This is a genomic window from Herbaspirillum sp. (genome assembly GCF_035644555.1).
Classification (GTDB): domain Bacteria; phylum Pseudomonadota; class Gammaproteobacteria; order Burkholderiales; family Burkholderiaceae_D; genus Herbaspirillum.
In genome coordinates this window covers 1-57,671 of the sequence record NZ_DASQOH010000013.1, presented here as the reverse complement: position 1 = coordinate 57,671, position 57,671 = coordinate 1, and the positions used below count along the sequence as shown (strand labels likewise).

Genomic DNA, 57,671 nt, shown 5'->3' with positions numbered 1-57,671 from the left:
GTGACCCTGCTTGCACGGGCGATCTGCGACGGCGCTTCGGCCTGGGTTACGTGCCGTCGCGAGACAACATGCAACGAGCTTGAGGCAGCGTCGGCGCCACAAAGATCAATGCGCTCTACGACTTGTATTTCCGCTTCAGGATGGCAATCAATCGCTGCGTGGCAGGGGAGAGATACACGCCGCGGCGATACGTGACGCCCATCGGCCGGTGCATGGTGGTTTCCTTGAGGACGAATTCCTTGAGCTCCTTGTGCCCTGATTTGAAGTTCAATCTTGACGCAAAGCCCAACAAATTGGTGCGTTCAATCAACGGCAAGATCATATTGAGAACGGTCGGTTCAATTTGAACGGTCGGCCTGGGAAGGTGGTTTCTGTCGAACACGTTATTGAGCCATTGGCGGCTCAGGACCGATTCCGCAGGAAGCACCCAGTGATATTCGAGCAGGGTACGTAGCGACCTTTTTTTCTTGAAGATCGGATGATTCGCGCGCGCCATCACCACCATCTGGTCCTGGATGATCACTTCCGTTTCAAAGTCTTCCTCGGTCTTGAGCAAGGGGCCCAGCACGATATCGAGTTCGCCTGCACGCAGCCCCTCATGCAGAGCATCATTCATGGCCACTTTTAATTCAATGGTCACGTTGGCTGCCTCTGCAAGAAGATCTTCGCAGACGGACGGAAGAATGTGCTCGGCCAGCGTCGGTATGCACCCCAGGCGGATCTTGCCCGCCTTGCCGGATGCATAGTCGCTGATTTCCCTGGTCGTGTCGTCCATCATCTGCCCAAGTTTTCGTGCACGTACCAGCAGGGCATGGCCAACCGAGGTCAGTTGAATCCCTCTGCCCACGCGGGCAAACAGCGGCGCGCCCAGTTGTTCTTCTATCCGGTGAATGCACTTTGTCAGTGCCGGCTGAGATTTATAGAGCCTCTCCGCTGCTCTGCCCATGTGACATTCTTCGGCGATTACTTCGAAATATTTCAGATCTCTGTAGTCCATGATTGATTACCAAAAGTAATTGGTTATGAAACAAAAAGAAAATATACATTAAAAAAGTCAGCGCGTAGACTCCTCCAAAAATCAAGAAACCGGGCATCGATGGCCCAAAAAAATTCGGAGACAGTGACTTTGAAAACGACTCAGACACGACGTGATTTCCTGTTCCAGTCGGGCGCAGTGCTGGCCAGCCTGGCAACGGCCGGGACCGTGCCTGCGGCCATGGCGGCTGACGCGGCGTTTCCCCATTCGAGCGGGCAAGAGCGCGCCAGCCGCAGCCTCCCCGCCAATGCCTGTGATTGCCACATGCATATCTACGACGACCGGTTTGCTCCCGTACCCGGCGCGCGCTTGGCCCACCCCGCAGCGACGGTCGCCATGTATCGCCAGATCCAGAAGCGAAACGGAACGACCCGCACCGTGGTGGTCACTCCGTCGGCGTATGGTACGGACAACAGCTGCACCTTGGATGCGCTGGCGCAGCTTGGTGCCGATGCACGTGGGGTGGCCGTAGTGGCCAAGGACGTGAGCGATGGCGAGCTGGCCCGCCTGGATCAGGCCGGCATCAAGGGCCTGCGCTTCAACGTGGCGATCACCTCAGTGATGACGCCGGACATGATCGAGCCGATGGCACGCCGGATCGCCCCCCTGGGCTGGCACCTGCAGCTGAACATGTCCAATGACGACCTGCTCGCCCACCGTGACATGCTGTCCAGGCTACCAGTGCCCATCGTGTTCGACCACTTTGCAAAGATTCCGGTCCAGGACAGCGCGTCGCACCCGGTGTTCAAGTTCGTCACCGAACTGCTGGCGGAAAAGTGCGCCTACATCAAGCTCTCCGGGGCCTACCTGGTCAGCAAGATCGGCGCGCCCGGCTACGGCGACGTGGCCCCGTTGGCGAGAAAGCTGGTCGACCTGGCGCCCACGCAGGTTCTGTGGGGCAGCGACTGGCCACATCCGACCGAACAGCACAAGCCGGACGACGCCGCGCTGGTGGACATGATGGTCCACTGGGCCGGCTCCCGGGAAAAACTCCAGGCACTGTTGGTCGACAACCCGGCGCGCCTGTATCACTTCTGAACGACAGATCATGAGCCAAACACAAGAAATCAAACTCCAGGGGCATGCCTCGGCCACCGGCGAGGTCCAGGTGGACGAGCAGGTGACGATGAAAAAGGTGCTGCGCCGCCTGATTCCTTTCATCCTTCTCTGCTACGTCGTCAGCTATCTCGATCGCATCAACGTCGGCTTCGCGGCCCTGACCATGAACAAGGACCTCGGTCTCACGCCCGCGCAGTTCGGCCTGGGGGCGGGCTTGTTCTTCATCGGCTATTTCTTCTTCGAGATTCCCAGCAATCTCGCGCTGCATAAATTCGGCGCGCGGATGTGGATTTCGCGCATCATGATTTCCTGGGGCCTCATCTCCATGGCCACCGCCTTTGTCGTGGGACCGAAGAGTTTCGCCCTGGCCCGCTTCCTCCTGGGGATGGCCGAGGCCGGCTTCACGCCGGGCATCTATCTCTACTTCACCAAGTGGTTCCCCGGTGCTTGGCGTGGCAAGGCGACGGCCTATTTCCTTGTCGGGATCCCGATCGCCAACATCATCGGCTCGCCCATCTCTGGCGCCCTGATGGAATTGCACGGGATGTGGGGATTCAAGGGCTGGCAAGTGCTGCTCTTGCTGGAAGCCCTGCCGGCAGTGGTACTGGGCGTGATGTGCTGGTTCCTCCTGCCAGACAGCCCTTCCAAGGCCAACTGGCTGAGCAAGAGCGAGAAGGGCTGGCTGGAATCCAAACTGGAAACCGAACAGAGCTCCCTGGCCGCCCGTCACGGCAACAAGCTCAAGGATGCCTTCAAGAACCCGCGCGTCTTTGCCCTGGCCGGTGCCAACTTCTGCGGCATTCTGGGTTCGCTCAGCATTGGCCTGTGGCTGCCGCAGATCATCAAGGAATTCGGCCTGCCATCGCATCAGGTCGGCCTGGTAGCCGCATTCCCCTATGTGGTCGGCGCCATCGCCATGACCGTGTGGGCAAAGCTCGCTGACCGCGGCGGCAATCGCCTGTTCTTCGTGGCCGGTGCCATCTCGGCCGCTGCCGTCTCGCTGAGCGTATCGGCCTTCCTGCATGACCCGCTCCTGAAGATGCTGGCCATCACCGTTGCGGTGTCGTCGATCCTCTCGTTCCAGGCGACCTTCTGGGCCATTCCTTCGGCATTCCTGACGGGACGTGCCGCAGCCGGTGGCCTGGCGCTGATCGTCTCGATCGGTAATCTCGGCGGCTTCGTGGGTCCTTCGGTGATTGGTTTCATCAGACAGGAGACGCAGGGTTTCACCTATCCGCTGCTCTTCGTTTCTGCAGCCTTGCTGCTGGGTGCGGTCATCACGCTGGTGTTCGGCAATCCGGCCCGCAGCAAATAAATCGCTTTCAGGGAATCCGATCATGAGCTTCTTTGCGCCTCCCCCCACCGTCGAGACGACGGTCTTTACCAGACTGCCGGAGCATTTCCGCAAGCTTCGCAAGACCTCTTGGGCCGATGCCAATCGCGGTGGCCAACCCATTGATTCCTTCCTCGAAGGCCCGTCCTTTGACCGTCAGGGACGGTTGTATGTGACCGATATCCCGAATGGCCGCATCTTCCGCATCTCGATGGGTGGCGATTGGGAGCTGGTGGCCGAATACGACGGCTGGCCCAACGGACTGAAAATCGACAAGAGCGGTCGCATCGTCATCACAGACTATCGGCGCGGCTTGGTCGAACTCGATCCGCAGACCGGTGTGGTGACCCCGCTGCTGGAGACCGTGGGATCCGAAGGCTTCAAGGGCGTCAACGACCTGGTGTTCGGGCCGGAAGGAGAGATCTATTTCACCGACCAGGGACAGTCGGGCCTGCAGGATCCGACCGGCCGGGTCTACCGGCTTGCCCCCTCGGGCGAGCTGACCTGCCTCATCAATACGATTCCCAGCCCGAACGGGATCGTCTATGACCCCGCCCTGAACCACCTGCTCGTGGCCGTCACGCGCGCCCAGCAGATCTGGCGCATTCCCCTGCACAACAGGGGCGTGGTGGGCAAGGTCGGCGTATTCGCCAACCTGCACGGCGGCATGGCCGGCCCGGATGGCCTGGCGCTGGACTCGGAGAGCTGCCTCTACATCGCCCATACCGGTTTCGGTTCCATCTGGCGCCTGTCACGCTTTGCCGAACCGCTGCTGCGCATCCGCTCCAATGCGGGCATCTCGACCACCAACCTGGCCTTCGGCGGTCCGGACAACAAGAGCCTGTTCATCACGGAATCGGCCACCGGTTCCATTCTTCGCGCGGAGGTACCGGTGGCGGGTCTGCCGATGTACTCCCACGCAGCGTGAGCCTTCACAAGAAGACCTTTCTCATCCATCCGTTTCCATACAAAGGACCAACATGAGCACCACCAAACCTGACCTGATCCGCGATTTCGAGCGCGTCGATGCCGACACCGTCGCCAAGGCTTCCCAATTCGCCGCCTCCATCCTGGCCGATGTCGCGGGCCGTCGCGGCACCCTCAGCAGCCGCATCAGCCCCTTGACTCCCGAAACCCGGGTGGCCGGTCCGGCCCTGACGGTGGAAGTCCGTCCTGGCGACAACTTGATGATCCATGCCGCCATGGCCGTTGCCAAGCCCGGCGACGTGCTGGTGATCGACGGCAAGGGCGATGAAAGCTGCGCGCTCATGGGCGAGATCATGGTCTCCCAATGCAAGGCCATTGGTGTGGCCGGCATCATCATCTTCGGCTCGGTGCGCGATACCGAGGCCATTCGCGAAATCGGCTTCCCGGTATATGCGGTGGGCGCCAACCCGAACGGCCCGACCAAGAACATCGCCGGCCGTGTCAACTGGCCGATTTCGGTGGGCGGGACCTCGGTGCAGCCGGGCGACCTCATCGTCGGTGACGCCGATGGCGTGGTCGTCGTCGAGCGCGAGAAAGCGCCGGGGCTGCTGGCGGCCGCAGCAAAGAAGGTCCAGGACGAGACCAAGCGCCTGACCGAAATCCGCACCGGTGGTCCGCTGCGTCCGAGCTGGCTGGAAGGCGCACTGCGCAAGGCCGGTGCCCTGGGCGAAGGAGAAGTGTTGTGAGCGGGCGCGATAAAAAAGGGGTAGTGGTCGTCACCGGTGTCGATCTGGCAGCGCAAGCCGTCGAGATGCTGCGTGACTACGAGTTGGTCTTCGCCGGTTCCAAGCCGACCGAAGATGACCTGGTCAAGCTGTCCGAGCAGCACAAGCCGGTGGGCATCATCGTGCGATACGGAGCCATCACGCCCCGCATCATGGACGCCAACAAGGCGCTGCGCGTCATTTCCAAGCACGGCACCGGCATTGATACCATCGACAGCAAGGCGGCGCAGGAGCGCGGCATTGCCGTCAAGGCGGCCACCGGCGCGAACGCGCCGGCCGTGGCCGAGCATACCTGGGCACTCATCTTCGCCTGCGCCAAGGGTGTGGTACACCTGGACGCGCGCATGCGCCAGGGCCACTGGGACAAGTCGACCCACAAAAGCCTGGAGCTGCAAGGCCGCACCCTTGGTCTGGTCGGCCTGGGGGCCATCGGCCGCCGTGTTGCAGCCACTGCGGTCTCACTGGGCATGCGCGTCATTGCACACGACCCCTACGCCAAGGACGCCATTGCCGGCGTGGAAGTGGTGGGCCTGGACCGCATCTTCTCCGAAGCGGATGTACTCTCCCTGCATTGCCCGCTCACTGCCGAGAACAAGCATATGATCAATGCTCAATCCCTGGCCAAGATGAAGCAGGGGGCCATTCTCGTCAACACGGCACGCGGTGGCCTCATCGACGAGAAGGCGCTCATCGAGGCATTGGCCAGCGGCAAGTTGCGCAGCGCCGGCCTGGACAGCTTCGAGCAGGAGCCGATGGTGCAGAATCACCCGCTGCAAAACATCAGCAACGTGATCCTGAGCCCCCACGTCGGTGGCGTTTCCGATCATGCCTACGTCGCGATGGGCACGGGCGCTGCGGCCAATTTGCTGGCGGTGGTCGAGGCAGAACAAGCGATTGCCTGATTCGACAATAACGACGGTCAGCCGCCAGGGACAAGGCGGAGACCGTCTCCTGAGAGAGAGTTCATGGAGACTACAACCAATAACGAGCAGAAGCTCGAAGAGGCGACCATCAAGAGAATCATCTGGCGCCTCATGCCTTTCCTGATGCTGTGCTACCTGTTTGCTTTCATCGATCGCGGCAACATTGGCATGGCAGCATTGCAGATGAACCATGACATCGGACTGTCTTCAAAGATGTTCGGTTTTGCGGGCAGCCTCTTTTTTATCGCCTACTTCATCTTTGAAGTACCCAGCAATCTCGCCCTGCAGCGCTATGGGGCAAGGAAGTGGCTGGCACGGATCATGATCACTTGGGGCCTCATTTCTGCCAGTACGGCCTTTGTACAGGGCGCGCACTCCCTGTATGTGGTCCGCTTCCTGCTCGGGGCTGCAGAGGCCGGGTTCTTCCCAGGCGTCGTGCTGTATCTGACGTACTGGTTTCCTGCGGCCTATCGGGCCCGTATCGTCGCGCTCTTCATGGTCGCCATTCCGGCCGCCAGTTTCATTGCGTCCCCGATTTCCGCGCTGCTGCTACAGATGGATGGCATCGGGGGGCTCCGAGGGTGGCATTGGCTGTTCATCATAGAAGGCTTACCTACGGTGTTGCTTGGCGTGATCTGCCTTCGCTTCCTCACTGACCGTCCCGCTCAGGCATCGTGGCTCAGCGTGGAGCAGCGCGAGTGGCTGACAAAGACCATGGACAAGGAGGCGGCCGCCCGCGCCGCCAAGACGCATGTCCCGCTCTGGAAACTGTTCAGTACGCCCCAGGTGTGGGCCATGGCGCTGATCTGCTCCTGCGCCTCGGCAGCCGGAACTGTGCTCAACGTGTGGCAGCCGCAGTTGCTCAAATCCTTCGGCCTCACCGTACTCCAGACCGGCCTGGTCAATTCGATTCCCTACGCCGTGGCGTCAATCCTGATGGTCTGGTGGGGACGCCACTCCGATCGCACTGGCGAACGTCGCTGGCATACCGCGATTCCCCTGCTGTTGATCGGTGGCGGCATGGCCCTGGCCTCGGTATTCCACTCCCTGGTACCGACCGTGATCATACTGTCGATGGTGCTCATCGGGGCGTATTCCTTCAAGGGCCCGTTCTGGGCAATGGCAACCAGCTGGCTTGCCACCGGCTCGGCAGCGGCCGGACTGGCGGGGATCAACGCGGTGTCCAACCTGATCGGCGGCGGCCTGATGGTCAACGTCTACGGGTGGGTCAAGGAGGCCACCGGCAGCTATTCGATGGCCTTGCTGCCGATGGTGCTGATGTCCTTGGCCAGCGTCACGATCCTGTTCTTCCTCAGCCGCAAATCGAGCCGTCCTGGCGCCGCGCTGAAAGAAGCCACCAGGTAAATTGTCCCGGCAGCAAGGCCGCCATCTGCATCTGCAGTGGCGCCTTGCCTGCCCGGCGTGTTTGATTGCCTCCATCAAGGAAAGTAAATTGATTCAGACCTTTCTCGCTGCTCCCACCCAGGGCAGCGTCGCTGCCATGTTCATGCGCCCGGGACAAGCGCAGGGTGCGTGCGCATGACATCGCCAGCAAATACGCTCTCTGGCACCGTGCCGGGCACGGCGATGGAAGTGCCGCACTCGGGGGGGAGTCAGGCGCCACACCATCCGGTGCCGCCGGGTGCCGTGGACTGCCATCACCATATCTTCGATCCGCGCTTTCCCCGCGCCAATAGCCGCAGCACGATCTGGGGAACGGTGGATGACTATCGTCGCCTGAAGCAGCGGCTTGGCCTGAGCCGCTCGGTGGTCGTTTCGCCCCAGAGCTACGGCTTCGACAACCGTTGCCTGGTTGACGCCCTCGATGCGCTGGGGGAACAAGCGCGTGGCGTGGTAGCGGTGCCGCCGGATGTGAGCGACGCCGAACTCGATCGCCTGCATCTTCACGGCGTGCGCGGCGTGCGTCTCTACCTGATCGGCGATGCGCCGACGCCACCGGAGCGCTTCATCGACTATGCACGCCGCATCGAGCGCCTGGGATGGCACATCCAGGTCATCGCCGTGGAGGGGGAAGCACTGATGGCGGCCGAGCCAGCCTTGCAGGCGCTGCCCTGCACACTGGTCATCGATCACTTCGGCTATGTGCCCCAGCCGGAAGGCGCGGCGCATCCGACGATGGCGGCCCTGTTGCGCCTGCTGGCCAACGGCAAGACCTATGTGAAGCTGTCTGCCCCGTACATTACCTCTCGGCTGGGGCCGCAGGGCTACGCGGATCTAGATGCGGTCGCAGTGGCCTTGATCAAGGCGGCTCCGGAACGCGTGCTGTGGGGGAGCGACTGGCCGCATACCCTGGTCACCACCGATCCCAAGCCCGACGATGCCGCGATGCTGGATCGGCTCGTGCGCTGGGCGCCGCAGGAGAGTGTGCGCCATCGCATCCTGGTGGACAACCCCGGGCGGCTGTACTGGAAAGACTAGCCGGCGCAGCACGTCAGATCGGCAGGCATCCTGCTGAAGTCATCATTGAAGACCAAGAGAACAACAAGCCTGTCAGGCACAGGCCCTCGCGGAGACAAACATGAAAACAAACAAATTCACGCTGGTGGCGCTGCTCGCCTTCGGCATGTTCATCAACGCCATCGACCGGGGCGCACTGGGCGTGGCGGCCCCGCAAATGCTCAAGGATCTCAATATGGATCCGGGCGTGATGGGCATTGCCCTCTCAGCGTTCTATTGCAGCTATATCCTGTGCATGATTCCTGTCGGCCGACTGGCCGACAAGTACGGTGCCAAGACTGCGCTAGGCTGGGCGGCGGCATTCTGGTCAGTGGCCTCGGCTGCGACCGGGCTGATCCAGGGATTCTATGGTTTGATCGCCGTGCGCCTCGGCGTGGGTGCTGGCGAGACGGCGGGCAATCCCTTGAGCGCCAAAGTCATCAACGAGAATTTCCCGTCGGCCGAGCGTGCGCGCGCCACCGCGTGGTGCCTGTCGGGTACCAAGCTGGGCATGGCAGCCGTGCCCGTCATCATGGGATTCCTGATGACCTGGTGGAGCTGGCGTACCGCTTTTCTGGTGACGGGTATCGGCAGCCTGCTGTGGTGTCTGGCGTGGTATGTGTTGTTTCGCGAGCAGAAGCGGGATACCGCCGGGGAAGAGGGCACAAAACCGGGGAGCATGCCGATTCCGTGGAAAAAGCTGTTGAGCAACCGCACCATCCTCGGTCTGATGCTGACCAAATTCTTCCTGGACTACCTGTGGGTGGTCTTCATCAGCTGGCTCCCCAGCTACCTGGTCATGGAGCGCGGATTTTCCTTCCTCAAGATGGGGCTGTACGCCTCGATTCCGTGGATCGTCGGATTCATCGCCCAGCCGGCGATGGGACATTTCTCCGATTGGCTCATCAAGAAGGGCGTCAGCGTGACCAAGGCGCGCAAGTATGCGCTGGTGGGTTCGCAAGCGGTTGCGGCTTCCGTCATTGCGGTGGGCTTCGTGGATGATCCGCTCATTGCGGTCATCCTGCTGACCGTCAACATCGCCGGTGAGTCCGCCTCGGCTGGCATCATGTGGACCATCCTGACCGAGGTTTCGCCCAAGGGCATGGGGGGCACCGTCGCCAGCGCCGTCAATACCGTGAGTTCGATCGCTGGCGTCATGGCCCCGACCATTACCGGATTCATCTACAAATTCACCGGGAGCTTCCAGTTGGCGTTGCTGGTGGCCGGTGTCGGCATCCTGATCTCGGCCATGTCGATGCTGTTCGTGGTGCAGGAGATCAAGCCGGTTGATCTGGCAACCAAGGGGTGAAACAGGCGTCCCTGGCCGGTGAGCCAGGGCCTCTGCAAGGCAGCAGCGAGCGCGGCTGCATGTCTCGCATTCGTTGCCGCCCGCAATCATCTGTCCTTGATGTTCTTCTCGGCCCACTGCTCTGCGGTGGTGACCGCAATCGATTGCCGGGCATTGAACGTGCCTGCCTTCGGCCAAGCCACACCCTTGCCTTGCGCAAAGACGGCGCGGTATTTCTTGATGTGATGAGAAGGATCCTTTTTCAGTTCGTCGAGCAGGTAAGGCACGCTCCAGACATTGCGCCGGAAAGGGCGCTCGAGGACGCGTTCCAGAATATTGGCCACCTCGCCGTAGGTCACCGTATCACCCGACAGATAGACGATTTCATTCTTGAAGCGCGGCTCGAAAAAGACGATCTCCGCCGTCAGCACGCCAATGTCATCCGGTGTGGTCAGCGTCACGCTGGTGTCCAGGCTGCCCAGGGCATTGACGGTGTCGTTGGCGAAGTCCACCACTTCAAACACCGGTTCGAACATGAAACTGGTGAACATGCCGGTCGAGATGATGACCCATTCCGTCTTGCTCTGCGCGCGCAGCAGTTCGCGCACATCGAGCTGTGCATCGAACAGGTCCTGCGGACTGCCGCGTCCGATGGCTTCGAAATCGACACCGAACTGCCACGGGAAGTAGCGCTTTACTCCCGAGCGCAAGGCGGCCGTGGCGAGCTTCATCGGCGTCTCGCGGCCGGCGACCATGCCGGCACAGCCGATGACGGTATCAAAGCGCGCGAAGATTTCTGCCAGCTGATCGATCGTATCGTTCACAAGATCAGCCGCCACCATCCGGATACCCAGCGCGCGGAGTTCGTCGATCTCCGCTTTCTTTGCGGGCACTCGTGTATTGATCGTCGATTCCCTGAGCAGTACGCTGATGGTCGAGCCGGGCGCACGTTCTGCCACACGCGCGAGATTGCGCAATACCGGAAGGCCGAGTTCGCCTGCGCCTAACACGAGGATGGATTGGGGCGGGAGTTGGGGTGTGGCATGCATGATCTGTCCTGAGGGTCGTTGCTGATAAGATGGCCGCATGGTTGCACGATCACGCAACGCTCTCAAGAAGGCACACAGATGATACCAAGGGCAGCAATCATTGCTGACGAAGCACTGAAGGAGGCAGAAGCCATCTGCCAGACCTTGCGCGAGGATGACGATGGCGTCCGGCGCGATGTCCTTGCGCATGCGGGCAGCCGCTGGGCGCTCGGCATCCTGCACGCGCTCGGCGTGTACGGTACGCTGCGCCACGCGGAGCTCAAGCGCCAGCTCAGTGGCGTGACCCAGCGCATGCTCACCAAGACCCTGCGCACACTGGAACGCGATGGCCTGCTGCTGCGTCACGAAACCGATGAAAAGCCGCTGCGCGTGGAGTACGAACTCACTGTGCTGGGCAAGGAATTGCTGCTGCGCATGTCACCGATCTGGACTTGGGTAGTGGAACACGCGGAGGACTTCCGCCGGGCGCGCCACACCTTTGATCGCCAGAGCCAAGGCGCAGAAAATATCCACCGGAGCTGGTAGTCCCTGTATGCGTCGACACATTCCCGCCAAGATCCGCGCATTCATCGACTTCTGTGCCCAGTGCTGTTCGAATTCACCTTGAAGGATGCGATCGGCTTGTAGATGCCGCCGATAAAAAACAAGAGAGACGGAAACCTGCCCGGATCGACGCCTTATCTACAAGTTGGTCATAATGTTTCGCACCTTGGCCTGCCCACTTCATCCTGCACGAGCTCATCCAGAACATCATGTCGCGCATTGCAATCACCGGCCAGATCGTGGCTCCCCGGGACGTGGACAGCGTCTGCCGTCCCGTCGTGGCCCTCGGCACCACATCGGTCGCAAAGGACTGGGAGAACGCCAGGCATCAGCATCGCAAGGCGCAACTGATCTATTCGGTGCGCGGCATGCTCAACTGCGAAGTTGAGGACGGCGTCTGGATCGTGCCCCCGCAGTGCGCCGTGTGGATTCCGGGCGACTTGCCCCATGCCGCACGTGGGGCAGGGGAGACGGAGTGTTATTGCCTCTTCGTGGAGCCGGATGCCGTCCCGGATCTACCGACCACCTGCTGTACGATTTCCGTGTCGCCCTTGCTGCGCGAGCTTTTGCTCAAGGCGGCAGGTTTTCCCGAGCTGTATCCCCTGGGCGGACGAGAAGAGCGCCTCATCGCCGCCTTGCTTGACGAGCTGGTGTGCGCGCCGGTGGAAGACCTGCATCTGCCGATGCCGCGCGACCTGCGCCTGCGGCGTCTGGCCGACATGCTGCTGGCCGATCCCACCGACAAGACCCCCAAGGCCGATTGGGCCCATCGCATCGGCATGAGCGAGCGCAGCATGAGCCGCCTCCTGCAGCAGCAAATCGGAATGAGCTTCGGCCGCTGGCGCCGCCAATTGCACGTGATTCTGGCGCTGCAACGCCTGACCAGGGGCGAAAGCGTGCAGACCGTGGCCTTGGAGTTGGGCTACGAAAACGCCAGTGGCTTCATCACCATGTTCCGCAAGGCCACCGGGAAGTCACCGGCACGCTACCTGTCCGATCGCATGGCTATCCCGGTTCCTGCACCGGTACCGGCCATCACGCTGCCGACCGGACACCGCTGCTGAATTGCGCCGACCCGCCACACCCTGATCGTGGCCGAAATGCGAAATAATCTGGCCTGGTTTCGCTATTGCGACAACCCGCCTTCATTGTTAAATGGCTACTCCAAATAACAATGATTATCGTTTATGTCCTCTCGCCATGCTGTTTCATCTTCTCGTCGCTTCATCGCTTCAAGCGCCCCCGCGTTATCCTGTCGGCTCTCCGCCAGGGCCAGGCGGGACTTGCTCAGGCGCACGCCCCACAAGGTCTTGAATTCGGCGGTCGCGGCCGCCGTTCTGCTGGGCGCGCAGGCCGGCTTCGCCGCTGATGCATCGCCAGACCTGCAAAGCCGGCCCGATTCCGGGACGGCTGCGCAAGCGCAAACCAGCTTGCCGGCCATCACCGTCACCGGGCATGCGGAGTCGGCGACCACGGAAGGTACCGGCGCCTACACCACAGGCGAGACAGCGGCGGCCACGCGCTTGCCGCTGTCGTTGCAGCAGACGCCGCAGGCGGTGACGGTGGTCACGCGCCAGCGCATGGATGACCAGCAACTGAACTCGGTGCAGGGCGTGCTGGAGAACACCATTGGCATCACGTCCTACCAATCCGATAGCGAGCGCACGAGTTTCTATTCGCGCGGCTTCCTGATCAACAATGTGCAGTACGACGGCATCCCTACGGTACTCGGCAATACCGTCAATGGCAGCGGGATCAGTGCGGTCGATACCGCCTTCTATGATCGCGTGGAGGTGGTGCGGGGTGGTTCCGGCCTGCTCACCGGAACGGGTAATCCGTCGGCCGCCATCAATCTGGTGCGCAAGCGGCCGACCCAGGATTTCGCGGCGACGGCCTCGCTCAGCGCAGGCAGCTGGGATACCCATCGCGCCATGGTCGATCTATCGACCCCTGTGACAGCAGATGGCCGCATCCGCGCGCGGCTGGTCGGCAGCGATCAGGACGGACATTCCTACATCGATGGCTACAAGCCCGGCAAGAAGACGTTCTACGGCATCGTCGAGGCCGACCTGACCTCGCACACTACCGTCAGCCTGGGCTATGACGACCAGCACATCACCTCGGCCGGCGCTACCTGGGGCGGGTTGCCTCTCTGGTTCAGCGACGGGACGCAGGCTGCCTACGCCTCGTCGAAGAGCTATGCACAGGATTGGAGCCATTGGGATACGACCCTCAAGACAGCCTTTGGCGAGCTCGATCATCGTTTTGACAATGGCTGGAAACTGCATGCTATGGCCACCCAGTACCGCACCGACTTCAATGCCGAACTGCTCGGCCTGGTCGGCCGTCCGGACCGTACTACCGGGCTGGGCACCTATCCCTTCGGGGCGTATCCGGTTGCCCTCGCGTCGCAGGGCAGCAGCCGTACCAACACTTTCGACGTGATGATGAGCGGCCCGTTTGAACTGCTGGGCCGCCGTCACGAGGGAATAGTGGGCGCCACGACCTCCCGCCGTACCTCGGACGAAAATGACATCGCCCCGTTCTATGCCGGCTTCATGCCGGTCAATATCAATGATCTCAGCACACCGTTTGCCCGCCCGGATTTCGCAGCGATGTCGTCGGTTCCCACCAGCACCGTGATCAAACAAAGTGGCGTCTACGGTGCGGCCCGTCTGTCATTGGCCGATTCCTTGAAGCTCATCGTCGGTGCACGCGTGAGCAACTATGAAATTGACAACAGCGTCGGCGGCGCGGCGATGCATTACGAAAAGAACGGTGTACTGACGCCCTATGCGGGGCTGGTCTACGACATCAACCGGATCTATTCGGCCTATCTCAGCCATACGCGCATCTTCAATCCACAAACCGACTACCAGGACAGCAAGGGCAACGTCCTCACCCCGGCCACGGGAAAGACGACGGAGATCGGCCTGAAGGGGGCGTACCTTGATGGACGCCTGCAAGCCTCGGTGGCCCTGTTCGAAACCCGGCTGGACAATGCGGCCCAGATCGTCGCCGGTGCGTTCACGCCTGCGGGCGCGCAAGCCTACAGCGGGGCAGATGGCACCAAGTCGCGCGGAGTCGAAGTGGATCTGCAGGGCGAGCTGGCACGCGGCTGGAATGTCTACGCAGGCCTCTCCCATTTCATCGCCGAGGATGGCAACGGTGTGCGTCTGAATTCGCAGCTGCCGCGTACCACGGCGCAGTTGTTCAGCACCTATCGCCTGCCCGGCGCGTGGCACAAGCTGACGGTGGGGGGCGGCGTGAGATGGCAGAGCGGCATCTACGAGGCGGCCAATACCGGCACCAGCACCTTGGGCGGCCAGCAGGGCGGCTATGCCCTGGCGTCGCTGATGGCGCGTTATGTCGTCTCGCAGAAAACCACGGTGGCGCTCAAGGTGAACAACCTCTTCGACAAGACGTACGCGCTGCAGAAGGGGGACTTCGATACCGTGACCTACGGTGCTCCACGCAACATGATGGTGACGTTGGATTACCGGTATTGATTCTGCGCAGTCGCCTTTTTCATCATCAGCACTTCTTATGACTTCTTCTTTTAATTATCTGGAAAAATGATATGTCAACTCAGTCGCCGCTTTCCCCCGGGCATCCTCTGCCGATCCGGCATCCGGACAAGACCGCCTTGTTCTGGCTGGCCACTGCCATGGGGGCCGTGCTCTTCGTGAGCTTCCAACTGTTTTTCTACGTCAACGATTTCGTGAGAACGCAGGGCGGCGTGCCCGCCATCACCTTCGACAGGAAGGCGCTGTGGATGTTTTCCGCCTATTACGGTTGCTGGATCGTCACAGTCCTGCTCGCCCTGTCCGCCAACCGCGCGACCCGATGGAGCGCACTGATCCTGGGCAGCCTGCTGGTTGTCCTCAACACTTTGGGCGGCATTGCCGATGGATTGCGCGATGGTTGGCACATTGCCTTCTCGGCGGTGTTCTTCATTTCACTGCCGGGCGTGTTCGCCATCACGGTCACCTGGCGCAACCTCAATCGCAAAGGAGCAGGCCGTGTCGATGAATAGTGCGGATTTCCCGCTTGTATGGATGAATCTCGCCCGGCAACCCGGACATGATCACGAGCAGGATTTCTTGGAATTTGAAAGCAACCTGCAACGCGAAGAGCCCTTCGTGCTGCTCACCGATACCGTCCCTGCCGAGGACCACGAGCATTCTGCAGAGGAGAAAAAACGCACCGCCCTCTGGATGAAGCAGCACAAGCAAGCCTTGCGCAAGCTGGTGCTGGCTATGATCGTGGTGGAGCCCAACGCGGCCAAGCGAATGGGCTTCAAGCCCTTTGCGGTCGTCTTTGCCAAGTTCTGGGGATACCCGCTGCTGCTGGCGGCGTCGCGTGAGCAGGCCGTGACGATGGCGCGGGACCTGCTGGCGCGCAATGGCCAAGCGGCAGGGCGGGTGTGAGGCCAGCTGTTGACTGGCTTCTCTCTTCGGACCGCAGGCGATGATCCAACAGGACGTGCAAGATGTCGCTCATTTTCTGGAGTAGCAACGATCCGGCCTTGGTTGTCGAACTGGATACCCCATGCTCGAAGAATATTGATTTCTCGAAGACGAGTCATGTAGTCGGGGTTGCAGGAATACGTCGCTAGGGAAGTTTGAGGTCGGGTTCGGGTATTTGAACGCAGAGAGTCAGAGCTAAGCTCGCATTGCGAGCACTTGACGTCGCTAAGAGAAAAATCCGCCATTTGACGCGTAAACGGTATTTTTTTATGTGGGATCAAAAGAAAAACGGGCCGCAAAGGCCCGTTCTACATGATGTTCTGGCGGAGGCTGTGAGATTCGAACTCACGGACGGGTCACCCCGTCGGCAGTTTTCAAGACTGCTGGTTTAAACCACTCACCCAAACCTCCTTGCGATGCGACAGGGCCTTGCCTGTCGCACGAGGGCCGCATTATACATCACATCAATTTCTTTGCATCCACCTCTTTCCGCGATGCAAGCAGATGCCGCTCATCTAGCGCTGTTGCGGCCGCCAGCCCGCAGGCAGCCGCAAGCTCAATCAGAACGTTCCGGGATAAGCCCCGCCATCCATCAACAGGTTCTGGCCGGTAATGAAGCCGGCTTGCGCGCTGCAGAGGTAGGCGCAGGCGTCGCCGAACTCGGCCGGGTCGCCAAAGCGACCCGACGGGTTGAGCTTGCGGCGTTCGGCCAGGACTTCGTCCACCGTGCGGCCGCTCTCTTGCGCCGCGCCAGTGGCGGTGGAGCGCAGGCGGTCGGTTTCGAAGGGGCCGGGCAGGAGGTTGTTGATCGTGACGTTGTGGGCCACGGTCTTGCGGGACAGGCCGGCGACAAAGCCGGTCAGCCCGGAGCGGGCGCCGTTGGAGAGGCCCAGGATGTCGATCGGTGCGCGCACGGCGCTGGAGGTGATGTTGACGATGCGGCCGAAGCGGCGGGCGATCATGCCGTCGACGGTCGCCTTGATGAGCTCGATGGGGGTGAGCATGTTGGCGTCCACGGCGGCGATCCAGTCGTCCCGGGTCCAGTCGCGGAAGTCGCCGGGCTTGGGGCCGCCGGCGTTGGTGACCAGGATGTCCGGTGCCGGGCAGGCAGCCAGGGCCAGGGCGCGGCCTTCGGGGGTGGTGATGTCGCAGGCCACGGTGGTGATGGTCGCGCCGGTGGGGGCGACTTCGGCACGGATCTCGGCGGCGGCGGCTTCCAGCGCTTCGCTTCCGCGTGCCAGCATGGTCACGTGCACGCCTTCACGCGCCAGTGAGAGCGCGCAGGCGCGGCCCAGGCCTTTGCTGGATGCGCACACCAGCGCGGTCTTGCCCTTGAGTTTCAAATCCATCGTTTTTTCCTTTGCTGAGGGGTTGGCATGGTAGGGCGCAGGGCCGCCGGGACAGCAGGGGCGGGCTGCGCTACACTGTCGGACCTGATCAGGGGCGCTATTTCTTCATCACCATGTAGATGGCCAGCGCAATGATGGCGACTACGCCCATCTCCAGCGCAAACACGATGACGCCGCTCATGTCAGTCTCCTTTTTTATCTTTCGATGCTGCCGCTGCTTTCGCTACTGATTGCAGCCCGGCGGCAGAGGCATCACTTTACACCGATGACGGCTTCCTTGTTTTTCTCGTGCGTAGTCAACTTCCTGCTCGGCGGTGTGCTGGGTGCCATGGGCGGTCTGTTCGGGATCGGTGGCGGGCTCATCGCCATTCCGGTGCTGGGTTATCTGTACGGGATGGACCAGCAGCTGGCGCAGGGGACGGCGCTGGTGATGATCGTGCCCAACGTGGTCATCGCCTTCTGGCGCTACAAGCAGCGCAACCGGATCGAGTGGAGTGCGGCGGCGATGATGTGCGGGCCGGCGGTGGTGGCGACGTATTTCTCGGCGCGGCTGGCCACGGTGATGGATGCGCGCAAGCTGCATTTCTGCTTTGCGCTCTTCATGGGGCTGCTGGCGCTGTATTACCTGTGGACGCTGTTGCGCGGCAAGCGCGAGATGCAGACTTCGCTGCGGCTGGGGCGTCGCTATATTCCGCTGGTGGGGTTGTCGGCGGGAGCGTCGGCGGGCTTCTTCAGTGTGGGTGGGGCGATCGTGGCGGTGCCGCTGCTGACGGCCTTCTTCGGGGCTACGCAGACTGCCGCGCAGGGGTTGGGGCTGGCCATGGTCACTCCCGGGACCCTGGTGGCGCTGTGGACCTATGCACATGCCGGTCATGTGGACTGGACGGTAGGCATCCCCATGGCGCTGGGCGGCGTGCTCAGTATTTCCTGGGGCGTGGCGCTGGCGCACCATCTGCCGGAGCGGCGCCTGCGCATCCTGTTCTGCGCTGCCCTGCTGGCGCTATCGCTGTGGATGATGTTCGGCGGCTGAGGTCGACCTGTCGCCGCTTCGCCGCTTCCTGGCGTCAGGCGCTTTTCTTCTGGCGCGTGGCGGGTTTCCGGGCGGTGTCGACGAGCACGAGCTTGTCGTCCTGCGCACCCTGACGCATCTGTTCTCCGATGAAATCGACCAGGTTGCGGGCATGCGGTGAGAGCGTGTCGATGTTCTGGAACACCATGCTGCGCTCGCGCACACTCCACGGATCGCTCAATTCCACCACCGCCAGCTGCATGGTCTGCTGATGCCGTTGTGCCGCCGAGCGCGGCACGATGCCGATGCCGACATTGGTTTCAATCATGCGACACATGGCCTCGAAGCTGCGCACCTGGATGCGCAGCTTCAGGCGTTGCCCGTGGTCGGAGACGATGCGGTTGAGGAAGTGGTGCAGGGTGCTGCCTTCGTGCAGCCCGATGTGTTCGTACTCCAGCGTGTCCAGGAAAGGGATGCTGCCGGCGCCGGCCAGGGGATGTTCCAGGGCGGTGGCCAGGACCAGCCGGTCGGTGGAGAAGTTGAGGATCTGCAGACCCTCGCCCTGCACCGGGCCAGCGACGATGCCGATGTCGGCCGTGCCTTCCTGGATGCCGCGCAGGATGTCGTGGTTCAGCCGTTCTTCCAGGGCCACATTGACTTGCGGATGGACGGCCAGGAACTTGCCCAGGATCTCGGGCATGAACTCGGTCACCGCGGTGGTGTTGGCGAAGATGCGGATGTAGCCCTTGATGCCGTTGTTGTACTGCTGCATGTCGCTCTTGAGGTGCTCCACCTGCTGCATGAAGAGCTGGGCGTGATGCAGCAGGGTCTGTCCGGCCGGGGTCAGTTGCACGCCCTTGCTCTCGCGGTAGAGCAGGCGTGTGCCGAAGCGCGTTTCCATTTCCTTGATGCGGTTGCTGGTGGCGGCCAGCGACAGGTTCATGCGTTCGGCGCTGCGCGTGAGGCTGTTGAGCTCGGCGATCAGGATGAACAGGCGCAGGTCGGTCAGGTCGAAAAGCATGTCGGCTCCGGATGGGGTTCGGGGAAGCAGCCGCGCGCGCGTAGCTGACACTGCGGGCAGTGACGACGAGGGCGACCTCGCGGTGTGCGGCGCATCGTCTCGCGTGTATGCCGCACGGACTCGATGGCTGCCCATGTTACGCCGATTCGCCTGCCCTCAGACGGGGTTTGTGTGCTGCGCCGCCACATCGGTGCCACGATCTTGTCCCACGCCTGCCTTCAGTTCTGCCAAAGCCCCCCTTCCAAAAATACAGATTGTTCCAGCCTGCAAGGCGCGACAGACTTGCGCTCCATCAAGCACAACGATGCGAGGAGACATGGCACATCCAGATCTGGATCTGGCCCTGCTGCAACAGTGGCTGGAGCGGACCGAAACGCGTGATGACGATATCAGCCCGACCCTGGCCGCAGCGCTGGCGGCCACCCTGGACGGGCCGCGCCAGCCGGTGGCGGGGGAAGCCTTGCCGCCGCTGTGGCACTGGATCTATTTCTGGAGCGTGTGTCGCCAGTCCGAGGTAGGCGCCGATGGTCATCCGCAACGGGGCGGCTTCCTGCCGCCGGTGCCCCTGCCGCGCCGCATGTGGGCCGGCGGCCGCCTGCGTTTCGAGGCGCCGCTGCCCATCGGTGGGACGGCGCATAAGGTTTCGCGCATCGCCAGTGTGGATGTGAAGCAGGGGCGTACCGGGGCGCTGGCCTTCGTGACCGTGCATCACAGCATCCTGCATGCAGGCCGGGTCTGCCTGACTGAAGAGCATGACATCGTCTATCGCGATCTGCCGCAGCCCGGCGCCGCGCCGGTCGCGCCCAGGGCAGCACCGTCGGAGGCGCGCTGGCAGCGGCGGGTGGACCCCGATCCGGTGCTGCTGTTCCGCTATTCGGCGTTGACCTTCAACGGCCATCGCATCCATTACGACCGCAGCTATGTCACCGGGGTGGAAGGCTATCCCGGCCTGATCGTGCATGGCCCGCTGATCGCCACGCTGCTGGCCGATCTGCTGGCGCGCGAGATGCCGCAGGCGGTGCTGCGCGAATTCAACTTCCGGGCCGTCGGCAGTCTGTTCGACACCGCGCCCTTCATCCTGTGCGGCGAGCCTGCTGCGGACGGCCGCAGTGTCGCGCTATGGGCGCAGAACGAGCGCGGCGAACTGGCCATGCAGGCCGAGGCCATCCTGGCCTGACGACAGATACTTTTTTCGGAGACCCATCCATGTCCTATCAGGCGCCCAATGACGCTTATGGCGATCTGCGCGATGCCGTGCGCGATCTATGCAATACCTTCCCCCCGGAATACTGGCGCAAGGTCGATGAAGCGCGCGGCTATCCCGAACAGTTCGTCGATGCCCTGACCGGCGCCGGCTGGATGGCCGCGCTGATCCCGCAGGAGTATGGTGGTTCCGGCCTGGGCCTGACGGAGGCCTCGGTGATCATGGAGGAAATCAATCGTGCCGGCGGCAATTCCGGCGCCTGCCACGGACAGATGTACAACATGGGCACGCTGTTGCGCCATGGTTCGGAACAGCAGAAACAGCTCTACCTGCCGCGGATTGCCACCGGCGAGCTGCGCCTGCAATCCATGGGTGTGACCGAGCCGACCACCGGCACCGACACCACGCGCATCAAGACGGTGGCCGTCAAGAAGGGGGACCGCTACGTGGTCAACGGGCAGAAGGTCTGGATTTCGCGCATCCAGCACTCGGACCTGATGATCCTGCTGGCGCGCACCACGCCACTGGATCAGGTCAAGAAGAAGTCCGAGGGCATGTCCATCTTCCTGGTCGATCTGAAGGAGGCCATCGGCCATGGCATGGAGGTGCGGCCCATCCTCAACATGGTCAACCATGAGACCAATGAACTGTTCTTCGACAACCTCGAGATTCCGGTCGAGAACCTGATCGGCGAGGAGGGACGTGGTTTCAAGTACATCCTCGATGGCCTCAACGCCGAGCGCACCCTGATCGCCGCCGAGTGTATCGGCGACGGCTACTGGTTCATCGACAAGGCCACCGCCTATGCCAATGAACGCGTGGTATTCGACCGTCCCATCGGCATGAATCAGGGCGTGCAGTTCCCGATCGCCGACGCCTACATCGAAGTGGAGGCCGCCAACCTGATGCGCTACAAGGCCTGCGAGCTGTTCGATGCGCACCAGCCCTGCGGCGCCCAGGCCAACATGGCCAAGTACCTGGCGGCCAAGGCCTCGTGGGAGGCGGCCAATGTCTGCCTGCAGACCCATGGCGGGTTCGGCTTCGCCTGCGAATACGATGTCGAGCGCAAGTTCCGCGAGACGCGCCTGTACCAGGTGGCGCCGATCTCGACCAACCTGATTTTCTCTTACGTGGCCGAGCACATACTCGGCCTGCCGCGTTCTTTCTGAACCGGACCACCGAGCGAGGACGCACCATGTCGCAAGCCAACCGCCCGCTGGAGGGCATTACCGTGGTCAGCCTGGAACACGCCATTGCCGCACCGTTCTGTACCCGCCAGCTGGCCGACCTCGGGGCCCGTGTGATCAAGATCGAGCGTCCCGGCGTGGGCGATTTCGCGCGTGGCTACGACACGCGCGTCAATGGTCTGTCCTCACACTTCGTGTGGACCAATCGATCCAAAGAAAGCCTGACCTTGAATCTCAAGGACGAGGACGGCAAGCGCATCATCGACCAGCTGCTGCAACAGGCCGACGTGCTGGTGCAGAACCTGGCGCCGGGTGCTGCCGCGGGGCTCGGGCTGTCGGCCGGGGTGCTGCATGAAAAGCATCCGCGCCTGATCGTCTGCGACATTTCCGGCTATGGCGAGGACGGCCCCTATCGCGACAAGAAGGCCTATGATCTGCTGATCCAGAGCGAGGCCGGCTTCCTCTCGGTGACCGGTACCCGCGACGAGGTGGTCAAGGCGGGCTGTTCGATTGCCGACATCGCCGCTGGCATGTATGCCTATTCCAATATCCTGGCGGCGCTGATCAAGCGCGGGCGCGACGGACGTGGCAGCCATATCGACCTGTCCATGCTGGAGGCGCTCACCGAGTGGATGAGTTTCCCCCTCTACTATGCCTATCAGGGCGCGAGTGCGCCGGTGCGCTCGGGTGCCGAGCATGCCACCATCTATCCCTATGGCCCGTTTGCGGCCGGCGATGGCAAGACCGTCATGCTGGGCCTGCAGAACGAGCGCGAGTGGAAAGTCTTTTGCGAGGTGGTGCTGGAGGATGCTGCTCTGGCCGTGGATGAGCGCTTTTCCAGCAATTCGCGCCGGCATGAACATCGCGATGCACTGCGCCAGCTGATCCTGGACATGTTTTCCGGCATGAGCGCCGAACAAGTGGTGGCGCGCCTGGACCAGGCGCAGATCGCCAATGCTCGCGTCAATGCGATGCCGGACCTGTGGCAGCACCCGCAACTGGCAGCCCGCCAGCGCTGGACCGAGGTCGATACGCCGGCCGGCAGGCTGCCCGCTCTGCTGCCACCGGGTGTCAATGACAGCTACGACTATCGCATGGAGGCCATTCCCGCCCTGGGCCAGCATACCGATGCCATCCTTGGCGGGCTGGGCTATGACGATGCGGCGATCGCTGCCCTGCGCGCACGGGGAGCGGTGTGATGGCACCGCACATCGCCAGTGCCAGCAGTTTCCTGTTCGTTCCGGCCAACCGCCCGGAGCGCTACGCCAAGGCGCTGGCCAGCGGGGCCGATGCCGTCATCGTCGATCTGGAAGACGCCGTGGCATTGCCGCAGAAGGAGCAGGCGCGCCAGGTCCTGGCGCACTGGCTGCGCCAGCAGGGACCGCAGCCGCGCCTGTGGGTGCGTATCAACGCGGCCGATACGGTCTGGCATGACGACGACCTGGCCAGCTTCGCGGCGCTGTCCATAGCGGGCATCGTGCTGCCCAAGGCGGAGCAGGCCAAGGGGCTGTCGGCCATCGCCCGTCGGCTGGGTCCGGGGCGCGGTCTGATCGCGCTCATCGAGAGCGCTGCCGGGCTGGCGGCCATGCGCGAGATTGCCGCGGTGCCGGGCGTGCAGCGGCTGGCCTTCGGCTCCATCGACGCCCAGGTCGATCTGGGTATGCAGTGCGGTCCGGAAGAGGAGGAACTGACGCACTTTCGCCTGGAGATGGTGATGGCTTCGCGCCTGGGCGGCATTGCACCGCCCATCGATGGTGTCACCCCCGACTTCAACGACGATGCCCTTCTGGAGCGCGTAGTCGCGCGTGCGCGCCGGCTCGGCTTCGGCGCCAAGCTGTGCATCCATCCGCGCCAGGTCGTGGCGGTACGGCGCGGCTTCATGCCCAGCCAGGACGAGCTGGCCTGGGCCGGTGCCGTCATGGCGGCGGTGCAGGCCAGCGATGGTGGCGCCATTTCGCTGGACGGCAAGATGATCGACCGGCCCGTGATCCTGCAGGCTGAGAAATTCCTGCGCCAGGCCGGTTTACTGCCTGATTGAGCGGCGCCGTGCTCGTGTAACCTAGACGTTTTCCAACCATGAGGGAGACGACCACATGAAAATCCAGGCCGCCGTATTACGTGAAATGAGCGATGCCCATCCGTTCGCCGTGAGCCAGCCGTTGAAGATCGAGGAGCTGGATCTCGATCCGCCCGGCCCCGGCGAAGTGCTGGTGAAGATGAAGGCGGCCGGGCTCTGCCACTCCGACCTGTCGGTCATCACCGGGGTGCGTCCGCGTCCGGTGCCCATGGCGCTGGGCCATGAAGCCTCGGCCGAGGTGGTGCAGGTCGGAAGCGGCGTGACCGACCTGCGAGCGGGTGACCTGGTGGTGCTGGTGTTCGTGCCCAGCTGCGGCCATTGCCTGCCCTGCATGGAAGGTCGGCCGGCGCTGTGCGAGCCGGGTGCGGCCAGCAATACGGTGGGGGAACTGCTCTCCGGCCAGCGCCGTCTGCGCGACCGGAGCCAGCCGGTGCATCACCATCTCGGGGTATCGGCCTTTGCCGATCATGCGGTGGTGTCGCGCCGCTCCTGCGTGAAGATCGAATCCGACATCGATCCGGTGGAGGCCGCGCTGTTCGGCTGCGCGGTGCTGACCGGCGTGGGCGCGGCGGTCAATACGGCCGAGGTCAAGGCCGGTACCACGGCAGCGGTGCTGGGCCTGGGTGGCGTGGGCCTGTGCGCGATGCTGGGGGCGCTGGCCTCCGGCGCGCGCGAGGTGATCGCGGTCGATCTGCATGACAGCAAGCTGGAAGTGGCGCGCTCGCTGGGAGCGACGGCCACCGTCAATGCCCGCGATCCGGATGCCGTGGCAAAGGTCAAGGAACTCACCAAGGGCGGGGTCGATTACGCCTTCGAGATGGCCGGCTCGGTGCAGGCCATGGAAGCCGCCTATCGCATGACCCGGCGCGGCGGCATGACGGTCACGGCCGGCCTGCCCGCGCCCGGGCAGAACTGGGCCCTGCAGCAGGTCAGCCTGGTGGCCGAGGAACGTACCGTCAAGGGCAGCTACATCGGCTCCTGCGTGCCGGTGCGCGATATCCCGCGCTATATCGGCCTGTACCAGGCCGGTCGCCTGCCGGTGGACAAGCTCATGGGCGAGCGCTTGGCGCTGGCCGACATCAATCGCGGCTTCGATCGCCTGCACAGCGGGGAGGGCCTGCGTGACCTGATCGTGTTTTAACGCCGGCAGGCCGAGGTCATCGGCCGGCCGGCTTCATCCCCCCGAAGGAGACAACCATGACCATCATCACAATGCGGGCGGCACTGACCGCCTGCGCCTTCGCCACGCTGACGCTGCCGGCCACGGTAGTGCTGGCGCAACAGACCATCGTCATCAAGTTCAGCCATGTGGTGGCCAACGACACGCCCAAAGGCAAGGGCGCCGAGCGCTTCAAGGAACTGGCCGAGAAGGCCACCAACGGACGCGTCAAGGTCGAGGTCTATCCCAACAGCACGCTCTACAAGGACAAGGAAGAGATGGAAGCGCTGCAGCTAGGCTCGGTGCAGATGCTGGCGCCCTCGCTGGCCAAGTTCGGGCCGCTGGGCGCCAAGGAGTTCGAAGTCTTCGATCTGCCCTACATCTTCCCCAACAAGGAGGTGCTCAAGCGTGTCACCGAAGGGCCGATCGGGCAGGGCTTGTTTCAGAAGCTGGAGAGTCGCGGCATCAAGGGCCTGGCCTACTGGGATAACGGTATGAAGGTGATGACGGCCAACCGGCCACTGCACAAGGTCTCTGACTTCCGGGCGCTGAAGATGCGCATCCAGTCGTCCAAGGTGCTGGACGAGCAGTTCCGCGCGCTGAAGGCCAATCCGCAGGTGCTGGCCTTTTCCGAGGTCTATCAGGCCATGCAGACCGGGGTGGTCGATGGCAGCGAGAATACGCCCTCCAATGTCTACACCCAGAAGATGCACGAGGTGCAATCCGACCTGACCGTGTCCGATCACGGGTACATCGGCTATGCCGTCATCGTCAACAAGAAGTTCTGGGACGCGCTGCCGGCCGATGTGCGTACCCAGCTCGATGGCGCCATGAAGGAAGCCACGGTCTACGCCAACAAGATCGCCCAGAAAGAAAATGACGATGCGCTGGCAGCCATCAAGGCCAGCGGCAAGACCAGGGTGTACTACCTCTCCGAGCAGGAAAAGGCGGAGTGGCGGCGGGCGCTGCTGCCGGTGCACAAGTCCATGGCCTCGCGCGTGGGGCAGGACCTGATCGATGCGATCTACAAGGAAAGCGAAGCGGCCGGGGTCAAGATGAACTGAGCGGTGACTGCCAGGAATGGGCAAAACGGTCTGCAGCGATGCAGGCCGTTTTGCATGGGCCGGCGTGAGCCGGCTGTCTATTTTTTCTTGCGTGTGACGACGTAGTTCTCGGCCGCCGTGACGGCGTTCTGCAAGGCTTCCATCTTGGAATTGCCGGGCTTGAAGTCACCGAATTCGTGGGTGGTGCGATCGGGGAAGTCGATATGGACGAACGCCGTCCACTTGCCGTCAGTACGTAGGACCGGGGTCAGCTTGATGGTGGCGTCGAGATACTTGCACGCTATTGCGCCTAGGGTGGTGGACATCTTGCTTGGAAGCGGGGCGGCGGGACCGGATCTTGCCGGAAGCCGACGCCGGCAGGCTGTGGTGGCGAATCAAGTGACGAATGATGCCACAGCCTGGGCGATCTTGCCGTGCTCCCGATCAGGCATTTAAGCCGTTTTACGAGTCAGGTGCCGTAGATGGGTGGCCGACTGCGGCGACGGCCTTCCTTTAAGCCGGCCGTCTTTGCCTGTCGGGTGCCGGAATACGCGAGTCAAATGGCGTCCAGCAGCAGTTCCAGGTTCTGTACCGCGGCACCCGAGGCGCCCTTGCCCAGGTTGTCGAACACCGCGCACAACAGGATGTGGCCTTCGGTCGGACTGCCGAAGACACCCAGCGTCATGTCATTGCTGCCGTTGTGGCGGGTCGGGTCGAGCTGGGCAGTGGCGGCGCTCTGCCCGGCGTCGAGCACATGGACATGGTGCGCCCCGGCATAGTGGGCCTGCAGGGCGGCGCGCAATGCTTCCAGGCTGGCACCGGTGGGCAACAGGCGCGTCTGCAGCGCGATCGACAGTACGATGCCCTGGCGGAAGGCGCCATAGGCCGGCACGAAGATAGGGCGTTGCGTCAGGCCGGCATGCATCTGCATTTCCGGCGGATGCTTGTGCTGCAGGTTCAGACCGTACAGTACGAAGGGGGCGGCGCTAGCGGCATCGGGGCCCTCGTATTGCTCCACCTGGGCCCGGCCGCCACCGGAATACCCGGAGACCGCCTGGATGGTCAGCGGATAGTCGGCTGGTACCAGACCGGCCTGGACCAGCGGGCGCAGCAGCGCAATGGCACCGGTCGGGTAGCAGCCGGGGTTGCTGATGCGCCGGGCGTGGGCAATCGCCTGCGGCTGCTGCGCCGCCATCTCCGGGAAACCATAGACCCAGCCCGGGCTGGTGCGATGGGCCGAGCTGGCGTCGATCACGCGCACCCGGGGATTCTCGATCAGCGCGACCGCTTCACGGGCGGCCGCATCCGGCAGGCAGAGCAGGGCGATGTCGGCGCTGTTGATGGCCTCGGCGCGACGCCGCGGGTCCTTGCGTTCGGCTGCCGGCAGGGTCAGCACGCGCAGGTCGGTGCGCTCGCGCAGGCGTTCGTGGATCAGCAGGCCGGTGGTGCCTTGGTCGCCGTCGATGAAGATCAGGGGAAGGTTGCTCACGGTGTACTCCATTCAGCGGTAAGCAGTGGACGCGCCCGGATGAAAGGTCAGAAGCAGAGACCGGCATGGCGCGGGAATGCCGATGTCCTGCATGGTGCGACAAATCGTATAATTGTAAAAGTTGAATATCGCAAAGAGATCATTCAGATTTCCTGAATTGATATTGCGCGTTGCCGGAGTCTTCCCATGCGTGAACTGAGCCTGGACCGCCTGCGCACCCTGGTCGCCATCGTCGACCTGGGTTCCTTTGCCGCCGCCGCGCGCGCGCTGCACCTGGCGCCACCGACGGTGAGCCTGCACATCAGTGAACTGGAGGCGCGCGTCGGAGCGTCCCTGCTGTTGCGCCAGCGCAGCCAGGTGCGCCCTTCGGGTATCGGTGCCACCCTGGTGGCGCGGGCGCGGCAGCTGCTGGTCGGTGCCGAGCAGGCGCTGGAAGAGGTACAGCGGCAGGTCCAGGGCCTGGCCGGACGGGTGCGCCTGGGCGCCTCCACCGGCGCCATCGCCTACCTGCTGCCGCAGGTGCTGGAGCGGCTGGGGCAGCAGCATCCCGGTATCGACGTGCAGGTGCGCATCCTCACTTCGCAGGAAACCCTGGCGCAACTGGTCGAAGGCACGCTGGATATCGGTCTGGTGGCCTTGCCGCAGTCACCCCTTGGCGGGCTGACCGTCAAGCCCTGGCGGCGCGATCCGGTGATGGCCTTCCTGCCGGCGGCATGGCCCTCGCCCCGGGTGGTGACGCCGGCCTGGCTGGCGGCGCAGCCGCTAATCCTCAATGCTCCCGAGACCCGGCTCTCGCGCCTGACCATGGAGTGGTTCGCCAGTGCCGGCGAGCATCCGCTGCCGCGCATCGAACTCAATTTCAACGACGCCATCAAGAGCCTGGTGGCGGCCGGCTATGGCGCCACCCTGTTGCCGCATGAAGCCAGCGCCCAGGGGCGCGCGCTGCCGTCGGATCCGCGCATCGCCATGCGGCCGCTGCGCCCGGCACTGTGGCGGCCACTGGGCATCGCCCATCGCGCCGGCCAGCCGGAACCGGCCACCCGCCATGTGCTGGAAGCCCTGTGGGAACTCAAGCAGTTGAGGTCGCCCCGGTAAGCGCGGTCGGCCCCGGCAGGCCGCCAGCAATGGCCTGGCGATCGACTACGGGAACACCTCGTCGGAGCGCTTCGGTCCGTCTACCCGGCAGCTGGCGCAGGTGTTGCGGCGCGCGCAGACGCTGGCGGAGGCGATCAGAGATGTTCGGGTTGATGCAGGCGCTGTTGCACGCAGCGCGTGACCAGGTTCATGTAGTCGGTACCGCGCTGCGGCTTGGTGGCATACCAGATGCGGCCGTCCGGCTCCTGCGCGAAGTCGCTGGACAGCGGCGCGGCGGTGAACAGCACCAGCGGGATGTGGGCCAGGTTCTGGTACACGCACAGGGTGCGCAGCAGTTCGTAGCCTTCGGTGCCAGGAAAGCTGCGCGGGTCCAGCAGGATCAGTGCCGGCAGGTCGCGTGCGCGGCACAGGGCCTGGGTCAGCAGCGAGGCATTGGCCAGCTCGGCATCGTCGAACCACTCGAACTGGCAGGGCAGCTGGTTGCGCCACAGGGTGAAACGCGCCATTTCGATGGCATCGAGGTCATCGTCGATGACGAGGATGCGGGGCAGGTGATGGGTCAGGGACATGGCAGCCTCCTTGCTGGGATGGATGCATCTTAGGAGAGGCTGGGCAGGGAGGATATCAGGAGCTTCCTGATGGGGCTGGGAGCGTGGCGGCCAGGCCGCAGGGGTCTGGCGGCGGTGTGCAGGGCGGCGCAGCCGAAGCAGGCCGCGCCGTGCGCTCAGGCCTGCTCGCCGCTGCCGCTCTCGAACTGGCGGCTGTATTCGGCGCGGCGCGCCTGGTCGGATTCGATCAGCAGGCGGTAGCGGGTTTCCGAGACGCGCTGTTGCAATACCGCTGCGTAGCGCTCGCGCTGCAGCCATTCGATGATCACCGAGGCGGTAATCACGATGATGGTGTAGACCAGGATCATGAAGACGTCCTTGTCGTTGAGGCCATCCATCGTATAGAAAGGCTTGCGGAAGAAGAACATTGCCGTGGGGATGCTGATGGCCAGCAATCCCAGCGAATACACGCAGCCGAACAGGTAGCTCATGACGATGCAGTTGACGGCGAAGAAGACCATTGATAGTGCCTCGTCTACGAAGGGCGCCAGGGCGTAGCGCAAGCCGAAGGCGGCCACGAATCCGAACGCGCTGACATACAGCGGTCGGAAACCTTGCGGCCGCCAGCTCCTGGCGTTCTTCAGTCTGATCAGGCTCATGAGGGCTTTGCTGTGGTGACGCGTCGTGTCCATCTTCGTTGACATTGCACGGCGATGCAATGTGCTCATGTTAAGAAACCATTCTTTCAAAAGGCTTACCGGGCGCCACCCTGCAGCCGCATGCCGGTATTGCGTTGTAATGCTGCACCAGGGCTAGTGGCGGCGGTCCTTCAGTGGTGAGGAGTGCCCCAGGTATTTGCGGCTCAGTTCATTGCCATGGATCTCGATGCTGCGCTTGATGAACATCACCGTCTCGTTGGTGACGATTTCGCGCTCGTTGTCCACTGTGATGATGTGATAACAGTCGCCCAGCCAGATCACCTTGCGTACCTCGGCATTGATGTGCTGCAGGATCACCTCGGCATTGCGCGGGGAGGCGGTTTCGTCGTCGATGGAGTGGATGATCAGGGTATCGGTGCGTACCAGCGGTAGCGACTTGCGCACGAAGGCGATCATGCGCAGGGCGGTGCGCAGATGGCGCGCGGGGATCGAGGCGGCACCGACGGCGGCCACGCCATCCTTTTCCAGCGCGGCGGCGACGCGGCGACGCATCTCGAAGTTCTTGATGCCGTAGGGTTCGCTTTCCTTGTAGGACCAGTTGCGGATGCCCATGTCATAGACCACCGTCAACAGCTTCCAGTACCAGGGTACAGACCAGCCGTCGTATTGCAGCACCGGCGAAAGCAGCACCACCGACAACAGGTCCTTGCTGCGCGCGGCCACCGCCAGGGCCAGGGTGGCGCCCATGGACAGGCCGCACAGCGAGACCGTGCGGAATTCTTCCTTGAGCCGGGCCACACGACTTTCGACCACGGCGCACCAGGCTTCCCAGTCGGGCGAGATGCGTGGATTGGTCAGCGCGGCGGAATAGTTGTCGATGTTCAGGGGGATGACGGTGCAGCCGGCCTTCTTGAGCTGCTTGGGAATCGAGCCCATTTCGAGCTGCGAGCCGCACAGACCGTGCAGCAGGATGACCGCATGGTCCTTGTGGGGACCGCCGTGGCGGTCATCGTTGCGGGCCTCGGAGACCAGGGTGCTGCTGTCGGTGGATGACTGTGAGTCCATAAATCTTCAAACGCATTCGCGCCGTGAGGCGCGCTTTGGCGAATCGTTCGCCCCCCGTTTCATTACGAGTAAGCTGGTCGACGCCTGAGGGCGTTCTGTTTCCGGCTACCTGGTCCGCTGCCGTCCCGGCGCCGACTTTTTTGCCGAAGTCTAACTGCCGGAGGAAAATGTTGCCAGCCTTTATCGTCAACATTCCCGATACGCCGGTGGAGGGGAGGCAGATATTGCCAACCGGCAGGAAGATGACCGCATCATGAGAGGATAACGTCGCGACCCTGACGTTGGTGTACAACAATTGGCAATTGGTTCATCATTATTTTCGCCTGGGCAACAATAATAGACAAATGCACAAAGGGGATGTTCGACGGAGATAATCGAAAAGCCCTTCACACCGAAGTGCGAAGGGCTCAATGGAAGGGTAAGCGAGGGCGGGAAGGTGGGGCAGGGCGAGCGATCAGCCGCGACCTTCCAGATGACCGTTGACTACCCGCACCTGATCACCCACGCGCCAGTTTTCGCTGGTCTGCGGGAAGCTGCGGGTCTTGCCGTTTTCCATGCGCACATCGACCACATAGCTGGTGGTGGCGCGGACATTCTTTTCGACCTCGTTACCAGCATAGCCGCCGCCGACGGCACCGGCGATGGTAGCCAGGGTACGGCCGGTACCGCCACCGATCTGGTTGCCCAGCAGGCCGCCGACCACGGCGCCGCCAGCGATACCGACACCACTGGTGGGCGCGGCATGACGCACGGCACGTACGTTCACCACTTCACCACAACTGGTGCAGATCGCTGCTGCACGTTGGGCCACCGGGGCGGCCGCCTGGGCCGGATAGGCCGACTGTTGTGGCTGGTAGGAGGTGCTGCGCTGCGGGGCAGGCGGTGCCACGGCCGGGGCGGGTGCATTCTGATCCAGGGCCGCCACTTGCTGCGGCGAATTGGCGCTCTTGGAATTGGGCAGCAGGCCGGTCATGGCGGCCACGCCGATCAGGCTGACCAGGATCACGGCCACGGCTGCGCCGGCGACCAGGGGATGGAGGCGACCGGGAGATGCCTTGGTCACGGTGTTGTTGCCGGTAGTCAGGTTTTGTGTGGTGTTGCTATCCATGATGACCTCTCTAGTTGTTCTCTTGTCGTTGATGAGTGGATGACTGAATTATGGAGTGGTCGTCGGCGAAAAAAAATCCCGATTCTGTGTCAGTTGTAAAAACTTGTAATGAAGCAAAAGCGGCCAGGGTGGCGGGTTTGCGCGAAGGTAGCTGAATTGCGGTGGGGCGCCACAATGCAAAAGGGACGGCCGCGTGGCCGTCCCCTCTGCACTTTGCTGCCTTAGCTGGGCAGCGGTCCTCAGTCCTCGCGACGCAGGTGCGGGAACAGGATCACATCACGGATATTGGGCGAATCGGTGATCAGCATCATCAGACGGTCGATGCCGATACCGCAGCCGCCGGCCGGGGGCATGCCGTATTCCAGGGCGCGGATGTAGTCGGCGTCGTAGTACATGGCTTCTTCGTCGCCGGCATCCTTGGCGGCCACCTGGGCCTGGAAGCGGGCGGCCTGGTCTTCGGCGTCGTTCAACTCGGAAAAACCGTTCGCAATTTCACGGCCGGTGATGAACAGTTCGAAGCGCTCGGTAATGCCGGCCACCGTGTCGGAAGCGCGCGCCAGCGGCGAGACTTCGACCGGGTAGTCGATGATGTAGGTCGGGTTCCACAGCTGCGACTCGGCGGTCTCTTCGAACAGCGCCAGTTGCAGGGCGCCGATGCCGGCGCCGGCCAGCGGGGCCTGGTCTGTCTTGACACCGAACTTCTTCAGTTCGGTGCGCAGGAAGTCGATGTCGGCCAGTTGCTCGGCGGTGTAGTTCGGTGCGTACTTGAGGATGGCACCGGTGATGGTCAGGCGGTCGAAGGGCTTGGACAGGTCCAGTTCGCGACCTTGGTAGGTCAGCACGGCGGTGCCGTGGGCATCGATGGCGGCCTGGCGGATCACCTGTTCGGTGAAGCCCATCAGCCACTGGTAATCCACGTAGGCGGCGTAGAACTCCATCATCGTGAATTCAGGGTTGTGACGCGGCGAGACGCCTTCGTTGCGGAAGTTGCGGTTGATTTCGAAGACACGCTCGAAGCCGCCCACCACCAGGCGCTTCAAGTACAGCTCAGGGGCGATGCGCATGAACATCTGCATGTCCAGCGCATTGTGATGGGTGATGAAGGGCTTGGCCGCGGCGCCGCCCGGGATGGGGTGCAGCATCGGGGTTTCCACTTCCATGAAACCATTGGTTTCCATGAAGCGGCGAATCGACGACATCGCAGCGGTACGCGCCTTGAAGGTGCGGCGGGTTTCCTCGCTCATGATCAGGTCGACGTAGCGCTGGCGGTACTTCATTTCCTGGTCGGCCAGGCCGTGGAACTTGTCGGGTAGCGGGCGCAGCGACTTGGTGATCAGCTTCAGCTTGGTCACCTTCACCGACAGTTCACCGGTCTTGGTCTTGAACAGCGTGCCTTCGGCACCCAGGATGTCGCCCAGGTCATAGTGCTTGAAGGCGGCCATGGCTTCTTCGCCGGTGACGTCACGGGTCACGTAGAGCTGGATGCGGCCATCGGCGCGCGCGCCAGAGGCATCCTGCAGGGTGGCGAAGGCCGCCTTGCCCATGACCCGCTTCAACATCATGCGACCGGCCACGGTGACGGTCACCGGTTCGGCTTCCAGCGCTTCGTTCTCGAAGCCGTCGTATTGCGCGTGCAGGTCCGCGGCATTGTTGGCCGGGCGGAAATCGTTGGGGAAGGCGACGCCCTGCTCGCGGATGGCGGCCAGCTTGGCGCGGCGCTCGGCGATGATGCTGTTCTCGTCGGCTGCCGGCTGGGCGGCGGGGGTGTTTTGCGTGGTCATGGTTGGAATTCTTGAGGTTTGAACGGTAGCTCAGTCAGCAACCGGCCGCGCAAGGACTGCGCGGCCGGCGTGGATCAGACGCCCTGTTTCAGCGAAGCGGCGATGAAGTCGTCCAGGTCGCCGTCGAGCACGGCCTTGGTATTGCCGGTTTCGAAGTTGGTGCGCAGGTCCTTGATGCGGGACTGGTCCAGCACATAGGAGCGGATCTGGTGGCCCCAGCCGACGTCGGTCTTGGAGTCTTCCAGCTTCTGCTGCTCGCTCATGCGCTTGCGCAGTTCCAGTTCGAACAGCTTGGCGCGCAGCATGTCCCAGGCTTCGGCACGGTTGCGGTGCTGGCTGCGGTCGTTCTGGCATTGCACGACGATGCCCGACGGGGCGTGCGTCAGGCGTACGGCGGAGTCGGTCTTGTTGATGTGCTGACCACCGGCGCCGGAGGCGCGGTAGGTATCGACGCGCACGTCGGCCGGGTTGATCTCGATTTCGAAGGATTCATCCACCTCAGGGTAGACGAAGAGGCTCGAGAACGAGGTGTGGCGGCCATTGGACGAGTCGAACGGCGACTTGCGCACCAGGCGGTGCACGCCGGTCTCGGTGCGCAGGAAGCCATAGGCGTAGTCTCCCTCGACCTTGATGGTGGCGGTCTTGATGCCGGCCACTTCACCGTCGGACTGTTCCATGATCTCGGCCTTGAAGCCCTTGCGCTCGCAATAGCGCAGATACTGGCGCAGCAGCATGGAGGCCCAGTCCTGGGCTTCGGTACCGCCGGCGCCGGCCTGGATGTCGATGAAGCAGTTGTTGGCGTCCATGGGGCCGCTGAACATGCGGCGGAATTCCATTTCCTCCACCAGCTTCTTCAGGTTCTCGGCATCGGCCTCGATGGCGACGATGGTGTCCTCGTCCTTTTCCTCGCGCGCCATCTCGAAGAGGTCGCGGGCATCGTTCAGCTCGCTGTCGATCTTGATGAGGGTATGGACGATCGCTTCCAGCGATTTCTTTTCCTTGCCGAGGTCCTGGGCCCGCTTCTGGTCGTTCCAGACGTTGGGGTCTTCCAGTTCGGCGTTGACTTGCTCGAGTTTCTCCGACTTCACATCGAAGTCAAAGATACCTCCGTAGCTCGGTGGCGCGGGTGGCCAGGTCGTCGAGCAGTGATTGGAGGGAATTGAGGCGTTCTGCTTCCATGATGGTTTCTTTTGCGATCAAACCTCACATTATACAAGAGGAGCAGGGCAGTTTCATCCCCGTCACGCGCCTGTCATTTTCGCTCGCTACCATCGGCGCGCTTGTTTTACTGACAAAAACCTGACGGTGGCGCACGGCGCTGCCCGATACCTGCCAGCCCCTACCGGAGAATCTTCGATGAGACAGCCCGCCGCCACGTCCCTCCCTTCCACCGTCGACCAGCCGCAAGCCGGTCGCCGCAGCCTGCTCAAGGCCTTTGCCTCGGCACCACTGTTGCCCCTGGCCGGTGGTCTGTCGGCCTCGGCCCTGCTGGCGGCCTGCGCCACGCCCGGTGCCGGCAAGCCCTTCGCCTCGGCGCGTTTTACCGGCATGCCGGCACCCACCCTGGACAATCCGGCCGCCATGGCCTCCACCACCGTTGGTTCGGCCCTGGAGGTAACGTTTGCCGATGGCAGCAAGCAAAGCTACAAGCTGGCCTACCAGCCCTTCTTCATGACCGGCGACATGGTGCCGGACGGCCGTGGTGGCAGCATCCTGGCCGGCGGTTATCTGGACATCAACAACCAGCCCATCATCGACCGCTCGCTGCCCGGCCGTGAACGCCAGTTCTTCTCGGACTGCCCGGACGGCTCTTCGCTGTTGACCGTGCCGGGCGCCAAGGTGCCCGGCGTAAAAGGCAACGCAGTGTTTGCCGTGGTGCAATTCGAATACACCACCCGCGACCAGAAGCAGGCCGCCATGTATGGCCAGCTGCCTTCGCCCATCGCCGTGCTCACGCTAGACCAGGACCCGTCCTCGGGCAAGCTCACCCTGATCAAGTACCACAATGTCGACACCTCCCAGGTCAACGGCCTGTGGATCACCTGCGGCGCCAGCCTGTCGCCCTGGAATACGCACTTGTCGTCGGAAGAATATGAACCGGACGCTTCGGCCATCGCCTCCAACCCGCAATTCAAGGCCTTCAGCAAGAACTTGTACGGCGACGAAAACCGCGCCAATCCCTACCACTACGGCCATCTGCCGGAAGTGACGGTCAACCCCGACGGCACCGGCTCCATCAAGAAGCACTACTGCCTGGGTCGCATCTCGCACGAACTGGTACAGGTCATGCCGGACCAGCGCACCGTCCTGATGGGTGACGACGCCACCAACGGCGGTCTGTTCATGTTCATCGCCGATCGCGCCGCCGACCTGTCCTCGGGCACGCTCTACGTGGCGCGCTGGGAGCAGGTCTCCAGTGTCGGCCCGGGCGCCGGCAAGCTGTCCTGGGTACGCCTGGGCAGCGCCACCAGCGCCGAAGTCAAGGCCATGGCGGAGCGCTACAAGGCCGCCGACATCATGGATATCCGCACCACCGACCCGGCCGACGGCTCCTTTTCCAGGATTCCCTTCAACGGCAAGTTCAACTGGGTGCGCGTCAAGCCGGGCATGCAGAAGGCGGCCGCCTTTTTGGAAACCCACCGCTACGCCGCCCTGGCCGGTGGCAGCCTGGGCTTCACCAAGATGGAAGGCACCACCGTCAATGCCCGCGACAAGATCGCCTATTCCGCCATGTCCTATATCCAGACCTCGATGCTCAATGGCTCCGGCCACATCAAGGTCGAAGGCCCCAAGGCCGGTGCCGTGTATGCGTTGAACCTGCGCGGCGGCCAGCGCGATGCCGGCGGCAATGTGATCGACAGCGAATGGGTGGCCATCGACATGGCCCCGCCGGCAGCGCTGGTGGGCGTGGACCTGAAGACCCCGGATGCCCTGGGCAACCTGGCCGATCAGGAACACATCGCCAATCCGGACAACATCAAGTTCTCCGAGAAGCTGCGCACGCTCTTCATCGGCGAAGACAGCGGCATGCACGTCAACAACTTCCTGTGGGCCTACAACGTCGATACCAAGGCGCTGACCCGGGTTCTGTCCTGCCCGGCAGGGGCTGAATCGACCGGTCTGCATGCGGTCGATGAAATCAACGGCTGGACCTATGTCATGAGCAATTTCCAGCACGCCGGTGACTGGGAGAAGGGCTTGCACGACAAGGTCAAGGACAAGCTCGATGCGCTGGTGCGGGCCAACTACAAGGACCGCTTCGGCGCCACCGTCGGTTACCTGACCGGTCTGCCGTACTCGGCCAGGAGCTGAGGCCGGGTCCGTCGTCGCGGCGGGCCGGCACGGAACGCAATCTGCTAGGATCGGTCCTATCAGCTCGTTTCGTCCTGCCCGCCGATGACAAGAACAACGCTGCTTCCCCTGCTGCTTCCCTGTGTTGCCCTGCTGGCGGCCTGCGCCAGCTCTCCCGCGCCGCACGGCCAGGTCAAGGGGGCCGAGGCCAGCTCGCGCGAGATGGGCCAGTCCGACAGCAATCGCGTGGCCACCCTGGCCATGCGCGCCAATCTGGATAGCCTGTATCTGCTGATGTCCAAGCTGTATCGGCGCAATCCGGCCGAATGGAAGAAGACCGCGACCACCCGGGAAGAGGCCGAAAAGAAGGTGCGTGACGCCATCGAACAGCGCCAGCCGTGGCCGGAACTGCAGGGCAAGCGCGACATCGTCGCCATGACGCTGGCCTTGGCGCCGGACTTCAAGGGTGACAGGGTAGCGGCCTTCATCGATGCCACCGCCGACATGATCATCGTCGCCCATGGCAACAAGATCGAGTTCTTCCTGGTCGACGGGCTGGATGCCCAGCATCTCTACAACGCCGCCCGCAACGTCGAAATCGCCGCCTGGGTGCTGGCCAGCCGACGCAATGCGGCGGGCGCGCCCCTGCTGCTGTCCGACGAAATGGGGGGAGATGTGCGCAACCTCAGTTTCGAGCGCGAGTTCGGCAAGATCGTCGGACGCCTGGACCTGATGGCCGAATTCAGCACCGAGCGTTACCGCCGGGCCGGCATCAGCTATGTGCAGAACCTGCTGGGCGGGTCGTTCCTGCAGTTCCTCCCGGTGCGCTGAGGTCCGTCTCCGGGCCGATCGCGCGCGCCGGCGCGATCACGTAGCAGCCGCGCCCATTGCCCTTGGCGGCATACATGGCCTTGTCGGCGGCCTGCAGCAGGCTGTCGGCGTCGCAACTGCCGTCGCAGACCGCGATCCCCACCGATACGCCGAGCCGGTACTCGCCCTGCGCCAGGTGCAGCGGTTCGGAGACCGCCTTGATGCACTTTTCGGCCAGCACCTGGGCGCCATGCTCATAGGGCGCGCCGAGATCGGTGATCAGCAGGACGAATTCATCGCCTCCCACCCGGGCCAGCGTATCGCCGTGCCTTGCCACCTGGTGCAGGCGCCGGGTGATCTCCTGCAGTACCAGGTCGCCGGCCTTGTGGCCGAGGGTGTCGTTGATGGGTTTGAAGCCGTCCAGGTCCAGGAACAGCAGGGCCACACCGTTGCGTTCGCGGCAGGCATGGGTGAGCGCGGCTTCCATGCGCTCGGCCAGCATCATGCGGTTGGGCAGGCCGGTGAGCACATCGTGGTGCGCCTGATGCTGCAATTCGGCCTGGTGCAGCTTGAGTCGTGAGAGCAGGCCGTTGAAGGCCATGGTCAGGTGGCCTACCTCATCGCGCCGTTCGACCGGCAGCGGCGACAGTGGCAGCTCGCCGCGCGTCATGCGGTCGGCCAGGGCGGCGGCCCGTCGCAGCGGGCGGAAGAACCACAGGTAAGCCAGCACCAGCAGCAACACGACCATGACCCCCTGTATCACGCCACCGCGTGCAATCAGGGCGCGGGTACGTTCTACTGTAGGCAGGGCCGCGGCCAGCGGCATGGTCACCGCCACCATCCAGGACGTGCCCGGCACCGAGGCAAAGGCCTTGATCTCGTTGACACCATTGGCCGCGATGCCCACGCCATTGCCCCGGTACCCCGCCAGGGCCTGGTCCATCAATTTGTCCCGGCCTGCCGATGGGAGCTGGGTCAATACCAGGGCCTCGTCGCTGGAGGCGATGATCATCTTCTGCTGCGGCGACACCAGCAGGAAACTGCCGGTCGGTCCCAGCCGTGCCTGTTGCAGATGGTCCAGGAAGCCCGGTGCGGTGAGTTCGCTGCTACCGCCCAGCACGCCCACGATGCGGCCGCTGGCGTCGCGCAGCGGCGTGAGCATGGCGATGATGGGTTTGCCGCTGGCAGGGCTGTTCAGGGGCGGACACAGAACGGTCGCACCCTGCAGCACGCGCTCGTAATCGGGGTAGTTGGTCAGGGAAAGCGCGCGCCGGCCATCCAGGGTGGGGTAGTCGACCACGATGGTGCCATTGCCGTCGGCCACGAACAGGCCCTGTGCGAACAGCGGAAGCAGTTGCTGGTGATCCTGCAGCCAGCTGCGCATGGCGGCGCGGTCGCCCAACAGCGCGGTCGGAAAGTGGCCGGCCAGGCGTTCCAGATAGCTGGCACGCTCCTGCACGCGATAGCCGATGTCCTGCGCCAGGTAGCTGGCAATGGTGCTTTGCTGGTCGGCGGCGACCTGGGCCTGTTCCTTTTCGAGGAAGCCGATCAGGATGTTGTAGCGCAAGACCGCACTCACCAGAATCAGCAAGAGTCCGAACAGGGTGAGACGGGTCACCAGGCTGCAGTGAATGCGCTTGATCATCATCGGGTTGGTCTTGTTGTTATTGTCTGGAGCGATCTCTAGGCTTGCCCCTTCCGTTTGGCAGGCAGAAAGTCGCTCCAAGCCAACATTGTGCCACTGCAACGCCACAATGTTGGCTTTTTTTTGTCCCCTTCTTGATGTCCTGTTTCCCTGCTGCAATCCTTGCGGGGCAAGGCTTTGCGCCCATTGGGGCAGGGCTGAGGCGATCAGGCCGGCTCGGCGTGTTCGACCATCAGTTGCACGGTGGTCTTGCCGTTGTACTCGTTGGCATCCAGCCGGAACGCCACCTGGGCGTGGTCGGGCAAGGCGTCGGTGTGGCCGAACCAGATGGCGTCGTATTTGCGGCCGTTTTTCTCCAGTTGCAGCTTGAGGTGCTTCTCCTTGAGGATGCGCTGGTTGAGCACCCGGAAGTGATCGCAGAAGACCGGCGGCGCAAAGCCCTGGCCCCAGACCTGCTGGTCCATCAGGCTGATGAATTCCACCGAATAATAGGCATCCTCCAGCACCCCATCGGTCTCGATGACACGCTCCAGCTGGTTCTGCGTGAGCCAGTCGCGGCCCACGGCCTCGAAGGCTTCGGCGAAGGCGTCGAAGGCCTCGGCATGGATGGTCAGGCCGGCCGCCATGGCGTGGCCGCCGAACTTGGTCATCACCGAGGGTGCGTGCTTGGACACCAGGTCCAGCGCGTCGCGCAGGTGGAAGCCCGCAATCGACCGGCCCGAGCCCTTGATGAAACCTTCGTCGCCGGGCGCGAAGGTGATGGTGGGGCGATAGAACTTGTCCTTCAGGCGCGAGGCCACGATGCCGATCACGCCCTGGTGCCAGGAGGCATCGAAAACAGCAATGGTGCGGCGATCGGCCGGGTTGAAGTCATCCAGCAGCAAGAGGGCGGTGTCCTGCATGCCGGCTTCGATGTCGCGCCGTTCGCGGTTGATGGCATCCAGTTGCTGGGCGATCGCCCAGGCCCGGCCTTCGTCGTCGGTGGTCAGGCATTCGATGCCCAGTGCCATGTCGGCCAGGCGGCCAGCCGCATTCAGGCGCGGCCCCACGGCAAAGCCGAGGTCGAAGGGGGTGGCGCGACGGGCTTCGCGCCCGGCCGCACGAAACAGTGCGGCAATGCCAGGATGCATCTTGCCGCTGCGCATGCGCTTCAAGCCCTGGGCCACCAGGATGCGGTTGTTGGCGTCCAGCTTGACCACGTCGGCCACCGTGCCCAGGGCCACCAGGTCCAGCAGGGTATCCAGGCGCGGCTGGGTCTGGGCGTCGAAGAGGCCGCGCTTGCGCATCTCGGCGCGCAGCGCCAGCAGCACGTAGAACATCACGCCCACGCCAGCCAGGTTCTTGCTGGGGAAGCCGCATTGCGGCTGGTTCGGATTGACGATCACGCGCGCGTCCGGCAGGGCATCGCCGGGCAGGTGGTGATCGGTCACCACCACGTCGATGCCGCGCCGCTTGGCCTCGGCCACGCCGTCGATGCTGGCGATGCCGTTATCGACGGTGACGATGATGTCGGGGTTCTTTTCGCGCACCGTCAGTTCGACGATTTCGGGGGTGAGCCCGTAACCGTATTCGAAGCGATTGGGCACGATGTAGTCCACCTGCGCGCCCAGCAGGCGCAGCCCGCGCAGGCCGACCGCGCAGGCGGTGGCGCCGTCGCAGTCATAGTCGGCCACGATGACCAGCTTCTTGCCGGCGGCAATGGCGTCGGCCAGGTAGCTGGCGGCAGCGTCGATATGGAGCAGGCCGGCGGGCGGGAACAGCGCATTGAGTTCGCTGGCCAGTTCGCGCGCGGTGGACAGGCCGCGCGCCGCATAGACCCGCGCCAGGACAGGGTGGACGCCTTCGGCGATGAGTTGGTCGGCCTGGCCGGGGTGATAGGGGCGGGTGGCGACGCGGATCATGCGCAACGCTCCGCCAGCAGCGCCAGCGAGGGCTTGCGCCAGAAGCGCCGCAAGGCGCCACGGGTGACGGCAACCTCGACCAGGCGGTCAGACCCGGTCAGGACCAGGTTCACGGCCCCCAACGTGTCGGCCCGCAGCGCCACCAGCAGCGGCGCCAGCCATTCGCGGTCCAGGTGTTCCAGGTGCTGCAGCCACAGGCCCCACTCCTCGGCCAGTGCTGCTTCAGCCAGGGCATCCAGTACCAGCAGGCGGTGTCCGTCCCCGCGCAGGATGTCGTTCACCTGGTTCCCATTGGCATTGGCAATGGCCTTGGCCTGGTCGGTCTGCGCGCCATCGCCGAAGGCGCGCATCCAGCCGCGCAGGCCAAAGCGGGCGGCATAGCTATGCTGCGCGCTGGCACCGGCATCGGCGCCGCCCCAGATCCAGATGGAGTTGATGGCCTTCTGACCACGCATTTCGCGCTGCTCGTTGAGTGCCTCGGCGAACCATTGCATCTGCACTTCGTTCTGCAGCTTGCGCCAGGCCAGTTCACCCGGGCCTTCCGGCATCCAGATGTCGACGTTGCGGCCGCTGGCAGCGCTCGGTGTGGAGGTGCGCAGGCCAGCCCAGGCGTCGGCGCGGATGAACCAGGTGCGGGCGTCGCCATACACCAGTTCATGGCCGATCTCCTCGAACAGCGGCAGGGCGGCGGCGAACAGGCGTCGCGATTCTTCCTCTTCCAGCTGCAGCTGTCCGATGTCGGTCAGCACCAGGTGGTCGCGGGCCACGTGGATGTGCGCCGGGTGCAGTACGAACCAGTGACCGGCGGCCGGTGCGTGGCCCAGGCACTGCATCAATGCGGCGGCCGCACCGGGACTGGAATCCTGCGGGGTCGGCGGCAGCCCGAAGCGGCGGGCCAGCCAGTGTTCATGCGGCAATGCCCGCGAAAACGGGTCGTGCGACTGCAACGGTGTCGCCTTGCCACGGCCCAGCAGCATGGCCAGGGAGGGCGCCTTGCTCTGGCGCAGCAGGTCGCGGGCCAGCTCGGCCGGGGGTAGGGCGAAGGGAACGAGGATGTCGAGTTGATTCATGGGGCGCTATTTTAGCGGCTGGCGGGCCGCTTGGCCTGGGCGTCCCCTGTACATAGCTTCACTTATGTGACTGAAGGCCCTTAAAAAAACGCTCAAGACTTGTTCCAGGCCTGTTTGGCGCGCTGGCGCACCAGCATGCGCACGCTTTCGGGCATGGGTGTGCGGGCGCCATTGGTCTCGGCCGATAGCCACAGGCTGTCCTCGAAATGGGGCAGCATGCGCGGAGTGATGAAGCGGCTGCGGATGGCATTCACATGGCGGTCGCCCTGGGCCGTCTGCTGGGTGATGAAGAAGCGTTGCGGCACGATCAGGTGCAGATATTCCTTGGCCCGGGTCATGGCCACATAGAGCAGGCGGCGCTCTTCGGCGATCTCGGCCTCGCTGCCGGTGGCCAGGTCGGAGGGGATGCAGCCGTCCACCACGTTCAGCACATGCACCGAACGCCATTCCTGGCCCTTGGCGGAGTGGATGGTGGAGAGCGTCAGGTAATCCTCGTCCCGATAGGGCGGCGCCGAAAAGTCGCTGCTGGATTCGGGCGGGTCCAGCGTCAGCTCGGTGAGGAATTTCTCGCGCGAGGCATAGCCCCGGGCCAGCGCGGCCAGTTGCTCGATGTCGGCGGCGCGGGCGTCGGCATCCTCGTAGCGTTGTTCCAGCCGCGGCAGATACCAGTCGCGGGCGGCGTTGATGTCGGTCGGCCAGGCCGCGCTGGCGCGCCGCATCAGGGCATAGGTATCTGCGAAGGCCTGCCACTGCAGGGCGATATTGGCCGGGGCGCCGAAGTTGAGCAGGGCATCGGCCGGGTCGGCGGCGCCGGCCATCAGGTCCAGCACCTTGCGGGCGGTGGCCGGGCCGACGCCGGGAATCAGTTGCAGGGCACGCAGGCCTGCCATGCGGCCGCTGGGGTTGTGGGCCAGCCGCAGCAGGGACAGCAGGTCCTTGATGTGGGTGCTCTCCAGGAACTTGAGCCCGCCGAACTTCACGAAGGGGATGTTGCGGCGGACCAGTTCCAGCTCCAGCGCGGCGCTGTGGGTGGCGGTGCGGAACAGCACTGCCTGGGACTTGAGCGTCAGCCCTTCTTCGCGATGCGCCAGGATGCGGTTGGCGACCCAGCGCGCCTGTTCGGCTTCGTCGGGGATGACCACCAGCTGCGGTTTTTGCGAGGAGGGTTTGTCACTCCACAGGTTCTTGAAGTGACGTTCCGGGGCATCGGCGATGACCGCATTGGACGCCTGCAGGATAGGCTGGGTGGAGCGGTAGTTCTGTTCCAGCGTCAGCAGCCGCGCCGGCTGGGTGAACAGCGAGGGCAGGTCGAGGATGTTGCGCACCGTGGCGCCGCGGAAGGAATAGATCGATTGGGCGTCGTCGCCGACGGCGGTCACACCGGCGCCATCGGGCTTCATGCGCTGCAGGATCTCGGCCTGCAGGCGGTTGGTGTCCTGGTATTCATCGACCAGCACGTGGTCGAAGCGGGCGCCGACGGACTGCGCGATTTCCGGGTCCGACAGCATGTCGGCCCAGAACAGCAGCAGATCGTCGTAATCCAGCACGTGCTGGGTTTCCTTGGCATCCACATAGCGGGCGAAGAGTTCGCCCAGTGGCCGCTCCCACTCGCGGCACCAGGGGAAATGGACCTGCAGCACCTGGGCCAGGTCCTGGCGGGTGTTGACGGCCCGCGAATAGATCGCCAGGCAGGTGGCCTTGAGCGGAAAGCGCTTGTCGGTGGAAGACAGGCCCATCTCGTGGCGCAACAGGCCCATCAGGTCTTCCGAGTCACCGCGATCCTGGATGGTGAAGTCGTCTTCCAGGCCGATCACGCTGGCGTAGTCGCGCAGCAGGCGCGCGCCGATGGCGTGGAAGGTGCCGGACCAGGGCAGTTGCGGCGGGGCATCGCCGGCGGCCAGGCCCAGTACCTGGCGGATCACCTGGCCCACGCGGCGGCCCATGTCGCCGGCCGCGCGGCGCGAAAAGGTCAGCAGCAGGATGCGTTGCGGATCGGCGCCCTCCAGCACCAGCCGCGCCACCCGGTGCGCCAGGGTATTGGTCTTGCCCGAGCCGGCGCCGGCCACGATCAACAGCGGCGTCTGTTGCGCCGGCGGCAGGCCGCTGCCGTGCTCGACGGCGGCGCGCTGTTCGGCATTGAGGCGGGCGAAGGGATCGCGTTCCTGTGCGGGCGGCGCCGGGGCGTCCTGGGCGGGGGCGGCGGAGACGTCGCGGATGAGGTCGGGTGGCATGAGGCGAAGGGAAATTCAGGTGGCGGAGAGCAATGGCAGGAAGATACTGTATATATAACCAGTCCGGTGCGCAATATCCAACTGCCACAGATATGAAGCGGGGCGCCGCGAACCTCTGCCGTGGAAGTGAATCTATAGCCTGCACGCGGGAACGTGCGCAAGTGAAGGGCAGGGGCCAGGGATGGGCCGGCTGTCCATTCTGTGGCAAACTTCGCGCTTTGTCCTCGCCCGTGTTGGCGTGCGGCGGGTCCGGTTTCGACGGGATTTCGCCGGCACATTTTGCAGGCCCTCTCCCGGAGCAATTTTGAGTCTGATTAAAAACCTGCCGTTCGAATGGCTGGTCGGCATCCGCTACACGCGGGCCGGCAAGCGCAGCGGTCGCAACAGTTTCATTTCTTTTATTTCCCTCATTTCCATGGCCGGCATCGGCCTGGGCGTGGCCGCGCTGATCGTGGTGCTGTCGGTGATGAACGGTTTCCAGAAGGAAGTCCGTGACCGCATGCTCTCGGTGCTGGCGCATATCGAGGTGTTCGACGCCTCCGGTTCCATGAAGGACTGGCAGAGCGTGGCCAAGCAGACCTTCCAGAACAAGGAAGTACTGGGTGCGGCGCCCTATGTGGCCGGCCAGGCCATGATGACGCGCGACGACAACCTGCGCGGCGTGCTGGTGCGCGGCGTGCTGCCGGAAGAAGAGCCCAAGGTCTCGGACGTGGCGCGTCAGATCAAGCAGGGCAGTTTCGATTCCCTGAAGCCTGGTGCTTTCGACATCGTCCTCGGTAGCGAGCTGGCGCGCGGCATGCGCGTGGGGCTGGGTGACAAGGTCACGGTGATCGTGCCGCAAGGCCAGGTGACCCCGGCCGGGGTGCTGCCACGGTTGAAGCAGTTCACCGTGACCGGCATCTTCGAGGCCGGCCATTACGAGTTCGATTCCTCGCTGGCCTTCATCCACCTGCAGGACGCCGAGACCCTGTTCCGCATGGATGCGCCCACCGGGGTGCGCCTGCGCATCCGCGACATGCTGCAGGCGCCGGAGGTGACCCAGGAGCTGGCGCGCACCCTCAGCGGTGACCTCTACCTGCGCGACTGGTCGCAGCAGAACAGCAACTGGTTCGCCGCCGTCAAGACAGAGAAACGCATGATGTTCATCATCCTCACCCTGATCATTGCGGTGGCGGCCTTCAATCTGGTCTCCACGCTGGTGATGACGGTCACCGACAAGCAGGCCGACATCGCCATCCTGCGCACGCTGGGGGCGTCGCCCGGTTCCATCATGAAGATCTTCGTGATCCAGGGGGCGCTGGTGGGCCTGATCGGGACCGCTGCCGGCGTCGCCCTGGGGGTGGCGGTGGCACTGAACATCGATGTGCTGGTGCCGGCCATCGAGCACGCCTTCCACGTGCAGTTCCTGCCCAAGAGTATTTATGTGATTTCCGAATTGCCCTCCGACCTCATCTGGTCGGACGTCTATATCATCGGCGGCGTGGCCGTGGTACTGGCATTCCTGGCCACGCTGTACCCGAGCTGGTCGGCAGCCCGCGTCAAACCGGCGGAGGCGCTGCGCTATGAATGATTCCATCCTGAACCGCCAGGCCGTGCTGTCTGCACGCGGCCTGGGCAAGACCTTCACCCAGGGAAAGTATTCGGTGAAGGTGCTGGGTAATGTGGATATCGATGTCTACCACGGTGAGCAGGTCGCCATCGTCGGCGCTTCCGGCTCCGGCAAGTCGACCCTGCTGCATCTGCTGGGCGGGCTCGATACCCCCAGCGCCGGTACCGTCAGCCTGCAGGGCAAGGATTTTGCCAGCCTGGGCGAGCGCGAGCGCGGTACGCTGCGCAACCAGTCGCTGGGCTTTGTCTACCAGTTCCACCACCTGCTGCCGGAATTCTCGGCGCTGGACAACGTGGCCATGCCGCTGATGATCCGCCGCGTCAAGCGCGCCCAGGCACAGGAGCAGGCCCGCGAGATGCTGGAGAAGGTGGGCCTGGCCCAGCGCGTGACCCACGTGCCGGGCGAGCTCTCGGGTGGCGAGCGTCAGCGCGTGGCGCTGGCGCGCGCGCTGGTCACGCGACCGGCCTGCGTGCTGGCCGATGAGCCGACCGGCAACCTGGACCGCAGTACGGCCGACCGCACCTTCGAACTGATGATCGAACTCTCGCGCACGCTGGGCACGGCCTTCGTCATCGTCACCCACGACGGCGAACTGGCCGGTCGCTGCGGGCGCGTGCTGCGCCTGTCGGAGTTGGGTCTGCGTGCGGTGACGCAGCAGGGCTGACGCAATCCGGGTAAGCTTGCAGTTTTCCGCCGCCGTCTCCATGAAAGACGGCGGTGTGCTTTTGAACAGATGGAACATGGAGTCAGTGAACATGAATACCCGCCAATGGCTAGAGACCCTGGTCGCCTTCGATACCACCAGCCGCAATTCCAACCTGGAACTGATCACGACCGTGCGTGACAGTCTGGAAAAGCAGGGCATCTCCTCCTGGCTGGCACACAACAAGGAGCAGACCAAGGCCAACCTGTTCGCGACCCTGCCGGCCACGGCTGGTCCCAATGCCGGCAGCACCGAGGGCGGCATCGTGCTCTCCGGCCACACCGACGTGGTGCCGGTGGATGGTCAGAAATGGGATACCGACCCTTTCAAGATCACCGAGAAGGATGGCAGCCTGTTCGGTCGCGGTACCTGCGACATGAAGGGTTTCATCGCCACCTCGCTGGCCCTGGTGCCGGAATTCCTGGCCATGCCGCGTACCAAGCCGATCCACCTGGCCTTTTCCTATGACGAGGAAATCGGCTGCATCGGCGCGCCGGTGATGCTGGAAGAGATCGTCAAGCGCGGTATCAAGGTGGACGGCTGCGTGGTGGGTGAACCCACCAGCATGAACGTGGTGGTGGCGCACAAGGGCATCAACGTATTCGCCTGCAAGGTGCACGGCAAGTCGGCCCACTCCTCGCTCACGCCACAGGGCTGCAATGCCATTGAGCACGCGGCGCGCCTGATCTGCGCCATCCGCGATTTCGCCGATGGCTACAAGGCTAATGGCCCCTACGACCAGTTCTTCGACGTGCCTTTCAGCACCATGACCACCAACCAGATCCGTGGCGGCATTGCGGTCAACACCATCCCCGAGCTGTGCGAATTCACCTATGAATTTCGCAACCTGCCGGGCATGAGCGTGGCCGACATCCAGGCCCAGATCGACAAGTACGTCGCCGAGGTGCTGCTGCCGAAGATGCGCAGCGAATTCCCGGACGCCCGCATCGAAATCGACAACTTCGCCGGCAGCCCGGCGCTGGAAGCGGTGGAGCAGGCGGCCATCACCGAACTGGTGCGCGCCCTCACGGGAGACCGCGAGACCCGCAAGGTGGCCTATGGCACCGAAGCCGGGCTGTTCCAGCAGATCGGCATCCCCACCATCGTCTGCGGTCCTGGCGACATCGGCAATGCCCACAAGCCCAACGAGTTCGTGACGCTGGCCCAGATGGAGCGCTGCGAGCAGTTCCTGCGCAAGCTGGGCAAGTCGCTGCAGCCGGCCTGAGACATCCGGCATCGGCCGGCGCCGGTCCGGGCTGGTCGGCAGAAGAAGTAATGAGCGGGGACGCGAGTGATCGCGTCCCTTTTCATGTCCGCATCCGGAGAACAGCGCGGCAATTCTTTACGATTGTTAATGTCTGCAAGGGCGGCTTAGACGGTAAACTGCCGTTTTCTGCTTTGGCATCAGTCAAGGTAGCTGTACAAAAAACAATACGCTTCGGGGGAAGCAAGCCGGACAGGCAAGGGTGCGATCCCCGTGGCGTGTGTCGTCATCCGGCAGCGGCGTCCCGTGGGTGCAGTTGTCGATTTTCGTCAGGCCAGCCAGCACATGTGGGTCGATACGCACTGTCATCTCGACGCCGGAGAATTCGGCGCCCGCTCTCCAGCCGTTGCCGCAGAGGCCGCGCAGGTGGGGGTGCGGGGCATCGTCATCCCGGCCATCGCGCGCACCAATTTCGAGGAAGTCGGGCGCCTGGCGCGGCAAGTCGGCAATGCGGTCTATGCGCTGGGCATCCATCCGCTGTATGTGCCCACGGCGCAGGAAGCTGACCTGCAGGTACTGCGCGAGGCCATCGCCAGTGCGTTGGAAGATCCGCTGTTCGTGGGCATCGGCGAGATCGGGCTGGATTTCTTCGTGCCGGCCCTGAAGGAGGCGCCGCTGCGGGAGAAGCAGGAGTTCTTCTTTGCCGAACAGCTGAAGCTGGCGCGTGACTTCCAGCTGCCGGTGCTGCTGCACGTGCGCCGCTCGCAGGACATCATCCTGAAGTACCTGCGCCGCATCCGCGTTCCCGGCGGCATCGCCCATGCCTTCAACGGCAGCGACCAGCAGGCGCGCACCTTCGTCGAGCTGGGATTGCACCTGGGCTTCGGCGGTGCCATGACCTTCCCGCGTTCGCTGCAGATCCGTCGCCTGGCGGCCGAATTGCCGTTGTCGTCCATCGTGCTGGAGACCGACGCGCCCGATATCTCGCCGGCCTGGCGCCATCCCGACATCAATACCCCCGACCAGATTCCGCGCATCGGCGAGGTCCTGGCCGAGCTGCGCCAGATGCCGCTGCACGAGATCGCGGCTGCCACCACCGCCAATGCCCAGGCTGCGCTGCCGCGGCTGGCGCACGCCGGGCTGGGTCTCTGATGCGCGCACTGATTATCGGTTTCGCACTGGGTGCAGGCCTGCTGCAACTGCAGTCGCAGTTGCCCGGCATCGAGTGGTATGTGATCGGGCTGGTGCTGGCGGGCTTGCTGGCCTTCACTGCCCGCCGCTTCTGGCAACCCTTCCTGCGCGTGCCGCTGCTGCTGACCTGCGGGGCCTGGCTGGGTTTCCTGTGGGCGGCTTCGTTTGCACTCTATTACCTGGATCAGGAGCTGCCCACGGCCTGGGAAGGGCATGACGTCACCGTCATCGGTACTGTGGCCGATCTGCCTTCGCCGACGGGGCAGGGCCTGCGTTTTCGTTTCGATGTCGAACAGGTGGTGCTGCAGGGTGGGGTCAAGCCGCCCATCCCGCCACGGCTGGCCTTGAGCTGGTATGGCAACCAGCGCTACCAGGCGCCCACCGAGGATGGCGAACAGGCTGCGCCGGCGCGGCTGGCCTTGCCGGACCTGCAACCGGGCGAGCGCTGGCGCCTGCAGGTGAGGCTCAAGCGTCCGCATGGCAATGCCAATCCGGATGGCTTCGACTATGAATTGTGGCTGTTGCAGGATGACGTGCGGGCCACCGGCTATGTGGTCGGGCGACCGGCGGCGGCTTCCGCTCCTGCATCGGCGGTGAATCGTCGTCTCGATGCCTTCGTTTGGACGCCCTGGCATGTGATCGATACCGCACGCGGCTGGCTGCGCGACCGCGTCTACCAGGCCTTGCCGGATGCGCCCTATGCGGGCGTGATCGCGGCGCTGGTCATGGGCGACCAGCGCGGCATCAGCCAGTCCGACTGGAATGTCTTCAACCGCACCGGCATCGGTCACCTGATGGCCATCTCCGGCTTGCACATCACCATGCTGGCGGCCTTGTGCGGTGGTCTGGCCAGCTGGCTGTGGCGGCGCTCCTTCTTCACTGGCGCGCAGTTGCCGCTGCGCCTGCCGGCGCAGAAGGTGGCGGTGATCGTCGGCATGCTGGTGGCCTTGCTGTATGTGTTGCTGGCCGGGTTTGGCGTGCCGGCGCAGCGTACGCTCTACATGCTGGTGGTGGTCGGCATCGCCTTCTGGCGCGGGCGCATCGTGCGGGTCTCGGTGGTGCTGTGCCTGGCGCTGGCGCTGGTAGTGCTGCTGGATCCGTGGTCACTGATGTGGCCGGGCTTCTGGCTGTCGTTCGGGGCGGTGGCCCTGCTGCTGTATGGCACGGTGGGGCGCATGCAGCCGCCGCAGGCGATGGCGGCCGCCGCGGCCAGCAAGCACTGGGGCGCGGCGCTGGTGCAGCGGATCAAGGAGGCCAGCCACGCGCAATACGTGGTCACGCTGGGCCTGGTGCCGCTGACGATGCTGCTGTTCGGGCAGTATTCGCTGGTCAGTCCCATTGCCAATGCCATCGCCATTCCGCTGGTGTCATTGGTGATCACGCCGCTGGCGCTGGTGGGTAGCGTGCTGCCGACCGTGCTGGCGCAGTTCGTGCTGCAGGTGCCGCACCTGTTGCTGGTGTGGCTGGCCGATCTCCTGCAGGCGCTCAGCGCCATGCCCTGGGCGGTCTGGCAGACGCCCTTGCCCAATGGCTGGGTATTCGCCCTGGCCCTGGGCGGCACCTTGCTGGCGCTGGCGCCGCGCGGCTGGCCGGTACGCTGGCTGGGCTTGTTCGGATGGCTGCCACTGCTGCTCAATGCCCCCGTGGCACCGGCAGAAGGCACCATGCGGGTGACCGCCTTCGATATCGGGCAGGGCATGGCGGTGCTGGTGGAAACCCCGGGCCACCGCCTGCTGTATGACACCGGTCCCTATTACAGCGCCGAATCGGACGGTGCGACGCGGGTGATCCTGCCGTATCTGCGCGCGCGCGGCATCGATCATCTGGACCGGGTGGTGATTTCGCACAACGACAATGATCATTCGGGCGGGGCGGTGTCCCTGTTCAAGAACATGGCCGTGGACAGCGTCTATTCGTCGCTGGCGGAGGACGGCCTCATCCTGCGCGCAGCACCGCTGGCCACGCGTTGCGAGGCGGGCCAGTCGTGGAACTGGGACGGCATCGGCTTTACCATGCTGCATCCGACGCCAGCAAGCTATGAGAGCGACAAATGGCGTCCCAATGCGCGCAGTTGCGTCCTGAAGGTGCAGATCGGCCGGCAGTCGGTACTGCTGGCCGGGGATATCGAAGCCGTGCAGGAAGACGAACTGCTCAACGGCCGCATGGCCGAGCGCCTGCCTTCGACAGTGCTGCTGGCACCCCATCATGGCAGCGGCACCTCGTCCACCGAACCCTTCCTGCGGGCAGTACGGCCGGAGCTGGCGGTGTTCCAGGTCGGCTACCGCAATCGCTTCAATCATCCCGCGCCTCAGGTCTACGAGCGCTACGGCCGGCTGGGCATACGCCGTCTGCGCACCGACGAATCCGGCGCGCTGACCATGACCCTGGGTGACCAGTTGCAAGTGGAGCAATATCGCAAGCAGCATGCGCGCTATTGGTACGGCCGCTAGGGGCATCCTGAACGGCATTTCGCGATGCGGGAAAATAGCACGCTCGCGACCCTGGCCGTTTTGCTATGCTGCGGCCATTGTCTTGCATCCCGCTCTCCATGCACCTTCCCATCCTGCATTTCGCCCATGCCAACAGCTACCCGGCGGGTACCTATGGCATGTTCTTCGACCAGTTGCGCGCCCATTACGATGTGCGTGCCCTGGCCATCCACGCCCATGATCCGCGCTTTCCGGTCGATGACGGCTGGCGCACCCTGGCGCGGGAGTTGCGCGAGGAACTGGAGCGTAGCTACCAGGCGCCGGTGATCCTGGTCGGCCATTCCATGGGCGGCATCCTGTCACTGATGGCCGCCCGCAAACGCCCGCAACTGGTGCGCTGCGTGGTGTTGCTGGATTCGCCGATCGTGGCGGGCTGGCGGGCGCAGGTGTTGCGCCTGTCCAAGCTGTTCAAGTATGAGAGCCGCTACTCGCCCTCGGTGGCGTCGGCGCGGCGGCGCGAGCACTGGCCCGATATCGAGGCGGCCTACCAGCACTATGCGGCCAAGGCGCTGTTCGCGGCCTGGCCGCAGCAGGTGCTGCGTGACTACGTGGCACACGGCCTGGAGCCGCACGCCGGCGGGGGAGTGCGCCTGCGCTTCTCGCGCGAGACCGAAACGGCGGTCTATCGCACCATTCCCCATCATCTGGGGCGCCTGCTGCGCCAGCCTTACCCGGTGCCGATCGGCTTCGTCGGTGGTGTCGATTCGGTGGAATGCCGGCTGGCCGGGCTGGAGGCCACGCGCCGGCTGGTGGGGGCGCACTTCCGCCAGATTCCCGGCGGCCATCTGTTCCCGATGGAGTCGCCCGCACAGGCCGCCCAGGCGACGCACGCGATGATAAGCGAGCTGTTGCAGGGCCTGCCGGGCTGAACCAAACTGCACGTACAGAGTCAAGAAGCTGACCCTATAAGCCGCCTGCTCCGCGACGCATGTTTTCCTGCTGCAAGTTTGGCGAAGGCGCGACATCGGCGACACTTATCGCTGCCTGTCTTAAAAAACGAGCGCATTTTGGGGTATAATTTGAATTTCCCGCATGTGCCGTTCGGCACTCATCTGTAATGACCAAGTTTGTATTTGTCACTGGCGGCGTCGTGTCTTCCCTGGGTAAAGGGATTGCCGCCGCGTCCCTGGCTGCGATCCTCGAATCGCGCGGCCTCAAAGTCACCCTCCTCAAGCTCGATCCCTACATCAACGTCGACCCCGGCACGATGAGCCCGTTGCAGCACGGTGAAGTGTTCGTCACCGACGACGGCGCCGAGACCGACCTCGACCTGGGCCACTACGAGCGTTTCATCTCGGCCAAGATGAAGAAGGTGAACAACTTCACCACCGGCCAGGTGTATGAATCGGTGATCCGCAAGGAGCGCCGTGGCGAGTACCTGGGCAAGACCGTCCAGGTGATTCCGCACATCACCAACGAGATCCAGGAATTCATCCATCGTGGCGCCGAAGGCTTCGAAGTGGCGCTGGTGGAAATCGGCGGCACCGTCGGTGACATCGAATCGCTGCCCTTCCTGGAAGCAGCGCGCCAGCTGAGCCTGCGCTCGGGCCGCAACGCCACCGCCTTCGTGCACCTGACCCTGGTTCCCTTCCTGGCCTCGGCCGGCGAACTCAAGACCAAGCCCACCCAGCACAGCGTGCAGAAGCTGCGCGAGATCGGCATCCTGCCTGACGCGCTGCTGTGCCGTGCCGACCGCCGCATCCCGGACGACGAACGCGACAAGATCTCGCTGTTCTCCAACGTGCCGGCCGATGCCGTCATTTCGGTCTGGGATGCCGATACCATCTATAAGATTCCGCAGATGCTGCACGACCAGGGTCTGGATACCATCATCTGCGAAAAGCTGGGCCTGTCGCCCAAGGCCGCCGATCTGTCGATGTGGGACAAGCTGATCGATGCGCAGAACAATCCTTCGCACGAAGTCACCATCGGCATGGTCGGCAAGTATGTCGACCTGACCGAGTCCTACAAGTCGCTGACCGAAGCGCTGCGTCACGCCGGCATCCATACCGGCAGCCGCGTCAACATCGAGTATCTGGATTCGGAAGAGATCGAAGCCAACGGTACCGACGGTCTGGGCAAGTACGATGCCATCCTGGTGCCGGGCGGCTTCGGCAAGCGCGGTGTGGAAGGCAAGATCGCCGCCGCCCGCTATGCCCGCGAAAACAAGGTGCCTTACCTGGGCATCTGCCTGGGCATGCAAGTGGCGCTGCTGGAATACGCCCGCAACAAGGCCGGCCTGACCAAGGCCAACTCGACCGAGTTTGATCCGGACACCGAACAGCCGGTCGTGGCCCTGATCGACGAATGGCAGAACCACGATGGCAAGGTCGAGCGCCGCGATGCCAATTCCGACCTGGGCGGCACCATGCGCCTGGGTGCGCAGACCTGCGCCGTCAAGCCGGGTACCCTGGCCGCAGAAATCTACGGCGACAGCGTGACCGAGCGTCACCGCCATCGCTATGAGGCCAACAACTTCTACCTCGGTCGCGTGGAAGAGGCCGGCATGGTGGTCTCGGCCCGTACCCCGTCCGAAGATCTGTGCGAGATCATGGAATTGCCGCGCTCCGGCGAGAACGCTCACCCGTTCTACATCGGCGTGCAATACCACCCGGAGTTCAAGTCCACTCCGCGTGACGGCCATCCGCTGTTCATCTCGTACATCCGCGCGGCGCTGGCGCATCACGCGGCAATCAAAGGCCAGGCGTGACGGTCTGAATGTGTGCATGAAACGGCTGCCGTCGGGCGGCCGTTTCATCATGGGCGCCCCGGCCACCGGGCCTGCACCCGCCAACAATTTTTAAAACCTTGATGGAGATCTGAATGAGTGCAATCGTTGATATTATCGGCCGCGAAGTGATCGACTCCCGTGGCAATCCCACCGTGGAATGCGATGTGCTGCTGGAATCCGGCGTGCTGGGTCGCGCTGCCGTGCCTTCGGGCGCATCCACCGGTTCGCGCGAAGCGATCGAACTGCGTGACGGCGACAAGAGCCGCTACTTCGGCAAGGGCGTGCTGCAAGCCTGCGAAAACATCAACACCGAAATCTCGGAAGCCATCATGGGCCTGGACGCCAATGAGCAAGCCTTCCTGGATCGCACCCTGATCGACCTGGACGGTACCGAGAACAAGAGCCGCCTGGGCGCCAACGCCATGCTGGCCGTGTCCATGGCCGTGGCCAAGGCTGCCGCTGAAGAAGCCGGCCTGCCGCTGTATCGCTACTTCGGTGGCAGCGGCTCCATGCAGATGCCGGTGCCGATGATGAACGTCATCAACGGCGGCGCACACGCCGACAACAACCTGGACATCCAGGAATTCATGATCATCCCGGTGGGCGCACCGAGCTTCCGTGAAGCCCTGCGCTACGGCGCCGAGGTGTTCCACACCCTGAAGAAGATCCTGCATGACCGCGGCCTGGCCACCTCGGTGGGCGACGAAGGCGGCTTCGCACCCAACGTCTCCAGCCACGAAGAAGCCATCAAGCTGATCATCGAAGCCATCGAGAAGGCTGGCTACGAGCCGGGTACCCAGATCGCCCTGGGCCTGGACTGCGCCGCTTCCGAGTACTACAAGGACGGCAACTACCACCTGGCCGGTGAAAACATGGTGCTGACCCCGGCCCAGAAGACGGGTCTCTTGGCCTCCTGGTGCGACAAGTACCCCATCATCAGCATCGAAGACGGCATGGCCGAGAACGACTGGGCTGGCTGGAAGCTGCTGACCGAAACCCTGGGCAAGAAGGTGCAGCTGGTGGGCGACGACCTGTTCGTCACCAACACCAAGATCCTGAAGGAAGGCATCGACAAGGAAATCGCCAATTCCATCCTGATCAAGATCAACCAGATCGGCACCCTGACCGAGACTTTCGCCGCCATCGAAATGGCCAAGCGCGCCGGCTACACCGCCGTGATCTCGCACCGTTCGGGCGAAACCGAAGACTCGACCATCGCCGATATCGCCGTCGGCATGAACGCCCTGCAGATCAAGACCGGCTCGATGTCGCGTTCGGACCGCATGGCCAAGTACAACCAGCTGCTGCGTATCGAGGAAGACCTGGGCGATATCGCCAGCTACCCGGGCCGCGCTGCGTTCTACAACCTGAAGTAACACATTTGCGGCGCCGACCCTGAAGGCAGGCGCCGCAAAGAGAGCTCCCGGCTATGCGCCTGATCATCCTCTGCCTGTCCTTCCTGCTGGTGTTGATCCAGTACCCGCTCTGGCTGGGCAAGGGTGGCTGGTTCAAGGTCTGGGAGCTCGACCGTCAGGTCCAGCTGGCGCACAAGAAGAACGACGAACTCAAGGAGCGCAACGCCAAGCTCGCCTCCGAAGTGGACGACCTGAAGCAGTCCAAGGGTGCCGTCGAAGAACGTGCGCGTTTCGAGCTGGGCATGATCAAGCAGAATGAAATCTTCATCCAGCTGCTCGATGGCAGTTCCGGCAGGCCCGCCAATGGCGTCAATCCGAATCCCTACATGCCTGGTTCCGGGCAACCCAACAGCGTCTCCGTGCCTGCCAATGCCCCGGCTTCCAGTGGCCGCGCGGCTGCGCGCTGACGGCATGCGGCCTTGCTGATCGTCGTTCCGGCTGCATGAGTCCCGATACACCGCTGACCTGGCTCGGCCTCACCACCACGCCCCTGGAACTGGTGTCCTTCGTCCTGGCCGTGATCACGGTCAGGCTCAATATCGCCCAGAACCACTGGGCCTGGCTGTTCTCCATCCTTTCTTCGCTGCTGTACGCGGCTGTATTTGCCGACGCCCGCCTGTACGGGGATGCCGGCCTGCAATTCGTGTTCGTGGCGGTCTCGGTATGGGGCTGGTATCAGTGGCTGCGGGGCGGCGACCAGCACAGGCCGCTGCAGGTGTCGACATTGGCGCGATCCGGCTGGGCCATGATGGCGACCGCCTGGCTGGCCGGGTGGTGGCTGCTGTCCTGGTTCCTGCAGCGCTACACCGATACCGACGTGCCGCACATGGATGGCTTCCTGACCGCCGGCAGCCTGGTGGGGCAGTTCCTGCTCTCGCGCAAGAAGCTGGAGAACTGGCTGGTGTGGATCGCGGTGGACGTGCTCTACGTCGGCCTGTACCTGTACAAGCACCTGACGCTGACGGCCATGCTCTATGCGTTGTTCGTGGTGATGGCCGCCGCCGGCTGGCGACGCTGGAAGCTGGCCGGCAGCGGCAGTCCGTACTGAGCCCGTACGGAGCTGCTGCGCCCGGCGCTGCGGCTAGACCAGCGGTGCGGCACCGGCGGGCGGTTCGGCAAAGATGATGCGGTTCTTGCCGGCGTTCTTGGCCTTGTAGAGGGCGACGTCGGCGCGCTTGAGCAGCTCTGCCTGGCTCTCCCCCGGGTGGTAGACGGCCACACCGGCACTGAAGGTGATCAGCAGGCGCTGGCTTTCGTGCATGAAGATGCGCTTGGTCAGTTCGCGCTGTACCCGCGTGATGATCTGAACCGCATCCTGCGGTGTGGTCTCGGGCATCAGCACCACGAATTCCTCGCCACCGAAGCGGGCGATCACATCCAGCTTGCGCAACGTCTCCTTGATCACCTGCACCATGTGCACCAGCACTTCGTCACCGGTGGCATGGCCATGGGTGTCGTTGATGCGCTTGAAATCATCCAGGTCCAACAGGGCCACACACAGCGGCGTGTCGCGCCGTACCGCATTGGCGATCTCGCGGTCCAGCGATTCATCCATGCCACGGCGGTTCAGACTGCCGGTCAGCTGGTCCTCGCGCACCAGTTCGCCCATCTGCTGCAACTGCTGCTCCAGGGTGTGGATGCGATCTTCGGCCTTTTCCACTTCCTGGCGCGCATCTTCCATGGCGTCGCGCGAACGGGTCGCTTCTTCCTGCGCCTTC

Annotated in this window: 50 protein-coding genes and 1 tRNA gene; 33 read left to right on the top strand and 18 right to left on the bottom strand. The window is 63.7% G+C overall.

Going from position 1 to position 57,671, the window contains the following annotated elements; all coding sequences use genetic code 11:
- Positions 1-115 precede the first annotated feature (115 nt).
- Positions 116-997 carry a LysR family transcriptional regulator gene (locus VE092_RS05425; protein WP_324874590.1) on the bottom strand — a complete coding sequence of 294 codons (882 nt, stop codon included), beginning with the start codon at positions 995-997 and terminating at the stop codon, positions 116-118.
- A 129-nt stretch (positions 998-1,126) separates the two neighbouring features.
- Here VE092_RS05425 and VE092_RS05420 point away from each other — a divergent pair, with 129 nt between their 5' ends.
- The 8 genes from VE092_RS05420 to VE092_RS05385 all read left to right on the top strand — a co-directional run bounded on the left by VE092_RS05420 (position 1,127) and on the right by VE092_RS05385 (position 9,829).
- On the top strand, positions 1,127-2,074 hold the full coding sequence (locus VE092_RS05420) for an amidohydrolase family protein (RefSeq protein WP_324874588.1): 948 nt from the start codon (positions 1,127-1,129) through the stop codon (positions 2,072-2,074).
- A gap of 10 nt (positions 2,075-2,084) precedes the next feature.
- Positions 2,085-3,410 carry an MFS transporter gene (locus tag VE092_RS05415; RefSeq protein WP_324874586.1) on the top strand — a complete coding sequence of 442 codons (1,326 nt, stop codon included), beginning with the start codon at positions 2,085-2,087 and terminating at the stop codon, positions 3,408-3,410.
- A gap of 22 nt (positions 3,411-3,432) precedes the next feature.
- Complete coding sequence (locus VE092_RS05410) at positions 3,433-4,356, top strand: SMP-30/gluconolactonase/LRE family protein (protein WP_324874584.1); 924 nt, start codon at positions 3,433-3,435, stop codon at positions 4,354-4,356.
- A 52-nt stretch (positions 4,357-4,408) separates the two neighbouring features.
- A complete protein-coding gene (locus VE092_RS05405) occupies positions 4,409-5,101 on the top strand; it encodes an RraA family protein (protein ID WP_324874582.1) in 693 nt (230 codons plus the stop codon).
- Positions 5,098-6,042 (top strand): hydroxyacid dehydrogenase, encoded by a 945-nt coding sequence (locus VE092_RS05400; protein WP_324874580.1) that lies wholly within the window; start codon positions 5,098-5,100, stop codon positions 6,040-6,042. Before VE092_RS05405 ends, VE092_RS05400 begins: the two co-directional genes overlap by 4 nt.
- A gap of 63 nt (positions 6,043-6,105) precedes the next feature.
- On the top strand, positions 6,106-7,428 hold the full coding sequence (locus VE092_RS05395) for an MFS transporter (protein ID WP_324874578.1): 1,323 nt from the start codon (positions 6,106-6,108) through the stop codon (positions 7,426-7,428).
- 174 nt (positions 7,429-7,602) lie between these two features.
- Positions 7,603-8,502 carry an amidohydrolase family protein gene (locus VE092_RS05390; protein ID WP_324874576.1) on the top strand — a complete coding sequence of 300 codons (900 nt, stop codon included), beginning with the start codon at positions 7,603-7,605 and terminating at the stop codon, positions 8,500-8,502.
- A gap of 100 nt (positions 8,503-8,602) precedes the next feature.
- On the top strand, positions 8,603-9,829 hold the full coding sequence (locus VE092_RS05385) for an MFS transporter (RefSeq protein WP_324874574.1): 1,227 nt from the start codon (positions 8,603-8,605) through the stop codon (positions 9,827-9,829).
- Positions 9,830-9,915: 86 nt separating this feature from the next.
- On the opposite strand, the gene VE092_RS05380 is transcribed toward VE092_RS05385, so the two are convergent.
- Entirely contained in the window at positions 9,916-10,857 is a 942-nt protein-coding gene (locus VE092_RS05380; RefSeq protein WP_324874572.1) for an aromatic alcohol reductase, read from the bottom strand.
- Positions 10,858-10,935: 78 nt separating this feature from the next.
- Between VE092_RS05380 and VE092_RS05375 the strand changes: the two genes are divergently transcribed.
- From VE092_RS05375 to VE092_RS05355, 5 genes are all read left to right on the top strand, one after another.
- Entirely contained in the window at positions 10,936-11,382 is a 447-nt protein-coding gene (locus VE092_RS05375; protein WP_324874570.1) for a winged helix-turn-helix transcriptional regulator, read from the top strand.
- Positions 11,383-11,609: 227 nt separating this feature from the next.
- Positions 11,610-12,464 carry a helix-turn-helix transcriptional regulator gene (locus VE092_RS05370; RefSeq protein ID WP_324874568.1) on the top strand — a complete coding sequence of 285 codons (855 nt, stop codon included), beginning with the start codon at positions 11,610-11,612 and terminating at the stop codon, positions 12,462-12,464.
- A 246-nt stretch (positions 12,465-12,710) separates the two neighbouring features.
- Positions 12,711-14,909, top strand: coding sequence for a TonB-dependent siderophore receptor (locus tag VE092_RS05365; RefSeq protein WP_324874566.1), 2,199 nt, complete (start codon positions 12,711-12,713; stop codon positions 14,907-14,909).
- Between the two features lie 137 nt (positions 14,910-15,046).
- Positions 15,047-15,436 carry a hypothetical protein gene (locus VE092_RS05360; RefSeq protein ID WP_324874563.1) on the top strand — a complete coding sequence of 130 codons (390 nt, stop codon included), beginning with the start codon at positions 15,047-15,049 and terminating at the stop codon, positions 15,434-15,436.
- Positions 15,429-15,830, top strand: coding sequence for a hypothetical protein (locus VE092_RS05355; RefSeq protein ID WP_324874632.1), 402 nt, complete (start codon positions 15,429-15,431; stop codon positions 15,828-15,830). The genes VE092_RS05360 and VE092_RS05355 overlap by 8 nt, the downstream gene beginning before the upstream one ends.
- Before the next feature lie 360 nt (positions 15,831-16,190).
- Here the strand turns inward: VE092_RS05355 and VE092_RS05350 are convergent.
- Both VE092_RS05350 and VE092_RS05345 read right to left on the bottom strand, forming a co-directional pair.
- A tRNA-Ser gene (locus VE092_RS05350) sits at positions 16,191-16,280 on the bottom strand.
- 149 nt (positions 16,281-16,429) lie between these two features.
- The gene (locus tag VE092_RS05345) at positions 16,430-17,218 is read right to left on the bottom strand and encodes an SDR family oxidoreductase (protein WP_324874561.1); all 789 of its coding nucleotides are present in this window, start codon (positions 17,216-17,218) and stop codon (positions 16,430-16,432) included.
- A gap of 265 nt (positions 17,219-17,483) precedes the next feature.
- Here VE092_RS05345 and VE092_RS05340 point away from each other — a divergent pair, with 265 nt between their 5' ends.
- Positions 17,484-18,248, top strand: a complete 765-nt coding sequence (locus VE092_RS05340; protein ID WP_324874559.1) for a sulfite exporter TauE/SafE family protein — start codon at positions 17,484-17,486, stop codon at positions 18,246-18,248.
- 34 nt (positions 18,249-18,282) lie between these two features.
- Here VE092_RS05340 and VE092_RS05335 read toward each other — a convergent pair whose 3' ends face one another.
- Entirely contained in the window at positions 18,283-19,248 is a 966-nt protein-coding gene (locus VE092_RS05335) for a LysR family transcriptional regulator (RefSeq protein ID WP_324874557.1), read from the bottom strand.
- 316 nt (positions 19,249-19,564) lie between these two features.
- Here VE092_RS05335 and VE092_RS05330 point away from each other — a divergent pair, with 316 nt between their 5' ends.
- The 6 genes from VE092_RS05330 to VE092_RS05305 are packed head-to-tail and all read left to right on the top strand — an operon-like array spanning position 19,565 to position 25,939.
- Positions 19,565-20,425 carry an FAS1-like dehydratase domain-containing protein gene (locus VE092_RS05330; protein ID WP_324874555.1) on the top strand — a complete coding sequence of 287 codons (861 nt, stop codon included), beginning with the start codon at positions 19,565-19,567 and terminating at the stop codon, positions 20,423-20,425.
- A 29-nt stretch (positions 20,426-20,454) separates the two neighbouring features.
- The gene (locus VE092_RS05325) at positions 20,455-21,621 is read left to right on the top strand and encodes an acyl-CoA dehydrogenase family protein (protein WP_324874553.1); all 1,167 of its coding nucleotides are present in this window, start codon (positions 20,455-20,457) and stop codon (positions 21,619-21,621) included.
- 26 nt (positions 21,622-21,647) lie between these two features.
- Positions 21,648-22,838, top strand: coding sequence for a CaiB/BaiF CoA-transferase family protein (locus tag VE092_RS05320; RefSeq protein WP_324874551.1), 1,191 nt, complete (start codon positions 21,648-21,650; stop codon positions 22,836-22,838).
- On the top strand, positions 22,838-23,677 hold the full coding sequence (locus VE092_RS05315; protein ID WP_324874549.1) for a CoA ester lyase: 840 nt from the start codon (positions 22,838-22,840) through the stop codon (positions 23,675-23,677). The genes VE092_RS05320 and VE092_RS05315 overlap by 1 nt, the downstream gene beginning before the upstream one ends.
- A 55-nt stretch (positions 23,678-23,732) precedes the next feature.
- On the top strand, positions 23,733-24,857 hold the full coding sequence (locus tag VE092_RS05310; RefSeq protein WP_324874547.1) for a zinc-dependent alcohol dehydrogenase family protein: 1,125 nt from the start codon (positions 23,733-23,735) through the stop codon (positions 24,855-24,857).
- A gap of 56 nt (positions 24,858-24,913) precedes the next feature.
- Positions 24,914-25,939, top strand: coding sequence for a TRAP transporter substrate-binding protein (locus VE092_RS05305; protein ID WP_324874545.1), 1,026 nt, complete (start codon positions 24,914-24,916; stop codon positions 25,937-25,939).
- A 77-nt stretch (positions 25,940-26,016) separates the two neighbouring features.
- Here VE092_RS05305 and VE092_RS05300 read toward each other — a convergent pair whose 3' ends face one another.
- Positions 26,017-26,244, bottom strand: coding sequence for a hypothetical protein (locus VE092_RS05300; RefSeq protein WP_102662058.1), 228 nt, complete (start codon positions 26,242-26,244; stop codon positions 26,017-26,019).
- A 230-nt stretch (positions 26,245-26,474) separates the two neighbouring features.
- Positions 26,475-27,407 carry an N-acetyl-gamma-glutamyl-phosphate reductase gene (argC, locus tag VE092_RS05295; protein WP_324874541.1) on the bottom strand — a complete coding sequence of 311 codons (933 nt, stop codon included), beginning with the start codon at positions 27,405-27,407 and terminating at the stop codon, positions 26,475-26,477.
- A 186-nt stretch (positions 27,408-27,593) separates the two neighbouring features.
- Here argC and VE092_RS05290 point away from each other — a divergent pair, with 186 nt between their 5' ends.
- Positions 27,594-28,502: a LysR family transcriptional regulator gene (locus tag VE092_RS05290; protein ID WP_324874539.1), complete on the top strand. Its 909-nt coding sequence runs from the start codon at positions 27,594-27,596 to the stop codon at positions 28,500-28,502.
- 134 nt (positions 28,503-28,636) lie between these two features.
- Here VE092_RS05290 and VE092_RS05285 read toward each other — a convergent pair whose 3' ends face one another.
- From VE092_RS05285 to prfB, 6 genes are all read right to left on the bottom strand, one after another.
- On the bottom strand, positions 28,637-29,071 hold the full coding sequence (locus tag VE092_RS05285) for a histidine kinase (RefSeq protein ID WP_324874536.1): 435 nt from the start codon (positions 29,069-29,071) through the stop codon (positions 28,637-28,639).
- Positions 29,072-29,226: 155 nt separating this feature from the next.
- Positions 29,227-29,709, bottom strand: coding sequence for a DUF4118 domain-containing protein (locus tag VE092_RS05280; RefSeq protein ID WP_324874534.1), 483 nt, complete (start codon positions 29,707-29,709; stop codon positions 29,227-29,229).
- A 153-nt stretch (positions 29,710-29,862) separates the two neighbouring features.
- Positions 29,863-30,774, bottom strand: coding sequence for an alpha/beta hydrolase (locus VE092_RS05275; RefSeq protein WP_324874532.1), 912 nt, complete (start codon positions 30,772-30,774; stop codon positions 29,863-29,865).
- Between the two features lie 454 nt (positions 30,775-31,228).
- Positions 31,229-31,882, bottom strand: a complete 654-nt coding sequence (locus VE092_RS05270; RefSeq protein WP_324874530.1) for a glycine zipper 2TM domain-containing protein — start codon at positions 31,880-31,882, stop codon at positions 31,229-31,231.
- Between the two features lie 239 nt (positions 31,883-32,121).
- Positions 32,122-33,663, bottom strand: a complete 1,542-nt coding sequence (lysS, locus tag VE092_RS05265; RefSeq protein WP_324874528.1) for a lysine--tRNA ligase — start codon at positions 33,661-33,663, stop codon at positions 32,122-32,124.
- 74 nt (positions 33,664-33,737) lie between these two features.
- Positions 33,738-34,842, bottom strand: a protein-coding gene (gene prfB, locus VE092_RS05260) for a peptide chain release factor 2 (RefSeq protein ID WP_324874526.1) whose coding sequence is annotated in 2 segments (ribosomal slippage) — positions 33,738-34,760 and positions 34,762-34,842 — 1,104 coding nt in all. Because the reading frame shifts where the segments join, the coding sequence is not laid out codon by codon here.
- Positions 34,843-35,019: 177 nt separating this feature from the next.
- On the opposite strand from prfB, the gene VE092_RS05255 reads away from it, so the two are divergent.
- Complete coding sequence (locus VE092_RS05255; RefSeq protein WP_324874524.1) at positions 35,020-36,975, top strand: PhoX family protein; 1,956 nt, start codon at positions 35,020-35,022, stop codon at positions 36,973-36,975.
- A gap of 84 nt (positions 36,976-37,059) precedes the next feature.
- Positions 37,060-37,785, top strand: coding sequence for a hypothetical protein (locus tag VE092_RS05250; protein WP_324874522.1), 726 nt, complete (start codon positions 37,060-37,062; stop codon positions 37,783-37,785).
- Here VE092_RS05250 and VE092_RS05245 read toward each other — a convergent pair.
- The 4 genes from VE092_RS05245 to VE092_RS05230 all read right to left on the bottom strand — a co-directional run bounded on the left by VE092_RS05245 (position 37,727) and on the right by VE092_RS05230 (position 44,611).
- Positions 37,727-39,412 carry a diguanylate cyclase domain-containing protein gene (locus VE092_RS05245; RefSeq protein WP_324874519.1) on the bottom strand — a complete coding sequence of 562 codons (1,686 nt, stop codon included), beginning with the start codon at positions 39,410-39,412 and terminating at the stop codon, positions 37,727-37,729. The genes VE092_RS05250 and VE092_RS05245 overlap by 59 nt on opposite strands.
- Before the next feature lie 203 nt (positions 39,413-39,615).
- Positions 39,616-41,310 (bottom strand): single-stranded-DNA-specific exonuclease RecJ, encoded by a 1,695-nt coding sequence (gene recJ / locus VE092_RS05240; protein ID WP_324874517.1) that lies wholly within the window; start codon positions 41,308-41,310, stop codon positions 39,616-39,618.
- A complete protein-coding gene (locus VE092_RS05235; protein WP_324874515.1) occupies positions 41,307-42,380 on the bottom strand; it encodes a hypothetical protein in 1,074 nt (357 codons plus the stop codon). Before VE092_RS05235 ends, recJ begins: the two co-directional genes overlap by 4 nt.
- 92 nt (positions 42,381-42,472) lie before the next feature.
- Positions 42,473-44,611 carry an ATP-dependent helicase gene (locus VE092_RS05230; protein WP_324874513.1) on the bottom strand — a complete coding sequence of 713 codons (2,139 nt, stop codon included), beginning with the start codon at positions 44,609-44,611 and terminating at the stop codon, positions 42,473-42,475.
- A gap of 304 nt (positions 44,612-44,915) precedes the next feature.
- Between VE092_RS05230 and VE092_RS05225 the strand changes: the two genes are divergently transcribed.
- From VE092_RS05225 to pnuC, 10 genes are all read left to right on the top strand, one after another.
- Entirely contained in the window at positions 44,916-46,181 is a 1,266-nt protein-coding gene (locus VE092_RS05225) for a lipoprotein-releasing ABC transporter permease subunit (RefSeq protein WP_324874511.1), read from the top strand.
- Positions 46,174-46,884, top strand: coding sequence for a lipoprotein-releasing ABC transporter ATP-binding protein LolD (lolD, locus tag VE092_RS05220; RefSeq protein ID WP_324874508.1), 711 nt, complete (start codon positions 46,174-46,176; stop codon positions 46,882-46,884). Before VE092_RS05225 ends, lolD begins: the two co-directional genes overlap by 8 nt.
- 91 nt (positions 46,885-46,975) lie before the next feature.
- Positions 46,976-48,148 (top strand): acetylornithine deacetylase, encoded by a 1,173-nt coding sequence (argE, locus tag VE092_RS05215; protein WP_324874506.1) that lies wholly within the window; start codon positions 46,976-46,978, stop codon positions 48,146-48,148.
- Positions 48,149-48,472: 324 nt separating this feature from the next.
- A complete protein-coding gene (locus tag VE092_RS05210) occupies positions 48,473-49,279 on the top strand; it encodes a TatD family hydrolase (RefSeq protein WP_324874630.1) in 807 nt (268 codons plus the stop codon).
- Complete coding sequence (locus tag VE092_RS05205; protein ID WP_324874504.1) at positions 49,279-51,768, top strand: DNA internalization-related competence protein ComEC/Rec2; 2,490 nt, start codon at positions 49,279-49,281, stop codon at positions 51,766-51,768. The genes VE092_RS05210 and VE092_RS05205 overlap by 1 nt, the downstream gene beginning before the upstream one ends.
- Positions 51,769-51,866: 98 nt before the next feature.
- On the top strand, positions 51,867-52,676 hold the full coding sequence (locus VE092_RS05200) for an alpha/beta hydrolase (protein WP_324874502.1): 810 nt from the start codon (positions 51,867-51,869) through the stop codon (positions 52,674-52,676).
- A gap of 188 nt (positions 52,677-52,864) precedes the next feature.
- Positions 52,865-54,517 (top strand): CTP synthase, encoded by a 1,653-nt coding sequence (locus VE092_RS05195; protein WP_324874499.1) that lies wholly within the window; start codon positions 52,865-52,867, stop codon positions 54,515-54,517.
- 113 nt (positions 54,518-54,630) lie between these two features.
- A complete protein-coding gene (eno, locus tag VE092_RS05190; RefSeq protein ID WP_077236761.1) occupies positions 54,631-55,914 on the top strand; it encodes a phosphopyruvate hydratase in 1,284 nt (427 codons plus the stop codon).
- Between the two features lie 53 nt (positions 55,915-55,967).
- Positions 55,968-56,360 carry a cell division protein FtsB gene (gene ftsB, locus VE092_RS05185; RefSeq protein ID WP_324874494.1) on the top strand — a complete coding sequence of 131 codons (393 nt, stop codon included), beginning with the start codon at positions 55,968-55,970 and terminating at the stop codon, positions 56,358-56,360.
- A gap of 35 nt (positions 56,361-56,395) precedes the next feature.
- Positions 56,396-57,001, top strand: coding sequence for a nicotinamide riboside transporter PnuC (gene pnuC / locus VE092_RS05180; RefSeq protein WP_324874492.1), 606 nt, complete (start codon positions 56,396-56,398; stop codon positions 56,999-57,001).
- Positions 57,002-57,034: 33 nt separating this feature from the next.
- Here pnuC and VE092_RS05175 read toward each other — a convergent pair.
- Positions 57,035-57,671: GGDEF domain-containing protein (locus tag VE092_RS05175; RefSeq protein WP_324874490.1), on the bottom strand; the 637-nt coding region annotated here is incomplete at its 5' end.

What these genes read in the sequence shown, in the direction of transcription:
- VE092_RS05425 (WP_324874590.1), bottom strand. Translation starts at nt 997, where the DNA reads ATGGACTACAGAGATCTGAAATATTTCGAAGTAATCGCCGAAGAATGT.
- VE092_RS05415 (WP_324874586.1), top strand. Translation starts at nt 2,085, where the DNA reads ATGAGCCAAACACAAGAAATCAAACTCCAGGGGCATGCCTCGGCCACC.
- VE092_RS05410 (WP_324874584.1), top strand. Translation starts at nt 3,433, where the DNA reads ATGAGCTTCTTTGCGCCTCCCCCCACCGTCGAGACGACGGTCTTTACC.
- VE092_RS05405 (WP_324874582.1), top strand. Translation starts at nt 4,409, where the DNA reads ATGAGCACCACCAAACCTGACCTGATCCGCGATTTCGAGCGCGTCGAT.
- VE092_RS05395 (WP_324874578.1), top strand. Translation starts at nt 6,106, where the DNA reads ATGGAGACTACAACCAATAACGAGCAGAAGCTCGAAGAGGCGACCATC.
- VE092_RS05390 (WP_324874576.1), top strand. Translation starts at nt 7,603, where the DNA reads ATGACATCGCCAGCAAATACGCTCTCTGGCACCGTGCCGGGCACGGCG.
- VE092_RS05385 (WP_324874574.1), top strand. Translation starts at nt 8,603, where the DNA reads ATGAAAACAAACAAATTCACGCTGGTGGCGCTGCTCGCCTTCGGCATG.
- VE092_RS05380 (WP_324874572.1), bottom strand. Translation starts at nt 10,857, where the DNA reads ATGCATGCCACACCCCAACTCCCGCCCCAATCCATCCTCGTGTTAGGC.
- VE092_RS05375 (WP_324874570.1), top strand. Translation starts at nt 10,936, where the DNA reads ATGATACCAAGGGCAGCAATCATTGCTGACGAAGCACTGAAGGAGGCA.
- VE092_RS05370 (WP_324874568.1), top strand. Translation starts at nt 11,610, where the DNA reads ATGTCGCGCATTGCAATCACCGGCCAGATCGTGGCTCCCCGGGACGTG.
- VE092_RS05355 (WP_324874632.1), top strand. Translation starts at nt 15,429, where the DNA reads ATGAATAGTGCGGATTTCCCGCTTGTATGGATGAATCTCGCCCGGCAA.
- VE092_RS05345 (WP_324874561.1), bottom strand. Translation starts at nt 17,218, where the DNA reads ATGGATTTGAAACTCAAGGGCAAGACCGCGCTGGTGTGCGCATCCAGC.
- VE092_RS05340 (WP_324874559.1), top strand. Translation starts at nt 17,484, where the DNA reads ATGACGGCTTCCTTGTTTTTCTCGTGCGTAGTCAACTTCCTGCTCGGC.
- VE092_RS05335 (WP_324874557.1), bottom strand. Translation starts at nt 19,248, where the DNA reads ATGCTTTTCGACCTGACCGACCTGCGCCTGTTCATCCTGATCGCCGAG.
- VE092_RS05330 (WP_324874555.1), top strand. Translation starts at nt 19,565, where the DNA reads ATGGCACATCCAGATCTGGATCTGGCCCTGCTGCAACAGTGGCTGGAG.
- VE092_RS05325 (WP_324874553.1), top strand. Translation starts at nt 20,455, where the DNA reads ATGTCCTATCAGGCGCCCAATGACGCTTATGGCGATCTGCGCGATGCC.
- VE092_RS05320 (WP_324874551.1), top strand. Translation starts at nt 21,648, where the DNA reads ATGTCGCAAGCCAACCGCCCGCTGGAGGGCATTACCGTGGTCAGCCTG.
- VE092_RS05315 (WP_324874549.1), top strand. Translation starts at nt 22,838, where the DNA reads ATGGCACCGCACATCGCCAGTGCCAGCAGTTTCCTGTTCGTTCCGGCC.
- VE092_RS05310 (WP_324874547.1), top strand. Translation starts at nt 23,733, where the DNA reads ATGAAAATCCAGGCCGCCGTATTACGTGAAATGAGCGATGCCCATCCG.
- VE092_RS05305 (WP_324874545.1), top strand. Translation starts at nt 24,914, where the DNA reads ATGACCATCATCACAATGCGGGCGGCACTGACCGCCTGCGCCTTCGCC.
- VE092_RS05300 (WP_102662058.1), bottom strand. Translation starts at nt 26,244, where the DNA reads ATGTCCACCACCCTAGGCGCAATAGCGTGCAAGTATCTCGACGCCACC.
- VE092_RS05290 (WP_324874539.1), top strand. Translation starts at nt 27,594, where the DNA reads ATGCGTGAACTGAGCCTGGACCGCCTGCGCACCCTGGTCGCCATCGTC.
- VE092_RS05285 (WP_324874536.1), bottom strand. Translation starts at nt 29,071, where the DNA reads ATGTCCCTGACCCATCACCTGCCCCGCATCCTCGTCATCGACGATGAC.
- VE092_RS05280 (WP_324874534.1), bottom strand. Translation starts at nt 29,709, where the DNA reads ATGAGCCTGATCAGACTGAAGAACGCCAGGAGCTGGCGGCCGCAAGGT.
- VE092_RS05275 (WP_324874532.1), bottom strand. Translation starts at nt 30,774, where the DNA reads ATGGACTCACAGTCATCCACCGACAGCAGCACCCTGGTCTCCGAGGCC.
- VE092_RS05270 (WP_324874530.1), bottom strand. Translation starts at nt 31,882, where the DNA reads ATGGATAGCAACACCACACAAAACCTGACTACCGGCAACAACACCGTG.
- lysS (WP_324874528.1), bottom strand. Translation starts at nt 33,663, where the DNA reads ATGACCACGCAAAACACCCCCGCCGCCCAGCCGGCAGCCGACGAGAAC.
- VE092_RS05255 (WP_324874524.1), top strand. Translation starts at nt 35,020, where the DNA reads ATGAGACAGCCCGCCGCCACGTCCCTCCCTTCCACCGTCGACCAGCCG.
- VE092_RS05250 (WP_324874522.1), top strand. Translation starts at nt 37,060, where the DNA reads ATGACAAGAACAACGCTGCTTCCCCTGCTGCTTCCCTGTGTTGCCCTG.
- VE092_RS05245 (WP_324874519.1), bottom strand. Translation starts at nt 39,412, where the DNA reads ATGATGATCAAGCGCATTCACTGCAGCCTGGTGACCCGTCTCACCCTG.
- recJ (WP_324874517.1), bottom strand. Translation starts at nt 41,310, where the DNA reads ATGATCCGCGTCGCCACCCGCCCCTATCACCCCGGCCAGGCCGACCAA.
- VE092_RS05235 (WP_324874515.1), bottom strand. Translation starts at nt 42,380, where the DNA reads ATGAATCAACTCGACATCCTCGTTCCCTTCGCCCTACCCCCGGCCGAG.
- VE092_RS05230 (WP_324874513.1), bottom strand. Translation starts at nt 44,611, where the DNA reads ATGCCACCCGACCTCATCCGCGACGTCTCCGCCGCCCCCGCCCAGGAC.
- lolD (WP_324874508.1), top strand. Translation starts at nt 46,174, where the DNA reads ATGAATGATTCCATCCTGAACCGCCAGGCCGTGCTGTCTGCACGCGGC.
- argE (WP_324874506.1), top strand. Translation starts at nt 46,976, where the DNA reads ATGAATACCCGCCAATGGCTAGAGACCCTGGTCGCCTTCGATACCACC.
- VE092_RS05210 (WP_324874630.1), top strand. Translation starts at nt 48,473, where the DNA reads ATGTGGGTCGATACGCACTGTCATCTCGACGCCGGAGAATTCGGCGCC.
- VE092_RS05205 (WP_324874504.1), top strand. Translation starts at nt 49,279, where the DNA reads ATGCGCGCACTGATTATCGGTTTCGCACTGGGTGCAGGCCTGCTGCAA.
- VE092_RS05200 (WP_324874502.1), top strand. Translation starts at nt 51,867, where the DNA reads ATGCACCTTCCCATCCTGCATTTCGCCCATGCCAACAGCTACCCGGCG.
- VE092_RS05195 (WP_324874499.1), top strand. Translation starts at nt 52,865, where the DNA reads ATGACCAAGTTTGTATTTGTCACTGGCGGCGTCGTGTCTTCCCTGGGT.
- eno (WP_077236761.1), top strand. Translation starts at nt 54,631, where the DNA reads ATGAGTGCAATCGTTGATATTATCGGCCGCGAAGTGATCGACTCCCGT.
- ftsB (WP_324874494.1), top strand. Translation starts at nt 55,968, where the DNA reads ATGCGCCTGATCATCCTCTGCCTGTCCTTCCTGCTGGTGTTGATCCAG.
- pnuC (WP_324874492.1), top strand. Translation starts at nt 56,396, where the DNA reads ATGAGTCCCGATACACCGCTGACCTGGCTCGGCCTCACCACCACGCCC.